Origin of the sequence: Acinetobacter sp. SFA (genome assembly GCF_001647535.1) — a bacterium.
Classification (GTDB): Bacteria; Pseudomonadota; Gammaproteobacteria; order Pseudomonadales; family Moraxellaceae; genus Acinetobacter; species Acinetobacter pecorum.
In genome coordinates, this window is the sequence record NZ_LSZI01000019.1 from 173,014 (window position 1) to 215,027 (window position 42,014).

Annotated in this window: 42 protein-coding genes and 6 tRNA genes (1 of these 48 running past the window's edge); 34 read left to right on the forward strand and 14 right to left on the reverse strand. The window is 44.5% G+C overall.

The annotated features are described in order from the left end of the window. Positions 1-832, reverse strand: partial view of an AraC family transcriptional regulator gene (locus AY607_RS11870; protein ID WP_064095015.1) — the 5' portion only. It extends 179 nt beyond the left edge of the window; the window shows 832 of its 1,011 coding nt (coding positions 1-832); the start codon lies at positions 830-832; its stop codon lies off the left edge, out of view. A gap of 108 nt (positions 833-940) precedes the next feature. Between AY607_RS11870 and AY607_RS11875 the strand changes: the two genes are divergently transcribed. After that, positions 941-1,564 (forward strand): sterol desaturase family protein, encoded by a 624-nt coding sequence (locus AY607_RS11875; protein ID WP_064102630.1) that lies wholly within the window; start codon positions 941-943, stop codon positions 1,562-1,564. Between the two features lie 319 nt (positions 1,565-1,883). On the opposite strand, the gene hisF is transcribed toward AY607_RS11875, so the two are convergent. Continuing rightward, positions 1,884-2,642, reverse strand: coding sequence for an imidazole glycerol phosphate synthase subunit HisF (gene hisF, locus AY607_RS11880; RefSeq protein ID WP_064095013.1), 759 nt, complete (start codon positions 2,640-2,642; stop codon positions 1,884-1,886). A 113-nt stretch (positions 2,643-2,755) separates the two neighbouring features. Between hisF and AY607_RS11885 the strand changes: the two genes are divergently transcribed. The 3 genes from AY607_RS11885 to AY607_RS11895 are packed head-to-tail and all read left to right on the forward strand — an operon-like array spanning position 2,756 to position 4,774. Beyond that, the gene (locus AY607_RS11885) at positions 2,756-3,703 is read left to right on the forward strand and encodes a homoserine kinase (RefSeq protein WP_064095012.1); all 948 of its coding nucleotides are present in this window, start codon (positions 2,756-2,758) and stop codon (positions 3,701-3,703) included. A 27-nt stretch (positions 3,704-3,730) separates the two neighbouring features. Further along, positions 3,731-4,357 (forward strand): DUF1294 domain-containing protein, encoded by a 627-nt coding sequence (locus AY607_RS11890; RefSeq protein WP_064102631.1) that lies wholly within the window; start codon positions 3,731-3,733, stop codon positions 4,355-4,357. Positions 4,358-4,378: 21 nt separating this feature from the next. After that, positions 4,379-4,774, forward strand: a complete 396-nt coding sequence (locus AY607_RS11895) for a DUF4870 family protein (protein ID WP_064102632.1) — start codon at positions 4,379-4,381, stop codon at positions 4,772-4,774. Positions 4,775-4,830: 56 nt separating this feature from the next. On the opposite strand, the gene AY607_RS11900 is transcribed toward AY607_RS11895, so the two are convergent. The 6 genes from AY607_RS11900 to hisB form a co-directional block, all read right to left on the reverse strand. Next, entirely contained in the window at positions 4,831-5,760 is a 930-nt protein-coding gene (locus AY607_RS11900; protein WP_064095009.1) for a DMT family transporter, read from the reverse strand. 65 nt (positions 5,761-5,825) lie between these two features. Further along, positions 5,826-6,560 (reverse strand): 1-(5-phosphoribosyl)-5-[(5-phosphoribosylamino)methylideneamino]imidazole-4-carboxamide isomerase, encoded by a 735-nt coding sequence (gene hisA / locus AY607_RS11905; RefSeq protein ID WP_004729237.1) that lies wholly within the window; start codon positions 6,558-6,560, stop codon positions 5,826-5,828. Between the two features lie 340 nt (positions 6,561-6,900). Further along, positions 6,901-7,560 (reverse strand): 3'-5' exonuclease, encoded by a 660-nt coding sequence (locus tag AY607_RS11910; RefSeq protein ID WP_064095008.1) that lies wholly within the window; start codon positions 7,558-7,560, stop codon positions 6,901-6,903. A 103-nt stretch (positions 7,561-7,663) separates the two neighbouring features. Next, complete coding sequence (locus AY607_RS11915) at positions 7,664-8,197, reverse strand: DUF805 domain-containing protein (protein WP_064102633.1); 534 nt, start codon at positions 8,195-8,197, stop codon at positions 7,664-7,666. Between the two features lie 167 nt (positions 8,198-8,364). Beyond that, positions 8,365-8,982 (reverse strand): imidazole glycerol phosphate synthase subunit HisH, encoded by a 618-nt coding sequence (gene hisH, locus AY607_RS11920; RefSeq protein ID WP_005250416.1) that lies wholly within the window; start codon positions 8,980-8,982, stop codon positions 8,365-8,367. Then, the gene (gene hisB, locus AY607_RS11925) at positions 8,982-9,575 is read right to left on the reverse strand and encodes an imidazoleglycerol-phosphate dehydratase HisB (protein WP_005095198.1); all 594 of its coding nucleotides are present in this window, start codon (positions 9,573-9,575) and stop codon (positions 8,982-8,984) included. The genes hisH and hisB overlap by 1 nt, the downstream gene beginning before the upstream one ends. Positions 9,576-9,671: 96 nt before the next feature. On the opposite strand from hisB, the gene AY607_RS11930 reads away from it, so the two are divergent. From AY607_RS11930 to tehB, 6 genes are all read left to right on the forward strand, one after another. Next, positions 9,672-10,049 (forward strand): GNAT family N-acetyltransferase, encoded by a 378-nt coding sequence (locus AY607_RS11930; RefSeq protein WP_064095005.1) that lies wholly within the window; start codon positions 9,672-9,674, stop codon positions 10,047-10,049. A gap of 204 nt (positions 10,050-10,253) precedes the next feature. Beyond that, a tRNA-Phe gene (locus AY607_RS11935) sits at positions 10,254-10,329 on the forward strand. A 137-nt stretch (positions 10,330-10,466) separates the two neighbouring features. Then, positions 10,467-10,542, forward strand: a tRNA-Phe gene (locus AY607_RS11940). Positions 10,543-10,763: 221 nt separating this feature from the next. Further along, positions 10,764-11,270 (forward strand): hypothetical protein, encoded by a 507-nt coding sequence (locus AY607_RS11945; protein ID WP_064095004.1) that lies wholly within the window; start codon positions 10,764-10,766, stop codon positions 11,268-11,270. Positions 11,271-11,488: 218 nt separating this feature from the next. Beyond that, the gene (locus tag AY607_RS11950; protein WP_064102634.1) at positions 11,489-12,238 is read left to right on the forward strand and encodes a hypothetical protein; all 750 of its coding nucleotides are present in this window, start codon (positions 11,489-11,491) and stop codon (positions 12,236-12,238) included. A 239-nt stretch (positions 12,239-12,477) separates the two neighbouring features. Next, the gene (gene tehB, locus AY607_RS11955) at positions 12,478-13,344 is read left to right on the forward strand and encodes an SAM-dependent methyltransferase TehB (protein ID WP_064102635.1); all 867 of its coding nucleotides are present in this window, start codon (positions 12,478-12,480) and stop codon (positions 13,342-13,344) included. Between the two features lie 94 nt (positions 13,345-13,438). Here the strand turns inward: tehB and AY607_RS11960 are convergent, their stop codons facing one another. Next, on the reverse strand, positions 13,439-13,819 hold the full coding sequence (locus AY607_RS11960) for a hypothetical protein (RefSeq protein WP_064102636.1): 381 nt from the start codon (positions 13,817-13,819) through the stop codon (positions 13,439-13,441). Between the two features lie 229 nt (positions 13,820-14,048). On the opposite strand from AY607_RS11960, the gene AY607_RS11965 reads away from it, so the two are divergent. After that, the gene (locus AY607_RS11965) at positions 14,049-15,623 is read left to right on the forward strand and encodes an SIR2 family protein (protein ID WP_081408816.1); all 1,575 of its coding nucleotides are present in this window, start codon (positions 14,049-14,051) and stop codon (positions 15,621-15,623) included. A gap of 31 nt (positions 15,624-15,654) precedes the next feature. On the opposite strand, the gene fadA is transcribed toward AY607_RS11965, so the two are convergent. Continuing rightward, complete coding sequence (gene fadA, locus AY607_RS11970) at positions 15,655-16,827, reverse strand: acetyl-CoA C-acyltransferase FadA (protein WP_064095000.1); 1,173 nt, start codon at positions 16,825-16,827, stop codon at positions 15,655-15,657. Between the two features lie 12 nt (positions 16,828-16,839). Further along, positions 16,840-18,990: a fatty acid oxidation complex subunit alpha FadB gene (gene fadB, locus AY607_RS11975; RefSeq protein WP_064102638.1), complete on the reverse strand. Its 2,151-nt coding sequence runs from the start codon at positions 18,988-18,990 to the stop codon at positions 16,840-16,842. Between the two features lie 586 nt (positions 18,991-19,576). On the opposite strand from fadB, the gene AY607_RS11980 reads away from it, so the two are divergent. Next, positions 19,577-19,993 (forward strand): PH domain-containing protein, encoded by a 417-nt coding sequence (locus AY607_RS11980; RefSeq protein WP_064102639.1) that lies wholly within the window; start codon positions 19,577-19,579, stop codon positions 19,991-19,993. Positions 19,994-20,007: 14 nt separating this feature from the next. On the opposite strand, the gene AY607_RS11985 is transcribed toward AY607_RS11980, so the two are convergent. Beyond that, positions 20,008-21,069 (reverse strand): AAA family ATPase, encoded by a 1,062-nt coding sequence (locus AY607_RS11985; protein WP_064102640.1) that lies wholly within the window; start codon positions 21,067-21,069, stop codon positions 20,008-20,010. Between the two features lie 225 nt (positions 21,070-21,294). Between AY607_RS11985 and uvrC the strand changes: the two genes are divergently transcribed. From uvrC to pgsA, 3 genes are all read left to right on the forward strand, one after another. Further along, the gene (gene uvrC / locus AY607_RS11990; protein WP_064094996.1) at positions 21,295-23,094 is read left to right on the forward strand and encodes an excinuclease ABC subunit UvrC; all 1,800 of its coding nucleotides are present in this window, start codon (positions 21,295-21,297) and stop codon (positions 23,092-23,094) included. Positions 23,095-23,209: 115 nt separating this feature from the next. Next, a complete protein-coding gene (locus AY607_RS11995) occupies positions 23,210-24,004 on the forward strand; it encodes a thioesterase family protein (RefSeq protein ID WP_064094995.1) in 795 nt (264 codons plus the stop codon). 107 nt (positions 24,005-24,111) lie between these two features. After that, positions 24,112-24,699, forward strand: coding sequence for a CDP-diacylglycerol--glycerol-3-phosphate 3-phosphatidyltransferase (pgsA, locus tag AY607_RS12000; protein ID WP_064094994.1), 588 nt, complete (start codon positions 24,112-24,114; stop codon positions 24,697-24,699). Between the two features lie 865 nt (positions 24,700-25,564). Here the strand turns inward: pgsA and AY607_RS12005 are convergent. Both AY607_RS12005 and argH read right to left on the reverse strand, forming a co-directional pair. Further along, positions 25,565-25,837 carry an oxidative damage protection protein gene (locus tag AY607_RS12005; protein WP_064094993.1) on the reverse strand — a complete coding sequence of 91 codons (273 nt, stop codon included), beginning with the start codon at positions 25,835-25,837 and terminating at the stop codon, positions 25,565-25,567. A gap of 11 nt (positions 25,838-25,848) precedes the next feature. Beyond that, positions 25,849-27,279 (reverse strand): argininosuccinate lyase, encoded by a 1,431-nt coding sequence (gene argH, locus AY607_RS12010; RefSeq protein WP_171254891.1) that lies wholly within the window; start codon positions 27,277-27,279, stop codon positions 25,849-25,851. On the opposite strand from argH, the gene AY607_RS12015 reads away from it, so the two are divergent. The 19 genes from AY607_RS12015 to AY607_RS12105 form a co-directional block, all read left to right on the forward strand. Then, positions 27,270-28,424, forward strand: coding sequence for a sensor histidine kinase (locus AY607_RS12015; RefSeq protein WP_064102641.1), 1,155 nt, complete (start codon positions 27,270-27,272; stop codon positions 28,422-28,424). The two genes, argH and AY607_RS12015, sit on opposite strands and share 10 nt — an antisense overlap. A gap of 69 nt (positions 28,425-28,493) precedes the next feature. Next, positions 28,494-29,234, forward strand: a complete 741-nt coding sequence (locus AY607_RS12020; protein WP_064094990.1) for a LytR/AlgR family response regulator transcription factor — start codon at positions 28,494-28,496, stop codon at positions 29,232-29,234. A gap of 108 nt (positions 29,235-29,342) precedes the next feature. Next, complete coding sequence (hemC, locus tag AY607_RS12025) at positions 29,343-30,266, forward strand: hydroxymethylbilane synthase (RefSeq protein WP_064094989.1); 924 nt, start codon at positions 29,343-29,345, stop codon at positions 30,264-30,266. After that, positions 30,266-31,045 carry a uroporphyrinogen-III synthase gene (locus AY607_RS12030; protein WP_064102642.1) on the forward strand — a complete coding sequence of 260 codons (780 nt, stop codon included), beginning with the start codon at positions 30,266-30,268 and terminating at the stop codon, positions 31,043-31,045. Before hemC ends, AY607_RS12030 begins: the two co-directional genes overlap by 1 nt. Then, the gene (locus tag AY607_RS12035; protein ID WP_064102643.1) at positions 31,042-31,881 is read left to right on the forward strand and encodes a hypothetical protein; all 840 of its coding nucleotides are present in this window, start codon (positions 31,042-31,044) and stop codon (positions 31,879-31,881) included. The genes AY607_RS12030 and AY607_RS12035 overlap by 4 nt, the downstream gene beginning before the upstream one ends. A 6-nt stretch (positions 31,882-31,887) precedes the next feature. Beyond that, positions 31,888-33,081 carry a hypothetical protein gene (locus AY607_RS12040; protein ID WP_064102644.1) on the forward strand — a complete coding sequence of 398 codons (1,194 nt, stop codon included), beginning with the start codon at positions 31,888-31,890 and terminating at the stop codon, positions 33,079-33,081. Positions 33,082-33,089: 8 nt separating this feature from the next. Then, positions 33,090-33,518 carry an acyl-CoA thioesterase gene (locus AY607_RS12045; RefSeq protein ID WP_064102645.1) on the forward strand — a complete coding sequence of 143 codons (429 nt, stop codon included), beginning with the start codon at positions 33,090-33,092 and terminating at the stop codon, positions 33,516-33,518. A gap of 144 nt (positions 33,519-33,662) precedes the next feature. Beyond that, positions 33,663-33,986, forward strand: a complete 324-nt coding sequence (locus AY607_RS12050; protein ID WP_064094984.1) for an H-NS family nucleoid-associated regulatory protein — start codon at positions 33,663-33,665, stop codon at positions 33,984-33,986. Between the two features lie 182 nt (positions 33,987-34,168). Further along, complete coding sequence (gspN, locus tag AY607_RS12055) at positions 34,169-34,912, forward strand: type II secretion system protein N (RefSeq protein WP_064102646.1); 744 nt, start codon at positions 34,169-34,171, stop codon at positions 34,910-34,912. Continuing rightward, complete coding sequence (locus AY607_RS12060; RefSeq protein WP_064102647.1) at positions 34,912-35,766, forward strand: type II secretion system protein N; 855 nt, start codon at positions 34,912-34,914, stop codon at positions 35,764-35,766. The genes gspN and AY607_RS12060 overlap by 1 nt, the downstream gene beginning before the upstream one ends. 38 nt (positions 35,767-35,804) lie before the next feature. Next, on the forward strand, positions 35,805-38,069 hold the full coding sequence (gspD, locus tag AY607_RS12065; RefSeq protein WP_064102648.1) for a type II secretion system secretin GspD: 2,265 nt from the start codon (positions 35,805-35,807) through the stop codon (positions 38,067-38,069). Between the two features lie 62 nt (positions 38,070-38,131). Beyond that, positions 38,132-38,791, forward strand: coding sequence for an FHA domain-containing protein (locus AY607_RS12070; RefSeq protein WP_064094980.1), 660 nt, complete (start codon positions 38,132-38,134; stop codon positions 38,789-38,791). 78 nt (positions 38,792-38,869) lie between these two features. After that, complete coding sequence (locus AY607_RS12075; protein ID WP_064102649.1) at positions 38,870-39,538, forward strand: phosphoglycolate phosphatase; 669 nt, start codon at positions 38,870-38,872, stop codon at positions 39,536-39,538. A 108-nt stretch (positions 39,539-39,646) separates the two neighbouring features. Continuing rightward, complete coding sequence (gene trpE, locus AY607_RS12080; RefSeq protein WP_064102650.1) at positions 39,647-41,140, forward strand: anthranilate synthase component I; 1,494 nt, start codon at positions 39,647-39,649, stop codon at positions 41,138-41,140. A 98-nt stretch (positions 41,141-41,238) separates the two neighbouring features. Then, a tRNA-Thr gene (locus AY607_RS12085) sits at positions 41,239-41,314 on the forward strand. Positions 41,315-41,370: 56 nt separating this feature from the next. Further along, positions 41,371-41,454 (forward strand) — tRNA-Tyr (locus tag AY607_RS12090). A 38-nt stretch (positions 41,455-41,492) separates the two neighbouring features. Further along, positions 41,493-41,568 (forward strand) — tRNA-Gly (locus tag AY607_RS12095). Positions 41,569-41,585: 17 nt separating this feature from the next. Next, a tRNA-Thr gene (locus AY607_RS12100) sits at positions 41,586-41,660 on the forward strand. A gap of 152 nt (positions 41,661-41,812) precedes the next feature. Next, positions 41,813-42,014 (forward strand): GTP-binding protein (locus AY607_RS12105; protein ID WP_227509971.1); only part of this gene is annotated, 202 nt, incomplete at its 3' end.

Genomic DNA, 42,014 nt, shown 5'->3' on the forward strand with positions numbered 1-42,014 from the left:
GTTGCTGGTAGGTTTTGCCCTGTTTCTGCAAATGGCGCTGTAACTGACGCACTGAAAAATTCATCTGCTCGGCAATATGCTCAATCTGGAACAGGTTTTTTTGCAGGCCAATCAGAATCGCCTGTTGCAGTTGCTGATCAATCAGGGTGGAGTGCGGGAATTTTTCTAACAGTGCATTGGCCTGTTGCATCAACAGTTTCTGCAAGGTCTGGTCGCCCTGTTTCAGTGGCATGGAAAGTTCACTTACATGTACCAATACCTGATTTTTAGCTTGGGAAAAACGGACCTTACAGCGGAAATGCTGTTCATAAAGGGAAATTTTTTTGGGCATTGGATGCTGAAAATGTACTTCATATAACTGTACACCACGCGGATCCTGAACAATGGTCTTAATGAACTCGGTCATCAGTGCAATGGCGATTTCATCGGTCAATTGGGTATTCAAATTAAAAGGGACTTCGGCCCAGCCAATCGACACATAATCACCTTCCCACTGCAGCTGGAGTGGACCGCCATCATAGATCAGGCGATGATAATCATGATAGCGCATGAACGCCTCCCCCAAGGTTTCACTTGAGAGGGTCAGATAGCCAATGATCCCGAGATGTTTGACTTCTACCAGTTGGGCTATTTCCAGACCCAGAGCAGGTCGTTGCAGCTGTTGATCAAGTGTTGTTAACAGCTCACGCCACAGGACGAAATCGAAGCATTCGAGGTTTTGAATGGCCAATAATTTCTTAGGGACCTCAAGCTGTTTCAACTGATAATAGTCCAAAAGCAAATGTCCTAAACCCCCGTATACCGAGCCTACGTAGTCTTTTAGAACCAGCATTTTTAATTCTTTTATTTTGTCGTATTTTGTCAATCATATTGAATATTTTGGTCAATATCTAGTCCTTTATTTAGCCTATATTCAAAATAGACCAAGAGGTAAAAGATCATGTGGAAAGGTTTTCTGGTAGGACTCGTCGTTGCAAATGGGTTTGAATGGTTTGCGCATAAGTATGTATTGCATGGTGTTCACCGGCCAGGACAGAGCCGCTATAGTCTGGTGCCGGAAAGTATGCGCTCCCATTGGGAACATCACCGGGTTGTGCGCAAAACGAAATTTTCCGATTTCGGTTATGTAGAAGGACTGGATAACTGGCGTACCCGTAATGAAATAGCTTCACTTGCAGTGGTCGCAACCGTTTTTGGACTCAGTTTTTATCCTTTTTCCAAAGGCATGACACTGGCCGCCCTATATAGTGCAGGCAACTATTATTATTTACATCGCCGGGCTCATCTGGAACCGGAATGGGCCAAAAAGAAATTGCCCTGGCATTATGATCATCATATGAATAGCAATCAGGATGCCAACTGGTGTGTCACCAAGCCCTGGTTTGACTATCTGTTCGGTACCCGGGTGATTTCCTCGGCAGATTTGCAGGAGCAGAACCCTTTGGGTTTGATTTTACCTGCACCGATCTCGAAAAAACTGAACAGCTGGGCAGAGCAATATTTTCCGGTTAAATGGGCTGATGCCTCTAATAAAATGCTGCAAAAGACTACAAAAATACGGTAATAAAGCAGCTAAATACAGAGTCGGCAGACTAAAACTGGCCATTGTCGTGATTTGTCAATAAAAGGCAATTGTAGTGTCAATATTGTAGAGCTGATTTCACTTATATTTGCTCATGTCGGTGAGCAAAAGCCTCCTACTGATATGTTTCTGGGTGTAATGAGTTATTTTGAATACCAAGTGCTGTAGTCTTATCTTGGTTTTATAAGGAGTCGTAAGACTCTTTTTTTTTGTCTTGTATTCGTCTGTCTGCTTGAGTCCACGCATAAAAAAAAGAGTGTTTATAAAAACACTCTTTAATCAAATCATCATCTGAAATGTCTTAAAGACGCATTTCAATCCCTTGGGCTGCCATATAGGCTTTGGCTTCCGGAATGGTATGCTGGCCAAAATGGAAAATTGAAGCGGCCAGTACCGCATCGGCACCACCATGAATAATGCCGTCTGCCAAATGCTGTAAATTACCTACACCACCAGAAGCAATAGTAGGAACCGTGACGCAGTCATTGATGGCACGCATCAGGGCAATATCATAACCGGCTTTGGTGCCATCAGCATCCATCGAGGTAATCAGCAATTCGCCAGCGCCGTAACTGGTCATTTTCACCGCCCATTCAATCGCATCAATCCCGGTTTCCTTACGGCCACCGTGGGTGAAAATTTCCCATTTATGGTCACCGGTTTTTTTGGCATCGATCGCCACAACGATACATTGTGCGCCAAAGCGTTGAGAGGCTTCCTGCACAAACTCGGGATTATAAATGGCTGCCGAGTTAATGCTGACTTTATCTGCGCCGGCATTGAGCAATAAACGGATATCTTCGACTTTACGGACACCACCCCCGACAGTCAGAGGCACGAATACAGATTCGGCCATACGTTCCACGGTACGGTAAGTCGTGTCGCGTCCATGATGTGTAGCGGTAATATCAAGGAATGTAATTTCATCGGCACCTTGTTCATTATATCGGCGCGCCACTTCGACCGGGTCGCCCGCATCACGAATATCAAGGAACTGGACACCCTTGACCACGCGGCCGTTATCCACGTCCAGACAAGGAATAATACGTTTAGCTAGCATAAATTTTTCCAATTATTACAGCCGATTATGAAACTCACCCACGCAAGCGCTACACCTTGGCAGATGGAAACGGTATTCTAGCAAAATTATGTAAGTTTTTTCGCAGGTTTTCTATGTCGGTTTATACCACTTTGACTTTAAAGGAAGTTCAGGATTTTGCAGCGCCTTATGGTTTAAAGGCGATTGATCTGATTCCCATTCAAGGCGGTATTCAAAATACCAACTATTTTTTAGTCTGCGAAGACCAGCAATATGTGCTGACCGTATTTGAAGATATGGATGAACAGGCAGCAGGCGAACTGGTTCCGGTTCTGGAACATCTGGGGCAGGCTGGGTTGGCTGTTCCGGTGCCTTTATCGCATTCAGGCAAAGCGATTCACAGTATTAAAGATAAACCGGCACAAATTGCACCGCGCCTGATGGGTGAACATCCGATGCCATCTACCATCGGACAAGTTGAAGCGATTGCAGTGGCTCAGGCGAAAATGCACGTGGCGTTACAAGACTTTAAACTGCAACGTAATTTCGTACGTGATCATGCATATTGGCTGGCAGTGTCTCAAGAGATCAAACCAAGCTTGAGTCCGGCAGATAAAGTCTTGCTGGGTAAACTGTTAGGTTTATATGAGGCTTTAACGGCGGTATATCCGGACCGTCCACGCGGTTTTATTCATTCAGATCTGTTCCGTGACAATACTTTATTTGAAGGCGATCAGCTGAATGGTATTCTGGATTTTTATGAGTTGAATCAAGATGAATTCCTGTTTGACATCGCGATTACGTTAAATGATTTCTGTACTGAATATCCTGACGTGGTCCTTAATAAAGAAAAGGCCAATGCCTTTTTAAAAGCGTATGAAACCGTTCGTCCCTTAACTGAGGATGAAAAATCCTGTCTGGAACTTTATCTGGCCATGGCGGCTGGGCGTTTCTGGATGATGCGCCTGCAGGTGGCACAGCGTAATGCAGCACTGGGTCGGAATGGCGAAGATATTTTGCAAAAAAATCCGGACGAAATGCGTAATATGCTGATTGAACGCTTAAAATTCGTCACTGCTTAAACAATCAGATTAAAAAGGATAGGGGATATGCGCGATCAGGGACGCTTAGTGGAATGGTTTGATGAACAGGGCTATGGTTTCATTCAGCCCAGTGACCCCGCCAAAGATCGCGTATTTCTGCATATCAAGGATTTTGCCAAGCCTGGCCCACGTCCAATCGTGGGCTGTGCGCTGGATTATCTGGTCGTTCTAGATGAACGTGGACGTTATCGCGCGCAGCAGGTGATGTACCTCAAAGCATCGCAAAGCAAAGGTCTGCAAGCCAAACTCAAGCCGTCCAAGCCGCAGCAGACACAGAAATTACAACCCATGCAAATTGCCTGTGTGGGTTATCTTCTGTTTCTGGTCGTTCTGACGCTGGCGGGTTTACTCAGTGGACTGGTCTTATTGCTGGTCAGCCTGATGAATGCACTCAGCTACTGGCTTTACGCACAAGACAAGGAAGCAGCACAGCTGGGTAATCGCCGTATTCCGGAAAATACCCTGCATCTGGTGGCCTTCTTGGGCGGCTGGCCGGCAGCCTGGCTGGCACAGCAGAAATTACGCCATAAAACACAAAAACAACCTTTCCGGCAGATATATTTTTGTACCATAGGCTTTAACATCATTTTGATTCTATGGCTGATTTCCCCATTCAATAGCTTAAATATCTAGGGGAAAATACGAGGAGGGGATGTGAACTATTCCATTGATAAAGACCCAAACCGCACACTGACTTTTGCATTATACATTTTATATATCGTGGCCATTTTTAGTGCTGGCCTGCTGGCTGTCGTGGCCCTCATCATTAACTATGTAAAACGGCGCGATGTACGTGGTTCCATCTTTGAAAGCCACTTTACCTGGCAGATCCGCAGTTTCTGGTGGTATCTGTTCTGGAATATTATTGCTTTTGTTCCCTTCCTGTTCCTGTTCTTTACTCATGAAGATCCCGATCTATTTGCCGGCGTAACCTTTAGTGCTTCCGCTTTCTGTTTGATTGTCATTTTTGTTTCCTGGATCTGGATTGTCTATCGGGCGATCCGCGGTATCATGCGTTTAAATGACAACAAGCCGATGTATAACAAATAATTTTAGCCGTATTTCCCCAGAGAAAAAATCCCCCTTTTAAGGGGGATTTAGTGGAATTAAGAAAGATCTTGCTTTAATTCTTCTGTTGGTTCTTTTCTTAAAAACTTTGGTTTCCATTCACTGACAATCACGCCAAGCACCACCATCAATCCACCGACTAGCGCGAGCGCAGGTAGACGTTCTCCGGCCAGACGACCAAACAGGGCTGCCCATACCGGTTCGCCGGCATAGATAATCGCTGCCTGCGAAGGATTGACCATGCGCTGCGCCCAGTTCATCACCAGTTGAATCAAGGCACTGGCAATACCTAAACCGACTAAAATTCCTGCCAGATGCCAGTGAAATTCGGGTAGCTGAGATTCACCTAAAACGGGTGCGATCATAAAACAGAACAATGATGCAAAAATCAGTTGCAGCACTGTAACCCGGCGTACATTGACCCGTTCAGCAAAATGGCTGATGAAAATAATCTCCAGTGCAATTGCAATCGAACCAAGCAACGTCAGGGTTTGCCCGAAACTGAGCTGAATTGCAGCAAAGCCATTGCCTGTCAAAAATACCAGACCGGTAAAGGCAAACAGCGCTCCGATCCAGGTCATCACCTGTGGTTTTTTAGCAAACAATAGCCAGAGCAGGATCGGGACCAGCGGCACATACAAGGCGGTTAAAAAAGCCGATTCACTGCTGCTAATGGTCTGTAAACCCACTGTTTGGGTGCCATAACCAATGGAAATCATAAATCCAATCACCGCGCCGGCGAACGCCTCTTTCAGGTTCATGCCTTTTAGCGACTTCAGTGAAATCAGGGTGACGGCAAGCGCTGCTGCAGCAAAGCGCAGACCGACAAATATCATCGGACTGCTAAAATTCAGCCCGTATTGCACAGTAATAAAACTGCCTCCCCAGATAATGGTGATCAGGATCAGGGCGAGTTGCGGCGCTTTCACCATCCAGCCGGAGTGATTTTTGGAAATAAGTGTAGACATGCGAGGAGATCAGAAAAATAAAAAATAAAAAAGAGGTCCGAAGACCTCTTTTACAGCAGGCTTAATTATAGCGCTTGTTGCTCATCTAGCAATAACTGTGCTTCACGTAAACTTAAGGTACCTTCGTAAATTGCACGACCGGTAATTGCGCCTAAAATACCCGGTTGGTCTTTCAGGTTACGTACGTCATCCAGATTGGTCACGCCACCTGAAGCAATCACAGGCAGGCCTGAATATTGTGCCAGGTTTACGGTCTGTTCAATGTTTACACCCTGCATCATGCCATCACGCGCGATATCCGTATAGACAATGCTCGATACGCCAGCATCGGCAAAACGTTTCGCCAGGTCAGTGGCTTTAACATCAGTCACATTGGCCCAGCCATCTGTTGCCACCATGCCATTCATGGCATCAATACCCACAATAATGTGGCCAGCAAACTTTTGACAGGCTTCTTCAACAAATTCAGGGTCCTGAACTGCTTTGGTGCCAATAATCACAAAAGAAACACCAGCTTGCAGATAATGCTCGATGGTTTCCAGAGAACGGATACCACCACCAATCTGGATCGGCAAGTCAGGCTGGGATTTGACAATGGCTTCAACCACTGGCTTATGGATTGGCGTACCTGCGAAAGCACCGTTTAAATCTACCAGATGCAAGCGGCGAGCGCCTTCATTTACCCAATGCTGTGCTGTTGCGACCGGATCGTCTGAAAATACGGTATCGTCTTCCATACGACCTTGTTTTAAACGGACACATTTGCCATCTTTCAGGTCAATTGCAGGAATGATCAGCATGCTTTCGCTCCTTGCTCAATCTTTAGAATGAATTTCAGTGGCTTCATCTTAGCAAATAAAGTCGAAATTTCTAACTCTTAAACGGTATGAATAAAGAAAACCTGTACACAGACAGGTAGGAGTTAGGTAATTTATTTTAATGGCATTAATGAGTCTGCGAGTGAATGGAGATCAGATCTTTATAGTAGGTCGCGTATCGAACTGAGCATCAGTCAAAATGGTAAAAAGACATTGCTGTTGAAACTCCGTTTCCGACCTTGCTCATCCTAGCTTTCATTCGTATATCAAGCAATATCGAAGTCATCCTTGTCATGCCAGACGCAATACGTGGCTCAAGTGCTTAAGCCGTCGATGAGGGGCGGATTCTCAATTTCAGTGACGTATTGGGAATCTCTTTGGGTAAAAGGCCCCGCCGCAACAATTCTTCAAATACCAGCATGGGCGCATAGGCATCTGCTGCTGCATAATCAATTTGTGCCGGGCTGAGCTTCTTGCTGGCCCAGTTCGAGGTACTAATCCGTTTGGATTTAGGAAAATTTACTTGAAATAGCAAAGCCATGGCATTTTTTAATCCGACCGGATTATTGAAGCCAAAAGCTTTAAAACATTTGGACAGTTCGACCACGCTGTTGAGTTCAATGCCTTTTTTACGGAACAGGTGCGCATCATTTTTCAGGCCAAAACCAACCTTGATCTGGTCTCGACTGGCAAAGATCGGTTTAAGAAAATCCCAGATCGAATCATTCATTTGAAATAAATAGGCTTTATCTAAAGTGGCCAGCTGAATCAGATGTGGCCCAGTGGAGACTTCACCGACTTTAAAGGTGGGCTTGGATTCAGAATCGAAACCCAGGACTGCACAGCTTTTTAGCTCCTGTTCAAGGGCATGACACTGTTCCAGACGATTAATCACCTGAATCTGTTGCATCGGAAGATTTTTAAATACAGGAAAGGTCTGAATTTGTTCCTTGCTTGGTAAAGTATCCAGCAGCTGTTGCATAAGCTTCAATCATTAAATGAATGGGTTCAGCTTAATCACTTTTCCTGTTCTAGGCAAAAATAAAGCCCATCCTTCATGGGCTTTATGCAAAATTTAAACAGGATTAATCAGTGTGATGACTACTCTGTTCCATCTGCACCTGTTGAGCCTGAGTCACATAGTCTTGATATGCCGGAAGCGCAATCGCAGCCAGAATAGCTAAAGGGAAAATTAAAAAATAAAGCCAGCCTAAAACCTTTTCCCATGTTCGGGTGCTGCGTCGAGGGCCATATTGGTTGGAACGGTCATCCCCTTTGGCAAAAATTAAGTAAAGGATAAAAATCAGATTGACCAGCGGAATGAGGATAAGTAAGGATAACCATCCTGTGTGATTACGGTCATGTAGACGGCGAATAGTAAAAACAAAACTAAAATAAAGCATGACCAAGTAAGCGAGTCCGATGAGAACAGTTACAACCATGGATGAGCCTGCCAAGGCAGAGCTATCCATAAATAGGCCAGGTGAAAAAGCTGCAATCATCCCAATGATGATCAGGAGCGAAAAGGTCATTAGCATGTTCCAGCCGAGATAAGACAAGCGGCCAAAACGATCATTTGGGCTTAAAGCTGATCCATTGCTTGGATAGTGTGGATTCATTATTGTATTTCCCCTGAATTTAATTATTTTTAAATATAATGAGTTACTTCAAAATAATAACAATTTTAATGACTAAAAAATAGTCAGAATTCTGGCAGTGAACTAATCTAAATGAATAAAAAAAGCCCGCAGATGCGAGCTTTTTAGAAACTTTAAAAATCCTGAGATTAGATCTTCCAATCCACAAAGTTTTTCAATAACTGTAAACCGGCGGTATGGCTCTTTTCCGGATGGAACTGGGTCGCAAACAGGTTTTCTTTATGAATTGCGGTACAGAACTCAATGCCATAGGTACAAGTCGCTGCCACCAGGTCTGAATCTTGTGGTTCTACATAGTAACTGTGCACAAAGTAAAAACGCGCGTCCTGTTCGATATTGTTCCACATCGGATGATCAGGATCGGCCTGATGCACCTGGTTCCAGCCCATATGTGGCACTTTTAAGCCCGCCATTTCCGGAAAATGCTTAACCGCACCTTCGAAAATACCCAGTGCATCGGTACCACCATTCTCTTCAGAATGTTGCATCAAGGCTTGCATACCCACACAAATGGCCAATACCGGCTTGTTAAATACGGCATTGCGTACCACTTCATCAATCCCGGCTTCGTGCATACCTTGCATGCAGTCACGCATCGCGCCTACGCCCGGAAAAACAATCTTGTCAGCTTGTGCAATCAGTTTAGGATCATTGGTCACATCTACTGTAGCACCGACATGTTCTAATGCTTTTGCCGCAGAGTGCAAATTTCCCATGCCATAATCAAGAAGGGCAATACGGGTCATTACAGCGTACCTTTGGTTGAAGCTACCGTATTGGCAGCACGTGGATCGACTTCACAGGCCATACGTAGCGCACGCGCAAATGCTTTAAATACGCTTTCGATCTGGTGATGGCTGTTTTTGCCCTTCAGGTTGTCGATATGCACGGTCATCAGCGAGTGGTTCACAAAGCCCTGGAAGAATTCAGAGAACAGGTCTACATCAAAACGGCCGATCATGGCACGGGTAAATGGAATATCCATAAACAGGCCCGGACGACCCGACAGATCGACCACGACACGGCTTAAAGATTCATCAAGTGGCGCATAGAAATGACCATAGCGTTTCAGGCCTTTTTTATCACCCAGTGCTTGCGCGAAAGCCTGACCCAGCGTAATACCGCAGTCTTCTACGGTATGATGGTCGTCAATTTCTAGATCGCCCTCACAATGAATATCAATATCAAACAGGCCATGCCGCTTGATTTGATCAATCATATGATCTAAAAAGGGAATACCCGTGTTTAAGGTGCCTTGACCAGTACCGTCGAGATTCAAACGAACTCGAATTTTGGTTTCGTTGGTATTTCTTACCACTTCACTGATACGATCTGTCATAGACACGTTCCTCAAATACGTCAAAATGATTGATGTAGAAAATATTTTCGCCGTGACGAAGTCACCGCATATTAGATTGCTCAGGAGGGTTTATCAATGCCTATCACCGTACATGCTTATACTTCTTTAGAAAATGACGAAGTGCGCAGCCAGCTTGAGCGACTGTATGACACGAGCCCGGAATTTAGCGACGGGTCAGATGCCATGGAACAACTAGAGCAAAACCTTGCACAGTATACCTCAGTTTATAGCGCAGAATTTAATAGCAAAATTATTGGGGCAATCTGGTGCACCGGACAGGGCGAAAGCCGGATTCTGGAAAATATCGTGGTGCATCCGGCTAACCGTGGTCGGGGTGTGGCAGAAAGGCTGGTGAGTGAGGTCTGTCGCATGGAAGAAGACAAAGGCGTGAAAAATTTTGTACCGGGCTGTGGGGCCATTCATCGTTGTCTGGCCAATCTGGAAAAGATCTAAAGATAGAGCAGTCAGAAGCAGCCTTAAGGCTACTTTTTTATGTAAGCAAGCGTCTAGATCTGTTTTAATTGCTAAGGTCTTTGGTAAAAACTGTTTGAATTATGACTCAAATTTACCGGAGTTGATGGAAAAGTAAACATTTGATGAAAATTATTCTCTCCGCTCTTGACGATTTATAATGGAGACTGTTTAATACGCGACATCGGCGTGATAGCTCAGTAGGTAGAGCAACGGATTGAAAATCCGTGTGTCCCCAGTTCGATCCTGGGTCTCGCCACCATATTTTAAAACGATTTAAAAGTTTTCAATCCCTGATCCCATCAGGGATTTTTTTTAGGACAAAAATCAGTCACTCAAATATTTTTTTCATAATTTTGATTGACTAATGAAGCCAGATACGGCTTAATACACCGCATCGGCGTGATAGCTCAGTAGGTAGAGCAACGGATTGAAAATCCGTGTGTCCCCAGTTCGATCCTGGGTCTCGCCACCATATTCAAAAAAATCCTCAAACCATGTTTGGGGATTTTTTTTGTCCGGACTAAAGTCATATCAAGATTTTTCTTAATTTTTCAGTCTTTTTAATTCCTTCTTTTTTTAGTTTAAGCTGTTTTTATTCGTCATTTACCGTTTATCAAACTTAACAATAGGCGCTGGTATTATTTGTAAGCTTTCAGTCAGATGCTTTCCCTTTTCCAAACGAGGGTGAATATGATGAATCTCCTGAAACCCATAATACGAAGCCTGATAGCCACCTGTATGGCTTTGACTTTACCGTTATTAGGTCATGCTGGCTCTACGAGTGAATCTGATTCCGTGATACTGCCTATGCTTACCGTAATGGCAGAACCTGAACTGCGTGCGGTGATTGAAGTTGTGCCTTACCAAGAAGATGCAGCTCAACAACAGGCCTTGCAAATGCGCCTGATGGAAATTGAACGTGATATCCAGTCTTATAGCGTCGATGCTGATTTTGTCGCAAATATTGATGTCATGCGTGCACCTGCTCCTCCAGATCTGGACAGCCTGCCTGTGATCTTCCAAGAATATGTGCTGGCTGTAGCACAGGGCTTATTGTCTTCAGATCCACGAAATGGGCTGTATGTGGTGTTGCAACCTTTTGGTATTAATCGCGATGCCACCACCGTCCAGATTGCCCGTGAGCAGTTTAATTCCTACCGGAACCAGCTTAATCTTTCACTGCCATCTCCTTCCAGGTAAGCCGTGCCCGGCATTGGACTTTACTAGTTGCGGGCTTGTGTAGCAGCAACTAAAGATCAAAAACAAGCAGGAAGTTGAAATAAATTTCCTGCCAAATCGGTGTTTTATCTTCATAGTTAAATATTGCTGGAAAAATTGAACATCTTGAATTGTGTCTAAAAAATAAGCATAGTGGATAGAAGTCTACAAGATCTGACGGATAGAACTGGAGCGTGTACATGCCGCGTGTTTTTATGATTTTAGCTGCTGTGACACTGGCAATTTTTATTGGGCTGTTTTATCAGCATTCTGTCCAGCAAAAACATCAGGCCGAGCTGCTGGAATATGAAACAGTACTAGAAGAAAAAACTGAAAGTATTGCACAGCAGGCACAGGACTGGTCTAAACCGATTCAGATCGAGCTGGAAGATGACCGTCTGGAGGGCGACTATGCCATTATGGCCGAATTTATGCTGGGGCAATTGCGTGACAGTGCCGAGGAACGTAACCAGTATCTACGGGATCTAAAAGCGGCCAACTGGCAGAATTTTCTGGATATTAACCGCTTGGCCAAGGACCAGACCCAAGATTATAAAGAAACTGAAGCCATGCTTAAGCAAGTCCATCAAATTATGGACAGCTATCAGCAGAAAATCCAGCAACGTGATGCTGAGCTGATCGACAAGGCACAGCAACTGGATATTAAAAACCGTTATCGCCAGCAACTGACCCAGAATCTGAAAGATAGTCAGCAAAATAGTAATGCGCATGTCATTTTCGAAATCGAAAAACAGAATTTAGCCAAGGCAGATGCTTTATTTGCAGTCTTAAAAAAGTATAAATGGCAAAAGAAAAATAACATGTTTATGTTCTATGACGATAAAGCGGTGAAAGAGTTTAATGCGCTGTACAAGGAAATTCTGGACCTGAACAAGCAGATGCAACAAGTCGCGAGCGCTAACCAGAAAGCAGTAGAAAACAAGTTATGACCTGTCTTGGATGGCTGGCCAGATTACAGTCATCCACTGCTCAACACAGGTTGCTGAATGGAAGCTGTCAAATCCAGGCAGCTTTTTTATTTTCTGGATAGTCCTCATCTTGCTATTGTATGGATACAGCATACATAAGCATGATTTTAATTCCGGCATGAACAGTCTATGCTCGAAAGTAACAGCCGCTGCTTAAACAATAAAAGGCGGCATATGGGTTAAGAGGAGGGAAGTCAATCATGCAAGAACTGAAATGTTATAAGGAGTTTCCGGTCTGGACACAGCAGAGTATTCCTCAGGGTTTCAAAAATAAGCACAATACCAAAGCAGGCACCTGGGCAAAACTGACCATCTTAAAAGGTAAGGTACATTTTGCCATGCTGGACCAATCTGGCGAGGTGCAATCCGAGCATGTGTTTACTCCAGAGCAGCAACCGCCATTTATTGAGCCTGAGGTATGGCACAAAATTGTCTCTGCCAGTGAGGATGCCGAATGCCAGCTGCGTTTTTATTGCCGGCCTGATGATTATTTCAGCAAGAAATATCATTTGAATCCTACCCATTCTGAAGTATTGGCCGCCATGCCCTATTTAAAGGGTGGTCGTGCCCTGGATATCGGCTGTGGTACAGGACGTAATGCGCTTTATTTAAGCCAGAACGGCTTTAAAGTCGATGCCTGGGATGTCAACGAAAACAGTTTGCAAACCTTAAGACAAATTGTGCAGACGGAGCAGATTGAACATGTTCAGGCGCAGCGCCGCGATCTCAACACGGATACCAGCATTACAGGCCAATATGACTTTATCTACTGTACTGTAGTGATGATGTTCCTTGAGGCAACAACCATTCCGCCGCTGATTGCACAAATGCAGCAGGCGACAGTTCCGGGTGGTTATAACCTGATTGTCTGTGCCATGGATACAGACGATATTCCGGCACAGCCAGACTTTCCATTTAGTTTTAAACCAGGTCAGTTAAGCGAGCTGTACGAAGGGTGGAAGCTGATCAAATACAATGAGAATATTGGCGAACTGCATCGGGTGGATGAACAGGGTCTGCGAATTAAGCAGCACTTTGCCACCATGCTAGCGCAAAAGGTTGAATAGAAGATTGAGGATTTTTTTAAATTCCTGAATTTAAATTAAATCATCCAAAATAAAAAAGATGTCAGCCTGACATCTTTTTTATGCTTAAAAAATACTAAGCCGCTTTTTTAAACCAAGAGAACCAGCCTTTTTTCTCAGCTTTTGCTTCTGCTTTTTCAGCAGTCGCGTCTTTGGTTTCTACTGCTTCAGTTTTGGCAGCTTCAACGTGTTGTTCTGCTGTAGCTTGAGCTGTTTCTACTTGAGTTGTCGCTTCTGTTTTTACTGCTTCAGCTTTAGTTTCAGCCGCTTGTTGAGTTGCAGCAACAGTCGCTTGAGCAGTTGCAACTTTTGCTTGTACAGGTGCAGTAGTTTCTTTAGCAACAGTTTGGGTTGTTTTAGTTACAACAGTTGCTGGTGTAACTTGAGCTTCAGTTGCCATTGCAGATGCAGAAGTCGCTACGATTGCAGTTGCGATCATTGTTTTAAGCATGTTCATATAAACCCTTTTAAGGAAATAGAAAAAAAAGAGGCTTGATCATACGCATATAAAATTTAAGTAATTCATAAATAAGTTTTAAATGATTGAGAAATAAACCAATTTTACAAATAAATAACATTTATAAAAATTAAACATAATTTGGCTATAGAGGTGTTCTGATGGAAAAATAAACTAACTACCATTACTATAATCATTTAAATACATATTTTATAATTTGGGGTCTTTTTTGGATATTACGGAAAGTTTAAAAGAAATAATTAAAGAAAGTCCAACAGCTCCATTTCTTTTTATAGGCTCAGGATTCTCAAGACGTTATCTAGGCTTAGAAGATTGGAAAGGTTTACTAAGTCGATTTGGATCGAATTTACCTTCAGGATTTATCCGTTATATCAGTGAAAGTAACGGTGATCTAGCATTGGCAGCGGAAAAAATGGCAGAGCCATATTCTGATTATTGGTGGTCACTACCTGATTCACACATAATATCTAGTCAGGCGGATTGGTATGCTCATATATCTTCTCCATTAAGATATGATATTTGTAATTATCTAAAATCATTAGATATTCATAAGAAAGAACTACTAGATGAATTAAATATTCTTACATCAAAGAAAACGATTATTGATGGAATTATTACGACAAATTGGGATTTACTTTTAGAGCATCTCTTTGAAGAAGAAAATTATAAAGTTTATGTAGGTCAAGGAAATTTGCTGTTTTCAAATCCTCAAAAAATAGCTGAAATTTATAAAATTCATGGATGTTGTACAGATCCAAAATCACTAGTTTTAACAAAAAATGATTATGAGGATTTTCATAAAAAGAATAGATATTTAGCAGCAAAGCTTCTCTCAATATTTTTAGAACATCCAATTATATTCATTGGTTATTCTATGAATGATGAAAATATAAGATCTATTTTATGTTCTATCTCAGAAATGATGTCAAATGATGAACATAGAGCTAAATTAGCAAATAATCTGATTTTTATTAGTTGGGAAAAGGGAGGAGAGGATTCTATTTCTAAAACACACTTTAGTTTTGTAGATAATATAAGTATTCCTATAACAGAAATTAGAACTAATAATTTTTCGAAAGTTTATTTAGCTCTACAAGGTAATGAACGTCAAATCCCTGCTTATATATTGCGTATTTTTAGAGAGCAATTTTATGAAATAGTTCAAGGTGCGGCACCAGATAAAAAATTATACTGTGCTACAAATGTTGAAGAAATCATGCAGGGAACAAATAAAATTGAGTTTGTTGCAGGTTTTGGTGTTGCTCAACAAGGATATAGTGAAGTTGGCTTAAAAGGTGTTAATTTCAAAATGATTCTATCGGATGCTATATATGGAGATATTGAGTTTGATAGAGCACAAATTTTAAATAATACACTTCCAGATATTTGCAAGTCAGCAGTTTATGTACCTATTCAAAGATTTATTAAAGCTGACCCAAATTATAAGCCTTTTAAAAATGCGCCTGAGAATTTTAAAAATTTATTTAATTTTAATGAAAGAACATTTATTTCTAAGATAGCTAATGGCTATAGAAAATCATATAGAGCGAAGAACCTTTCTTCATTAAGTATTCTTGAATTAATTAAAAATACTCAGTTTAGCGATTCAATTCGTGCTGACTATTTAGGTCAATATATTGTTGATAATAGCTCAGAGGAGAATCTAAGAATTTTATTAGATTATCTAAAAGAAAAATTCGAAGAAAGCTGGAATAATTCTAACTATAAGCGTTTAGTTTGTATTTATGATTGCTTAGTCAATAAAAAAGAAACCCCGCACTAAGCGGGGTTTCTTTTATCGAGGTATTTAAAAATTAAACACGTTCGATCACTGTTGCAATACCTTGGCCAAGGCCGATACACATCGTCGCAAGACCGATTTGCGTATCTTGTTGTTCCATTACGTTTAACAACGTTGTTGTGATACGCGCACCAGAACAACCCAATGGGTGACCCAATGCAATCGCGCCACCGTTTAAGTTTACGATGTCTTGCTTGTCATACAGACCTAAACCTTTAAGAACAGACAAGCCTTGTGCCGCAAATGCTTCGTTTAACTCAACCGTTTGCATGTCTTCAATTTTAAGACCAGCACGTTTAAGTGCTTTGTGTGTTGCTGGAACCGGACCGTAACCCATGATCGCAGCATCACAACCTGCAACTGCCATAGAGCGAATCACAGCACGTGGTTTAAGACCTAAAGCTTGAGCACGTTCAGCAGACATCAGCAGCATGGCAGATGCACCGTCAGACAAGGCTGAAGAGGTTGCTGCAGTCACTGTACCGCCTTTCGGATCAAAGACTGGGCGTAAAGCACGGAAGGTTTCGATATTGGCATCCGGACGGATCACTTCATCGATATCACACAGCATTTTGTAGCCATCTGCATTGTGACCTTCAATACCAACAATCTCGTTCTCGAACAGACCATTTTCAGTCGCAGCCCAGGCACGGCGGTGAGATTCCACACCAAACGCATCCTGTTCTTCACGGGTAATGCCGTTCATACGACCCAGCATTTCAGCAGTCAGACCCATCATGTTCGACGCCTTAGCATAATGCTTAGACGCTTCAGGGTTCAGGTCGATACCGTGCATCATGCCAACATGGCCCATGTGCTCAACACCACCGATGATGAAGATATCACCCTGGTTCGTCGCAATTTGCGCAGCTGCAGTGTGAATCGCCTGCATAGACGAACCACAAAGACGGTTTACCGTTTGACCTGCAACAGTCTTCGGCAAGTCTGCCAGTAATGCGATATTACGGGCAATATTCATACCTTGTTCTAGGGTTTGGTTCACACAGCCCCAGATGACGTCTTCAACTTCATTCGGGTCGAATTCGTTACGTACCAACAGGGCACGGACAAGCTCAGCAGACATTGAGTCGGCACGTACATTGCGGAACATGCCGTTTTTGGATTTACCCATTGCTGAACGCACGCCATCAACGATGACAACGTCACGTGGATTTAAAGTAGCCATTCACGTTGCTCCTTAACCGTAGAATTTTTTGTTGTTAGCAGCCATTTCACGCAACATTTCTGGCGCTTCATAAGCTTTACCAAGGTGTGCATATTTATTGCAAAGTGCCACATACTCAGCTACACCGGTTTGATCGATGTAACGGCATGGACCACCACGGAATGGAGGGAAACCAACACCCATGATCATTGCCATATCTGCTTCAGCAGGTGTTGCCACGATATTGTCTTCCAGGCAGCGAACAGTTTCATTACAGAAAGCCAGCATCATGCGGTCAATGATTTCCTGAGCGTCAAACTCACGTTTTTCCGCAGTTGCAACAGATGCCACAAGCTCATATGCAGTTGGATCAACCACTTTGGCTTTTTTGCCTTTACGGTCAAGTTCATACTTGTAGAAACCAACGTCGTTCTTCTGACCAAGACGGTTGTTTTCATACATCACCTGGATCGAACCTTTGTAATCAGGTTTCATGCGATCCGGGAAGCCTTCAGCCATGACTTCTGCACCATGCACGCCCGTGTCGATACCGACCACGTCCATCAGGTAGGCAGGACCCATAGGCCAGCCGAATTTTTCCATTACCTTGTCGATTTGCTGGAAGTCAGCACCATCTTTAAGTAACAGGTCAAATGCACCGAAGTAAGGGAACAATACGCGATTCACCAGGAAGCCCGGGCAGTCATTGACCACGATTGGCGTTTTACCCATTTTCTGTGCAAGCACAACAGTCGTTGCAATCGCTTCAGCAGAAGTTTTCTCGCCACGAATTACTTCAACCAGTGGCATCATGTGTACCGGGTTAAAGAAGTGCATGCCCACGAAGTTTTCAGGACGTTCCAGATTTTCAGCCAGACGCGTGATTGAAATCGTCGAGGTGTTAGACGCAATAATAGTGTTGTCACGTACTTTAGATTCAGTTTCTTTCAGTACGATGCCTTTGACTTTCGGGTTCTCAGTCACTGCTTCGATCACGATGTCAACTTCTTTAAACTCGTCATAGCTTAAAGTAGGACGGATGCGAGCAAGGGTTTCACCCATTTGTGCCGGTTTCATTTTCTTGCGTTCAACCTGCTTGGTCAGCAGTTTGTTCGCTTCAGACATACCCAAGGCAAGTTGCGGGTTACCGATGTCTTTCATGATGATCGGCGTGCCTTTGCTTGCTGCCTGGTAAGCAATACCGCCACCCATGATACCTGCGCCGAGAACGGCCGCCTGGTTCACTGGATGTGCACCTTGTTCATATTTCTTGGAAGTTTTCTTCACTACCTGGTCATTCAGGAACAAACCGATTAATGCACCTGCCTGTGGTGTGACTGCGGCTTTAGCAAAACCTTCAGCTTCAGCTTTTAGCGCGTCATCACGATGCAGGCTAGCACCCGCCTGTAATGAATCCAGCAGTAATTTTGGCGCAGGATATTGAGCCGGGTTGGCTTTGGCCAGCACCATACCTTTAGATGAATTAAACACCATCATCTGTTCGATCGGGCTCAGTCTAACCGGATCAAGTTTTTCCTGACGCTTGTTTTGCCAGTCTAAACGGCCATGAATCGCCTGTTTTACCAGGTCAATCGCAGCATCTTTTAGCTTGTCAGCAGATACGACAGCATCGACTGCGCCATCTTTCAATGCAGCAGCAGGTTTTTTAGGATTGGCCATTGCCATCCATTCTACCGCATTGTCGATACCGATCAGACGGCTTAAACGTACTGTACCACCGAAGCCCGGGAAGATACCCAGCTTGATTTCAGGCAGGCCTACTTGCGCTTGTTCTGACATGACACGGTAGTCACATACCAGGCACATTTCGAAACCGCCACCCAGTGCCATGCCATTAATGGCCGCCACTTTAGGAATGTCGAGGTCTTCGAAGCTGTTAAAAATTTCATGTACTGGCATTGCCCAGTCAACAATCGCTTGTTCACCCTGAGCAAAGTTGTCGCCGAATTCAGTGATATCAGCACCTACAATAAATGTAGATTTACCTGAAGTAACGATTAAACCCTGAATGTCTGCTGCGGAAACTGCGTCAATCGCAGCCTTGAAATCTTCAATCGTTGCACGGTTGAATTTGTTAACGGACTCACCTTGTAAGTCAAAGCGGAATTCTGCAATCCCGTCCTCAAGCATTTGGACGGTAATGGCATTGCCAGCGTGGATCATGCCCTGATCTCCTTTATTTTGGAGGACTTCTAAGTTGATGTTGTGAAGCAAGTGCGCATGTCCCGCGCACTTTTTGACTTCGCTAATCTTACGATAACTATATCCAAAAAGAACATAACAAGTTGTATCAAGCCGTGACGCAATGGTCATCAATTTCTGCCGGCTTGATCCGACCGGTTATAATTTTTCCTTTCAGTTTCTTATAGCCCGATGAACCAAAGATTCTGTTTCAATTCATTATTTTTCATCGATCAGCCTGACTGATATGGAGCAGAATGACTGATTTTCAAGGCAAGCATCTCGCTAAGCTGCGTCAATTCAGTCAATTTCAGTCTTGAGCACAGGATTTTTCTCGCCGAATCTGGCTGATTGCAGGGCTTTCAGGTAGTTGTCGAGATTTTTCTATCGGCACAAATAAAACTGCCGTATCTCATTTCTGGTTACGGGAATTTTCTGAAAGTAGCCAGGAAGATCACGGCTCGACCGATATCTGGATTGAAATAATTTTCATCCTTCCAGATCCAGGCCCTGTCATCTGTGCGGGAATTGTTTATGATGATCCTGCACCTAGATATGGGGGATATCGATGCACGTGTTTCGTTCTAAAAAAGACTGGTGGTTGCTGGCTTTTGTGATTTGTATGAGTGGCCTGCTGCTGCAACTGCTGTTGACCATGCAGGCCAAAGGGACCATGCAGCAGTATCCGCTGCATACTGCTGTGTATATTCTGACTATTATTATCCTGTGGTGGCCGCTGTGGAGTACGCGCTATGTGGTGGACAATGGGGTATTGACTATAAAAAGCCTGTGGTTGAGCTGGAAGATTCCGTTAAGTGCAATCCAATCCATTCAGCCCACCGAGCACTCTATTATTGCACCAGCCTTGTCTTTAAAGCGTCTGCGGATTGACTATACGGATGCGGGCATGCAGAAATTTATATTGGTTTCACCCAAAAATCAGACTGCTTTTATGCAGGCCCTCCAGCCAAATAAAAGCGGATAGTGAGTCTACCTTGGTTAAGCTTTTGCCTGCTCAGGTACAACCACCAGCTGTGCATTGATACAGTCCAGGTGCAGGCTCAATTGCTCGGGCTGGTTTAAAAAATACAGCGCCAGAATTGGCTCCAGTTCGGTACGCATCTTGCGGCCCAAATGCCGGGCGCCGTAACGAATATCATGACCCTGATAGAAATAGGCTTTGGCTGCAGCGCTTAAATGCACGCTGCGTTGCTGATGTTGCAAGCGCTTGTTCAGTTTATCCAGTTCAATTTCGACCAGACGTGGCAGGGCATCATGCTGTACCGCCTGATAATGCAGGCTGCGGTCAATCCGGTTCAGAAATTCAGGGTCGAATTTACGCTGCATGACTTTTTCAATGATGCGCTGGGTGGGAACGCGCTTCAGACACAGTGCCTGCATTTTCTCAGGCAGATAGCTGAGTTTGTCCAGATATTGCTGCGCCGCCTGTGCCCCGACATTGCTGGTCATAAAGATCATGCAGTTGCGAAAATCGATAGTTTTAGTACCCGCTGTCAAGGTCAGCCGGCCAGTATCCAGCACGTTCATCAAGCCGCGAATCACTTCGTTACTGGCTTTTTCCAGTTCATCAAACAGCATGATGCCGGGCCGGGTATGACTGCCGGCAATCGCAGTTTCATCAAACAGGCTGTGACCTTCCTTGGAGCCGACATAACCCGGCGGTGCACCGGTCAAAGCCGCTGCATAATGTTCCTGTGCCAGAGTATTCATATCAATCCGGCAAAAGGCATCCGGGCGGCCATAGATCGCTTCGGCAATCAGACGTACGGTTTCAGTTTTACCGACGCCAGTAGGGCCCAGCATCAAGGTCACCGACAAAGGGCGATCCGGACTGGAAAAATCTGCCTTGACCACATGCAGCATTTTTTCAATTTCATTCAGGGCTGCATCCTGCCCAATAATCCGTTCACGTAGCAGCTGCATTACATTATTTGGCTCGAAATGAAAACGCGGTTTGCCAATCAGACGATCACGTTCAGACAGGTGATGGGTGGAAGTGGAGGGTTGAACAATATGAATGTCCGATTGCTGCATGGTCATGCGAATCATCTCAAAACTAGACTTTTTGAGCATAACAAAGTTAAAGGTTGAAATTTATAGCTTTTAACAATCAGTTTATGTCGTGAGGATTATAGATTGGGGGGATAACCCGACAGGAACTTTAAGATTAGGTGGCAGCTTCAGGGGAATTTTGTGTTTTTGCTTGAAAATGACGCAACAATCATCACATATATCTGCAGATTGTAGGTGAAAAATAGGCTTTAGGTGAACGAAAACGCACGCCCCCATATTGAAAAAATCCTGGCGAATATGACCAGCCTGCCCGGGGTCTACCGGATGTATGGCAAAGACGGCGAATTATTGTATGTGGGTAAAGCCAAAAACCTGAAAAACCGGGTCTCCAGCTATTTTGTCAAAACGCTGGATCATCCCAAAACCCAGGCCTTGGTGGCACGGATTTATGATATCCAGACCCTGGTGGTACGTTCTGAAACTGAAGCCTTGTTGCTGGAACAGAACCTGATCAAGCTGCATCATCCACCGTATAACATCATGCTGCGTGATGACAAATCTTATGTCTATATTTTTGTTTCGGCAGATAAACCCTATCCGCGTTTAGCCAGTGGACGTGGCAAGGGCAAGCACCAGGTGGGCAAGTTTTTTGGACCTTATCCGAGTGCTTATACGGCACGGGATACTCTGGTGGTGCTGCAAAAACTGTTCAATGTGCGTTCCTGTGAAAACAGTTTTTTTGCCAACCGGACCCGGCCATGTCTGCAATACCAGATCAAACGCTGCTCTGCGCCCTGTGTCGGATTTATTTCTCCGGAAGACTATAAGGCAGATGTCGATAACTCGATCCGCTTTTTGCAGGGTGATACCAAGGAGCTGAATCAGGAACTGATCGCAAAAATGGAAGCGGCCGCTGAAGCGCTGGAATTTGAAAAAGCGGTGTTCTATCGGGACCGGATGGCGCTGTTAAGAGAGGTACAGTCACAGCAGGCGATTTATAAGCTCAAAGGCGAAGCCGATATCCTGTCGATTGCTTATCAGGCCGGAGTGACCTGTGTGCAGATCATGCATGTGCGCAACGGTAAAATGCTGGGTGGGAAAAGTTATTTCCCGGATATGCTTAGTGATGACCTGGGGCAAATGCTGGCCGATTTTATTGCCAATTTTTATTTTCAGGTGGCAGATGAAATCCCGGCTGAACTGATTGTCAATCTGGAAGTGGCTGATCGTAAGGAACTGGAAGCAGCACTGTCGCAGCATTTTGGCAAGAAAATCCAGATCAAGTCTAAAGTCCGCGAAACCCGGGCCGAATGGCTGGAACTGGCGCAGATGAATGTACAGCACGCGATTCAGGGCAAGCTAGCCAATCATATAGAATTAAATGAGCGTTTTCATCAGCTGGAGCAGGTGGTCGGCCGTCCTGTAGACCGGATCGAGTGCTTCGATATTTCACATACCATGGGCGAAGATACCGTGGCGTCCTGTGTGGTCTTTGATAGTGGTGGCGCGCGCAAGCGCGATTATCGCCAGTTTTCCATTCAGGATATTCAGGCGGGCGATGATTATGCTGCCATGCGTCAGGCGCTGACCCGTCGTTATAAAAAAGCCCTGTTGCCAGACTTGCTGCTGATTGATGGTGGCAAGGGGCAATTGCACATGGCGATGGAAGTTATGCAGGAGCTGGGACTGGATGCTTTTATGGTTGGTGTGTCCAAAGGTGAGGGACGTAAGCCCGGTCTGGAAACCCTGCACTTTACCGATGGCAGTAAAATTCAATTACCGGAGGATCATAAGGCGCTGCATCTGATTCAGCAGGTGCGTGATGAAGCACACCGTTTTGCGATTACCAAGCACCGTGCCAAACGTGACAAGAAACGGGGTTCATCAGTGTTGGAAGTCATTCCGGGGCTGGGACCAAAACGCCGTCGTGACCTGCTGACTCATTTTGGCGGAATTCAAGGGGTGCTGAAAGCCTCAGAAAAAGATCTGCAAATGGTGCCGGGACTGGGTTCAGTCATGGCCAGAATGATTTATAAAGTACTGCATGAATGACGCGTGACTTAAATGCAAGGGCCAAAGTGCGCATTGACGCTTGGGTCACGTGACATTCACAACCTGATGAATTTTGCCCAATATACTAAGCATCAAGACTTACTGAGGGACCAACATGTCTTTGCATGCACTTTATGCACAAATTGCCGAACAGGAATGGGTGGAATTTCCACAGGGATGGTTACAGGGCCGTACCCTGTATGGTGGTCTGGCTGCCGCGATGATGATGCAAAAAGCGGTTACACAGATCAATGATCCTGCCAAGCATCTGCTGAGTTGTAGCGTGACCTTTGTCGGCCCGATTCAGCAAGCCAAAGTACGGTTGACGGCTGAAATCCTGCGGCAGGGTAAATCTGTGACGACTATTGAAGTACGTTTATGGCAGGATGATGCCGTGCAAAGTATTCTGGTTGCCAGTTTTGGAATTTCCCGGGATTCCGCCATTCAGGTGCAGCAACAAGCCCAAGCTCCTGACTTTGCTGCGCCAGAGCAGTTGTTTCAGATTCCTGCGGGTTATGGCATGCCAGACTGTTATAACCATTTTGAAATTGCCTGGGCGGATGTCAATCTGCCCTGTAGTGGCAGCCCTCGTCCAGACTTTAGCGGCTGGTGCCGTTTTCATCCCGAAAAGCATCGTAACCGTGAATTTCTGGTCGCAGACCTGATGGCTATTTTTGATATCTGGCCACCCGGGGTGTTACCGATGTTTAAAAAAATGGCACCTGCAAGTAGCTTGACCTGGACCGTGACGTATGTGCATCCGGTGCAACACCAATTGCATGATTGGTTTAAATATAAAGTATTTACTGATCATGCTGCAGATGGTTATGCGACAGAACATGCTTGTCTGTGGGATACCGAAAATCGCCTGATTGCGATGGCAAGACAAACAGTGACGGTGTTTGCCTAGTGACACTTTCGGTCAATTCGTATAAAGTGAAGCCTATTAATGATGGATCAAACCTCTAAAAAAGTGTGCATTTTCATCGTACATGAGGGGAACAATTGGCGGTGTCTATGACTACAGGTCGTATCCTGAATATTCCAAATATCTTGACCTTGGCGCGTATCGCTCTTATTCCGGTATTTTTATTGGTGGCTTACTGGCCACCTGCAATGGGCTTTGATGCTCATAACCCCGATATGACGCGGCATATCATTTTAACCACGATCTTTGTGGTGGCTGCGGTCACGGACTGGTTTGATGGCTATCTGGCACGTACATTAAACCAGACTTCCGCTTTTGGGCGGTTTCTCGATCCGGTTGCAGATAAATTAATGGTGGCGGCTGCACTGATTGTACTGGTGCAATGGCAGCCTTCCATGTCGATGGCTTTTGCTGCGATTGTAATTATTTCCCGTGAAATTACTGTTTCAGCCTTGCGTGAGTGGATGGCAGAATTGGGTGCACGGACCAATGTTGCGGTTTCAACTGTTGGAAAATACAAAACAGCGTTCCAGATGATCGCCATTACCGTATTCCTGCTGAACTGGCCACCGCTGGAAATACTGGCATATGCCTTGCTATATACAGCAGTTGTCCTCACTTTATGGTCAATGTTTATTTATCTGAAAGCGGCTTGGCCATATCTGAAACAACCTTAATTGAAATAATCCAAATAAAAAAGCTCCTGGAAAAGGGGCTTTTTTTATGGGTATGAATCAGTAAAAAATGGACAAATCACAGGTAAAAAAATACCCAGCCTTTGGGGGAAGGACTGGGATTAAATCGGGGTATTTATTACTTATTATTATAGTTATTCAAAGATGTCTCATCTTCTTAGGACTCATTATAGAGAGCCAGTTTTTCAAAATCATATGACTTCTTGTAGCAGATTGTTGTGTTTTGTGATTGCTCTGTATATTGAATTTACAATTTCTAATTTTGATACAAATCTGAATGTTTTTCAGCAGGATAGTGGCTGACTATCTTAAGCAGATAGAGTAGGTAAAAATGCTTTTGGCTAATTCAGTTCTTGGCCCATCATTACAAAGCAGATAAGAGGGATAAGCAAAATTCAGTACTAAAGGAATAACTTCTTTAGTGTGCTTTTATTAACCTATTCTTAATATTCCAGTTCATGCCAGTGCAAAGCCTCTAGAATAAGTAAAAGTCTGAAAAGATAATCTTTCCAGCGTAAAGCCTACATACATTTTGAAGGTTGATATTGTGGGGAGCGGAGTAGTCTGGAGATCAAGAGAAAAAAGCCTGTAACAGGATTTTTTAACTGTTAATACTGGGCACTTCGCCTGGTTTATAGAAAAAAAGGCCATGTTAAGAATAAAAAAGAGTCTCAAAAGAGACTCTTTTTTGATTAACGCCTACGCGCGCTTTCAGCGCTTGTCTTGCGTAATTTTTAAAGCAACATATAAAAAAGAATCCCCCAAAGATGAGGGATTCTTTTAAATTAAAGCCTACGCACAGCATAGCTACTTGTCTTGCGGCGTGGCGGAGCAGTGCTCCGCTAAATCACGCCTCAGGCTTCAGACCTTCGGCTTTTTCCAATGATTCATCATTGTTAAAGAACTTTTCACGCTGTTCTTCAAGAAACTTTTTCGCATCAGGTTCAAACACATTTAAACGCTTTTCATTAATCAGCGTGGTCTGGTGTTTTAGCCATTCTTGCCAAGCCTGTTTCGACACGTTATCAAACAGTTCCTGACCCTTTGGCCCCGGAAAGGGTGCAAAGTCTAAGCCTTCCATTTCTTGTTGATACTTACGGCAAAATACTTGTCGAGACATATCGGTCTTCCTTAAGCGTAAAGGTTTTCTAGGCGAGTGTAAGCACGTGCAATCGCAGCTTCCACCTGAGCAGGTGCAGTACCACCAATGTGATTACGGGCATTCACCGAGGCTTCAAGGGTTAGGGCTTTTTCAAATACGTCTGCCTGAATCAGGTCAGAGAACTGTTGCAGTTGCTCAAGGCTAAGTTCAGAGAGATCTTTACCTTCCTGAACGCCGAGTGCAACCGCTTTACCTACAATCTCGTGTGCATCACGGAAAGCCACGCCGTTTTTCACGAGATAATCAGCCAGATCAGTCGCAGTTGAGAAACCACGTAATGCTGCTTCGCGCATTTCGGTAATGTTTGGAACCAGCGCAGGAATCATGTCGGCAAATGCCATGAGTGAACCGCGAACGGTATCAATGGCATCAAACAATGGTTCTTTATCTTCCTGATTGTCTTTGTTATAGGCTAGCGGCTGGCCTTTCATTAAAGTTAGCAGGCTCATCAAATCGCCATAGACACGACCGGTTTTACCACGTACCAGTTCAGGTACATCCGGGTTTTTCTTCTGCGGCATGATGGAAGAGCCAGTACAGAAGCGATCTGGAATGTTGACGAATTTGAACTGCGCCGAAGTCCATAGAATCAGTTCTTCAGACATACGTGACAAGTGCATCATGATTAAAGATGCAGCAGCATTAAATTCAATTGCAAAGTCACGATCCGATACTGCATCTAAAGAATTTTCAGCAACCGCTTCAAAACCTAGCAGTTCAGCAGTATAAGCACGGTCAATTGGATAAGTCGTTCCCGCAAGTGCAGCAGAACCAAGCGGCATACGGTTGACACGCTTACGGCAATCAATCAAACGCTCTGAATCACGTACCAGCATTTCAAACCAGGCCATGAGATGATGGCCAAAAGTTACTGGCTGTGCAGTTTGCAAATGAGTAAACCCTGGCATGATGGTGTCGGTGTTTTTAGCTGCCAGGCTTAAAATACCTTTTTGTAATTTTTTCAGTAATTCTAAGATCGTATCAATTTCATCACGCACATAAAGACGGATATCCGTGGCTACCTGGTCATTACGGCTACGACCAGTATGCAATTTTTTACCAGTAATACCGATACGCTGAGTCAGGCGTGACTCAATGTTCATGTGTACATCTTCTAAATCAATGCGCCATTCGAATTTGCCTGCTTCAATATCGGCTTGAATTGCAGTCAGACCTTCAATAATGTCATCGCGTTCTTGATCGGTCAGTACGCCCACTTTTGCCAGCATGGTTGCATGCGCAATCGAGCCTGCAATATCTTGTTTATAAAAACGTTGGTCAAATTGAACAGATGCTGTAAATTCAGCAACAAAAGCATCAGTCGCTTCAGAGAAACGACCGCCCCACATACCCGAAGTCTGGGCGTGTGATGGATTAGAGGAATTAGAAGATGTGGTCATGTCGGCTCAATCAGATTAAAAGCAGTAGAACGAAAAAGAGTATAACAAATTCAAAGCCCATTGCCGAAGTCACATCTGCTCAATCTTTCGCATCGATGAACGAACAAACGCAAAATTCCTATTTTTTTAGCCAGATCGGCAATTTGCACTATTTGCTGGAACTCTTTGTTGGCGGCAATATTCTGGCCATGATTTTAGCACTCGCAGAAGCACAGTCTTGGCAGGCTTTGAATGGAATGCACCTGCTGCAATATATCCTGTATATCAACTGGGTGCTGTTATGTTTTGCAGCATTGGTAGAATTGTTCCATCAAGCCTTTCAGCGTATGGGCATTAAGCTGGCGTTAATTTCCGGATTTTTACTGTTACAGGCAATTGTGCTGCTGACCACAGTGAATCTGAATATTTTGATACATTTTGGGCAGAATTTTAATTTTCAGGATTTAAACCTAGCGATTGCGCTGGATCAGGTCGGACTCCATTTAAGTCTGGGGATTTTGCTGGGAACTTTCTGTTTTCGCTATCTTTATTTGCGTGAGCAATGGGAGCAGCAACAACATAGTGAGCTGAATGCCCGGATTCAGGCCATGCAGGCGCGGATTCAGCCGCATTTTCTGTTTAACAGCATGAACAGTGTGCTCAGCCTGATCAGTATTGATCCGGATAAAGCCGAGCACATGCTGTTGAATTTGTCACGGCTGTTTCGCGCCAGTTTTCAGGAGTTAAAACTGGTCAGCCTGCAGGAGGAAATTGATCTGTGCCAGCGTTATCTGGAGATTGAGCAGATCCGTCTAGGTGAACGCTTACAGGTAGAATGGAAGTTAGAAAACAAAGACTTATACTCACAAGTTCAAATTCCATTATTAACTTTACAACCTTTGCTAGAAAATAGTATTTTCCATGGAGTTGAAAAAATTCTCACAAAGAGTACCATAAGCATATTGGTTGAAATATTGCAAAATCAAATTAATATCATCATAACCAACCCTTATGCACAGGATAATAAAACTTTAAAAAAGGGACATGGTATTGCAATAGAAAATGTCAGACAGCGTCTGCAAGCTTATTACGGATCCAGTGTGACTTTTCAGACCTTTGCCGGCGAAGGGATGTTTACGACGGTAGTGCGATATCAATATAAATAAAAATAAATCAAAGAAATCGCAGTTGGCTTTATCATTGATTTGATAATGTTAACTGGGGAAGGAGGAGAAATGGACATCCTGATTTGTGATGATGAGCCTCTGGCCGTCGAGCGTTTATCACGGTTGGTCTCTCAGCTGGGGCATGATGTGGTGGCGACAGCAAGCCATGGTCGTGAGGCGATTGATCTGGCTCACCAATACGAACCCGATGTCATTTTATTAGATATTCAAATGCCTGAAATGAATGGACTGGCTTGTGCGCAACATTTGCGTCAACTGGATCCAATGCCGGCCATTGTCTTTTGTACGGCTTATGACCAACATGCGCTGGATGCATTTAAATCAAATGCCGAAGGCTATTTGCTTAAACCGGTGATGCAACAGGAATTGGCACAGGTTTTAGAGCACTTAACTAAACTTACCCAAGCTCAAATGAGCCAACTAAAACAAAAAGAAAATATGGAAGAAATCAATATCAGCCGCCAGCAGATTGCGGCAAAGACCTATCGTGGTGTGGAATTGGTGCCAGTTGAAAATATCTATTATTTTCTGGCAGATCAGAAATATGTCACTGTACGTCATAAAAATGGCAGTGTACTGATTGATGAAACCTTAAAGGAGCTAGAGCAGGAGTTTGGGGACCAGTTTATCCGGATTCATCGTAATGCCTTGATCTCGGTGCATTATCTGGATGGTCTGGAAGTGGTGAGTTCAGGTCAGTATCAGGTACGTTGTCGTGAACTGGACGACCGTTTAGCAGTGAGCCGGCGACATTTACCGTTCTTAAGAGACCGGATTCAAAAGCTTTAGCAGGGGGCAAGTGAGAGCATTCAGTTGAAACTTGTATAAATTCACTTGCATTTTCAAGTGAGCAGGTTAAGTTTAGACTATTGTTCTCATTAACTGCTATTGAAATTTATGAAGACCCTAAAAATTGCAACTCGACAAAGTCCACTTGCGCTTTGGCAAGCGGAACATATCCGTGCGCGCCTACAAGATTTGCACGCTGGTTTGCAGGTCGAGTTAGTCACTTTTGTTACACAGGGCGATAAAATTCTCGATACGCCACTGGCCAAAATTGGTGGAAAAGGACTATTTGTAAAAGAATTAGAAGCCGCCTTACTGGATGGTCGTGCAGATCTCGCCGTACATTCCATGAAAGATGTTCCGATGGCTTTGCCGCAAGGCTTAAGTCTGGCAGTGATCTGTGAACGTGAAGATCCACTGGATGCTTTTGTGTCGAATACTTATGCCAGCTTTGATGAACTACCACATGGTGCCAAAGTGGGAACCTCAAGTTTGCGCCGTAAAACCCAGATTTTAAAACAGCGCCCAGATCTGGACATTATCGATTTACGCGGTAATGTCGGCACGCGTTTATCCAAACTGGATGCAGGTCATTATGATGCGATTATTCTGGCCAGTGCCGGTTTAAAACGCTTAGGTCTGGCAGAACGTATTCGTCATACCCTGACACCTGAAATCAGTTTGCCGGCCGTGGGTCAAGGTGCGCTGGGCCTGGAATGTCGTACTCATGATCAGGCAGTGCTGGACTTGATTCAGCCACTCCTGCATGCAGATACAGATGCTTGCGTACGTGCCGAACGTGCCTTTAATGCCTATCTGGAAGGCGGATGTCAGGTGCCGATTGCAGGTTATGCCACGCTCAAAGAGGGTGTGATTTCAATCGAAGGTCGTGTAGGCAGTATCGATGGAGCAGTTTTGCTTCGAGCACAGCAGACTGGGAAAATTGCGGATGCTGAACAATTGGGGATACAGCTGGCAAAAGACTTGCTTGACCAAGGGGCTGGCGAGTTGCTCAAAACAATTTATTCAAACTGATGTTATTGATTAATACCCGCCCCAGTGACCGTGCTATAAGCTTGACCCAGCAGTTACAGGCAGCGCAGGTTGCTGTTTTAGAATTGCCTCTGCTCGAGCTGCATGCCATACCTTATTCCGATGAGCTGTTGCACTTGTATCAGCAGCTGGAACAGGTACAGATTATTGTAGTAGTCAGTCCGACGGCAGTCAAAATTGGCATGCAATATTTGCAACAGGCGGGCGTTGAGTTATCGGCTCTGGGGCAGGTACATTGGGTTGCGGTAGGTAAGGCCACTGAAGACGCACTAGCGAGATACGGTATTCACAGTGATGTACCAGAAGTTGAAACCTCGGAAGGTATGTTGCAATTGCCGGTGCTGAAACAGCTGGCTGTTGGCTCGAGTGTGGCTTTCTGGCGCGGAGAGGGTGGCCGTCAATTTATGATGGATCATTTACGTGCCAGCAATATTAAAGTTTTAAACTTTATTTTGTACCGGCGGCAATGTCCTGAAACGGCGGCAAAAACTCTGGCAGAGAACCTGGGATTGCTTGAGGCACAGCAGCATTTTGCGGTGCTGATCACCAGTGAAGCGAGCTGGTTAAACTGGCTGACACTCCTGCAAAAGGATGCGGAGTTTATACAGCGAGCCTGTTATTTGGTTTTGGGGCCACGTTTGGCCAGTATTCTTGGGAAATATCAACAGCAGCATCAGGCAAGTTTTCAATTCGTACAAATCGATGATTTAGACGCAAACACAATCTTGCAGAAAATGGGGCTGATATTAGGGAACGCATGAAGAAACTATTCATTGTATTGTTCATCTTAAGTTTGTCGTGGCTCGTCAAGCTTAGCTATGACCTGCATGTTCTGAATACAGCACAGACTGAATTGCAGCAAAGTATTGGTCAGTTACAGCAGCAAAATGCCATGCTTAATGATCAGTTCGTGGCTTTAAAGCGCCAGATTTCTGCTCAGCAGGAAAAGACTGGAGTCACTGCAGCAAAAGCATTCGCAGGGGAGCCGATAACGGCTGAAATGCAGAATGATATTGCCTTGGTACAGCAACATCTGGACCTGATCGAATTTGCATTGCAACAGCAACAATATGCCACCGCCATTGAAAAATTAAATCAGTTGTCCAATGAGTTGGATGATTATGTTCTGGCGCCCGCTTTAGTGAGCAGTTTGCAGCAAGTGATTGCAAAAGATCAGGACATGCTGAAAAAATTCGTGAATAACCGATTGGTGCAGCAAGGCAAATTAAAAGAAGTTTTAGTGAAGATGGATGCTGAAATTGAAAAGGAAATTCAGCAGCCATATCGTCAACCGCCAGTGTCTCAACGTTCTTTCTGGCAGCGCTGGATTCAGATCGAACCTGCAGATCAGCCAAGTACAGTCTTGATGCAACGGCATCTGGTACTTAAAGAAGCCCAGCTACGTTTGCTTATTGCACAGAGTGCCTTGCAGCAAGATCAATCTGTTGCTTTTCAGCAGGCGCTGAATGCGGTGATTGAGGTCTTGGAGCAATTACCAGATGCGCAGAGCCAGCAATGGATTCAGCAACTGAAACAGATCAAGGCGACACCGATCACTCCGATTCCATTGTTGAACACACGCACCCTAGTGGGCTAATTGCTTATGAAACAGATTCTGCAGGCCTATTTATTTATATGCTTACTTGGCATTGCTGGGCTAAGTATCCTCAGTTATGGACATGGGGCTGGCTATGTCTATCTATATTGGCGTGAATGGCAGCTGCAGACCACGGTCTGGTTTTTGGCCGCATCCCTGGTGAGCGTAAGTTTTCTGATACAGTGCATCTGGTATGCCATCAAGCAATATCGCAATCGTGAACAGCGTAAGACGGAAACAGTATTTAGTTTTTCCCGCTTACATCCTTATGAACAACTGGCAGTTATCTGGTTATTAAATGCTGCACAGGATCAGCGGGATTTTATTCAGCAGTCTTTTAGTAAATCGGGCTTACTCAAGCATATTATAGATGCACGTTTATCTTGGGGGCAGCAGCAGTATAATGAGGCATTAACTGCATTGAATCAGTCCAGCCCAATGGCATTTGAATTGGCAGAATTGCAGCGGATTGAAATTTATTTATCACAACAACAAGGTGAACAAGCACTCACCCATTTAGAGTTTTTAAATCAGCATGAATTATCACCCTGGTTAATTCAGGTTAAATCAGCCTATGAACAGCGTCTTGTTGCGTTATGGGGGGTATTTGCCATACAGTTTCCCTGGTTATATTTACGCTCGACCCAATACGGACATTTAGACCAGAAAGTAAAAAAAATATGGCTTGAACAATTATTGCTGGCCTATGATCAAGCCACACAGGAAGATTTATTTTATTTACAGCAACGTTATTTAGATTTAAAACCGCAAATATTTGATCGTGACTATTCAATAAAATTATTATGGTTGAAGTTATTATTCAGAATGCCGGAAATGAGTGCTGAGCATGAGGTGCTTGCAATTCATTTGATGGAGCAGCAGTTTAATCAGGATGTTTTTTATTTGTGGTTCCAGCAGCAGTTATTACGGCAAAATCCGGATTATAATGCGATTGCACAGCAGATTTCGTACTGGGAGGCGAAATATCCGGCATTGCCGATTTTAAGCTTTGCAAAGTGGCATGTACTGCAAGCGACAGGCTATACAGATCAAGCCCAGCAACTACTCGACTTATATCCCGATGATATTCGTATGAGTTATTTAAGAATTAAAGCTGCTTTGCAGGATCGGGAGGACTTACTGCAGCAGCTGAATGCAGTATTTGAATCCAATGTAAACTTTATAGAAATTAAGACTTGAGAATAATAATGTCGGAATTAGACCAATACCCAGTCGTTTATGAGCAAACTATAGCATGGGGTGATATGGATGCCTTGGGACATGTCAATAATGCCATGTATTACCGCTATGTCGAAAGTGCACGCCTGGCATATTTGAATTTATTGGATTTAAACAATGGATCAGTAATTACAGTAGTTGCTTCAAATCAGTGCCGTTATTTAAGCCCCGTGGTTTTTCCTGATCATTTGAAAATTGCAGCGCGTATTGAAGAAATCCGAAATAGTGCAGTCAGAATGCAATATCTATTATGGAGTGAAAAACAGCAGGGTATTGTGGCTACTTCAGAAGCAGTGATTGTTTGCGTGGATAAAATAACCATGCAGAAAACTCCAATTCCAGATTATATTCGTGAAAAGATCAAAGCAATTGAATTAACTGTTCAACATAAAATCTAAAAATGAATGAATTATTTTGATTTGTAATTTTTTTTAAACTTTATTGTTGTTGCCTCAAGATTTTATATTGAATGTTTTATTTAATATAAATATGATGGGATTATTATTTAACAAAACGAATAATATTATTTTTCGGAGAGCCTTATGCCAGATATTACTCATTTATCAGTAGAAGAGTTAAAACGTTTACAAGCAGAAGCAGAATCACTTATTGCTTCAAAAAAAGATCAGGAAATTGAAGATGCTTATCAGCAAATCTTGGCAGTTGCCGAGAAAGTTGGTATGACTGTTGAACAGTTACTGGAATTTGGTGCATCTAAACGTAAGAAATCATCACGCAAGTCGGTTGAACCACGTTATCGTAGCAAAACCAATCCAGATGACACCTGGACTGGCCGTGGTAAACAACCGCGCTGGTTGGTGGCAGAGCTGGAAAAAGGTGCAAAGCTGGACGATTTCCTGATTTAAGCTTCTATCTGATCTCGTCATTAGTCTGTCATACAGACAGTCTATGATAATTAAACCAAGCATCCCTGCTTGGTTTTTTTATATCTATGAATTGGCGTTAGGAGAAAAGTGTGCATAATGTGTAGGTATAAGGAAAAAATTATAAATGAGGATTTGGACTTGAGTGATTGGTCGTGGTGGGGATGAGCAATAAACCGAAAACTTTAAGATGGTTGATCCTTGCTCTTGTTGCATTTTTTGTTTTTGTTGTATTACAAGTGCCAGCGGCCTGGTTAATTTCAAAATTTTATAAAAATAACCAGACCTTGCATAATGTAAACGGAAATATCTGGCAGGGAAGTGCGGACTGGAAAAAAGGTAATCTTCGGGGCAGTCTGAACTGGAAAGTGCGGCCTCTGGATTTACTGTTGCTGCGAGTTGGGGCACATGTGGATATACATAGTGGCAATACTCAGCTTTCCGGGATCATGGCCTATGGTCTGAATAAATCTTTTATTGTGAAAAATCTTGAAGGGCAGGTTGCTGCTGAAACCTTAAAAAAAATTGCGGACTGGCAATGGCCAAGCACTGCAATCCAATTTAAAGATCTGGATTTTAAATATAAGCCACAGCAGGGTTTTAGTCAGGTGGCCGGACAAATGCAATGGGCGGGTGGCGAGCTGATTTATACCTTTGCCCAGCGCCAGGAGCGCATAAACATCCCCGCGTTGACCGGCACATTGACCGAGGAAAATGGACAGTTGCTACTCGATGTCCGCGATAGCCGTGAGCAACGTATGCTGAATATCAAGCTTGATCCCGGCATGATGCTGGATATCCAGCTCACCCAGCGCTTTTTATTAAATGCCCCATCCTATCAGGGTAAAGCAGGACTGGATACTTTTGTGATTAGTACCCGTCAGCCTCTTATGGGAGGCATTAACTGATGGCAGTTTCACTTGAAGCTTTAAAAAATATTGACCTTAAACAGATCAATCGTGCTGCACCTGTGGTTTTACTGCTGCTGATCCTGTATTTGTGCTGGAAGCTGGCTGCACTGTTCTGGTTGTTGGTGGCTCCTCCACAGGCGATGCAGCTGGAGCGGGTCGAGCTGGGCTCACAACAGCCGCAAATACCGAATATCGGTACATTTTCTCTGTTTCAGGAAAGTGTGCAAAGTGTAGTCGTGGTGGAAGCTGCGAATATCATTTTACAAGGTGTGATGGTCGCTAATCCACGTTATAACTCGTCTGCGGTCATCAAGATCAATGATCAGGCGGAGCTGTACCGGGTAGGAGATCAGCTGGGCAACAGTGGCCTGGAACTGGCTGAGGTGTACTGGGATCGGATAGTGCTGCGCCGTTCTGGCGGAGCGACGCAGGAAGTTTTCTTTAAAGGGCTGGAAAATGGCCTGAATCAGCCTGTCATACCTGAAACTCAAGCAGCTCCTGCTACGAGTCCTCCGGCTGGCGGGGGTGCAGGACAGGAAAATACTGTTTCCCCCCAGAATGAAATTGGTCGGGCAATCCAGCAGATGCAGGAAAACCGCGAACAGTATTTACAAAATATGGGGGTAAATGCATCGGAAGGCGGGTATGAGGTGACGGCCCGCACACCGGCCGCACTGCGTAATCGGCTGGGCTTGAGACCTGGAGACCGGATATTGTCTCTGAATGGTCAAACCTTAAGCCAGGGACAGACAGAAGCACAATTACTGGAACAGGCCCGACGCGAAGGTCAGGCTAAACTCGAAATAAAACGTGGTGATCAGGTGATGACCATACAACAAGATTTTAAGTGATGTGTCATCACATATAGGGTTAGGAAACACATAAGTTTATGGCTTTATTTAATAATAATCGATCAGCGTGGGCCTTCTGCGTGGCGACACCACTGATGGCTGTAGTCAGCACGGCAGCTTATGCGCAAACCTGGAAAATCAACCTTCGGGACGCCGACCTGGCTGCATTCATTAATGAAGTGGCAGATATTACTGGCAAGAACTTCGCAGTCGATCCGCGGGTACGTGGCAACGTGACGGTCATTTCCAATAAAGCACTGAATAAAAATGAAGTCTATGACCTGTTTTTAGGTGTGTTGAATGTCAATGGCATAGTGGCGATTCCTTCCGGCAATACCATCAAGCTGATTCCGGACAGTAATGTTAAAAACTCGGGTATTCCCTACGATCCCCGAAGCCGTGCTCGGGGTGACCAGATTGTGACTCGGGTGCTCTGGCTGGAAAATACCAATCCGAATGACCTGATTCCTGCACTGCGTCCCCTGATGCCACAGTTTGCCCATCTGGCTGCAGTACCGGGTACCAATGCCCTGATTGTATCGGATCGCGCCAGCAATATTTACCAGCTGGAAACTATAGTCCGGAATCTGGATGGTACAGGCCAGAATGATATTGAAGCGGTGACTTTGCAGTCCAGTCAGGCAGAAGAGATGATTAGCCTGATTGAGTCCATGACGTCAACTGGTGCGGCCAAGGATGTCCAGGGCTCACGGGTACGGGTGATTGCCGATATACGCACCAACCGGATCATCATCAAGGGCGATCCCACCACGCGCAAGCGGGTGCGGCAGATTATTGAAACCCTGGATGTCCCGGCTGCAGACCGTTTAGGCGGCTTAAAGGTTTTTCGTCTGAAATATGCCAGTTCCAAGAACCTTGCAGAAATCTTGCAGGGACTGGTGACTGGGCAGGCTGTGAGTAGTAATTCAAATTCGGGTACGACCTCATCAAGCTCGTCTTTACTCAGCTCCAGCAGTGATTTAAATAATAGCAATAGCGGGAATAGTACGGGAAACCCTGCTTCTTCTTCAGGTATTCAGCTGAATACAGGCATGAATAATGAACAGGGTGGGATTAGCAGCTTTAATGCCAATGGGGTAAGTATTATTGCTGATGCGACCCAAAATTCTCTGGTGGTGAAAGCCGATCCACAACTGATGCGGGAAATTGAATCGGCGATTAATCAGCTGGATATCCGCCGTCAACAGGTACTGATTGAAGCAGCCATTATTGAAATTGAAGGCACTGATGCCGATCAGCTTGGGGTACAGTGGGCTTTGGGTGATATCAGCAGTGGTGTTGGCCTGGTTAATTTTGATAATTTTGGGACTAGCCTGAAAAATATTGCGGCCGGTTATCTGACGGGTGGCGGTGCGGGTGCATTAAGTTCAATCGGAGCGGGCAGTTCACTGGTACTGGGTGATTATCGTGAAGGCAGTGATGGTTCGCGCCGTCTGTATGGAGCGATTATTCAGGCCTTGAAAGAAAGTACCAAGTCTAATCTGTTATCTACACCTTCCATTGTGACCATGGACAATGAAGAAGCCTATATTGTGGTGGGTGAAAACGTACCTTTTGTCACCGGCTCAGTGTCCACAGGGGTTGGCGGTGTGGTCAATCCTTATACCACTATTGAACGTAAAGATGTCGGTGTCACTTTAAAGGTAGTTCCGCATATTGGTGAAGATGGCACGGTACGTCTGGAAGTCGAACAGGAAGTGTCTGATGTCAAGAGTAGTAAAGGACAGGCACAGGATCTGGTGACGAGCAAGCGTGCAATTAAAACCTCGATTCTGGCTGAACATGGACAAACGATTGTTCTTGGCGGGCTGATTTCGGACAATACCCGCTATGGCCGTCAGGCCGTACCTGGTCTGGGTGCGATTCCCGGAATTGGACGTTTGTTCCGTTCGGAAGGTCAATCTAACCAGAAGCGTAACCTGCTGATCTTTATCCATCCAACTATCGTGGGCGATAAAAATGCAGTGCACAGACTGACCCAGCAACGCTATAGCCAGTTATATAGTCTGCAACTTGCATTAGACTCAGATGGAAACTTTGCCAAATTGCCAGAAAGTGTTGAAGATGTGTATCAGCAGCGAATTCCAGTATCCAAAACGCCACTACAAAATTCAACCTATCAAACTGTGCCGACAGCTCCTGTTCAGGTGCAGCCAGCTGATGTGATCGTCACGCCGGTTGCGATTGAGCCTGTGATTCAGCGTCAAGTAGTACAGCCCGTCCAGCAGGTGGAAAAAAGTAAAAATACCGTTACAACAACTACACTTAGACCAAAAAGCTAAGACATTCTCATTTGTAGACAGCATGTTATGATAATGTCAAAGAGAACAGAGAAGTAACTTTCATGACTTGGAAAATACACGCAATTACAGGCGACTTAACAGGACAGGAAATTAGCATTGACCGTGACATGGTGGTAGGACGTCATCAGGCAGCAGATATCGTATTGCAGGCTGCGGAAATCTCCCGCAAACATGCGGCATTTTTACTGAAAGATGGTGCGCTCTGGGTACAGGATTTGGGTTCATCCAACGGTACTTTTGTTAATGATGTACAGATTGAACAGGCAACCTTATTAAAGCAGGATGACATTGTTCAGTTCGCCAGCTTGAAATTTTCGGTACTGGCACCTGTGGCTGCGGTAGAGGTTCCAGCAGAAATTGAAGCAACAGCAGAAAAAGTTGTGGATCAGGTTGAAGTGGCGGAGCCTACACCTGCCCAGAAAATGAATGATCAGGGAATGCCGGAACTGAAACAGCGTGATGCTTCGGTACAGTTGACCCGTGACGGTATGCCAACCAGTGTTGGTATTCCAAAACCGGCACCTATTCCAGAAAACGTAGATATTAGTGCAGTAAAACCTGAGCCAGCGCCAGTTCCGGTTGAGCAGCCTGTATCACGTGTAGAACAGGAAAAAGAAACCCAGAAAAATGTATCTGTTGGTTTGATTTCAGTGATTGTGCTGATTATTTTGGCAATTATGGCTTGGTTGTTGTTCAAATAAGCTGATGATTGGTTACAATCAAGGCATGCATAGCGCATGCCTTTTTTGTGGCTGCGCACATTATAAAAGAGGGTCGGGATGTCTATTGCACAATTAGAAAAGCGTGAACTGATCTTGTTCGATCTGGATGGTACGCTGGTGGATTCAGCTCATGATCTGTATCGCGCCATGAATATGAGCCTGAACGTGCTGCAATTGCCGCTGGTGACCGAAGAACAGGTACGGACCTGGGTGGGCAAGGGCACCTCGATATTCTGTGAAAGTGTACTTCAGCATCTGGTGGGCGAAGTTACGCCGGCACAGCATCAGGAACTCTTAAGTACCTTTCTGGATATCTACAATGTTGATCCCTGTGTAGATACCGTTCCTTTTCCAGGAGTCCTGAAATTTCTGGATTGGGCCAAAGCCCAAGGTAAAACCCTGATTTGTGTCACTAACAAGCCTGAACTTCCTGCTCGTAGTATTCTGGATACCTTGGATATGGCCCATTATTTTGCCGATACCATTGGTGGCGACCGTTTTACTGAACGTAAACCGCACCCACGCCAGTTGCTGCACTGTGTTGAACATTATGGCGTAAGCAACGAACAGGTGTTGCTGATTGGCGATTCTTCCAATGATGTCGAAGCCGCACGCCGCGCCGGGATTGATTGTGTTGTGGTCAGCTATGGCTATAATCATGGTGAAAATATTGCAGATTGTCAGCCGCAGCAGATTGTGGATGATCTTAGAGAATTACTTGCCTAATACGCGTACTAAGGAAAGAAAATGAATAGTTGTAAGGTTTTTCGATGGCGTCGCTCAGTTCAATTCTATTTACATACTGAGTAACCCTAATTTAAAGAGAAAAACCGCATGACCACTCAAGCACAATTCCAGCAACTTGCTGCACAAGGCTATAATCTCATTCCTGTTTATCGTCAGCGTCTGGCAGATACCGATACACCCCTTTCTATTTTTGCACGCCTTAAGCAGCATCAGCAGGCTTATTTATTTGAATCCGTAGAAGGCGGGGAGAACTGGGCGCGCTATTCGATTATTGGACTAGGTGAATCTACCGTATTTTCCTGCAATGCAGGCGAACTGACGGTACAGCATGCAGATGCTTCAATTGAAAAACAGCACTGTGCTGATCCATTTCAATATATTCGTGACTTTCAGGCGCAATTTAAGGTGCCTACCCAGGCAGAATTGCCGGACTTGCCAAGCTTTACTGGTGGTCTGGTAGGCTATTTTGGCTATGATGCCGTGCGCTATATCGAGCCGAAGTTAAAAAATGTACCGGAAGCTGATCCGGTCGGATTACCCGATATCTGGATGATGCTGTCTAAAACTGTCATCGTGTTTGATAATTTGAAAGACACCTTGTTTCTGATTGTGCATGCCGATGCCGCTGATTCTGGAGCATATCAGAAGGCACAGCAGCAGCTCGATGACTTGGAGCATATTCTGGCAACGCCGGTTAGCCTGAAAGCAGAAAAACATACCCCGCCGCATTTTGAGTCCCTTACTGGACATGACAACTTTATTGCCTCAGTAGAAAAAGTTAAAGAGTACATTCGTGCTGGAGATGTGATGCAGGTCGTTCCTGGTCACCGGATGGTCTCTGATTTTGATGGTGACCCGCTACAGGTCTATCGTGCACTGCGTCATCTTAATCCATCACCATACTTGTTTCTGGTGCAAGGCCGGACTTTAGACAATAACACGCCGTTCCATATTGTCGGTTCTTCACCGGAAATTCTGTCCCGTCTGGAAAATGGCATTGCCACAGTCCGTCCATTAGCGGGTACCCGTCCACGCGGCAAAACCAAAGAAGAAGATCTGGCACTTGAGCAGGACTTACTCTCTGACGAAAAAGAAATTGCTGAACATGTCATGCTGATTGATCTGGGACGTAATGATGTGGGACGCATTGCTAAAATCGGTAAAGTGCAAGTCACTGATCAAATGGTGATCGAGCGTTATTCACATGTGATGCATATTGTCTCCAATGTCCAGGGTGAAGTACGTGATGATGTTGATGCTCTGGATGTTTTTAAGGCAACTTTTCCCGCAGGCACACTTTCAGGCGCGCCAAAAATCCGTGCCATGGAAATTATTGACGAAGTTGAGCCGGTAAAACGTGGAATTTTTGGTGGTGCTGTTGGTTATTTAGGCTGGCATGGTGAAATGGACATGTCGATTGCAATTCGTACCTGTGTCATTCGCGAAAATAAGGTCTATGTACAAGCCGGAGCAGGGCTGGTTGCCGACTCAAATCCTGAATCAGAGTGGAATGAAACCCAAATAAAAGCTCGCGCAGTGATCAAAGCGGTTGAATTATCATCAAATGGTTTGATTTTATGAGTTTTTGAGGTTTTTTTTGAAAAAAACACTTGCATGGTTTCTGAGTTTTGCTAAACTGCACACCGTTCCGATACGAAACGTACGAAACACTAAGAAACGCCGGCATAGCTCAGTTGGTAGAGCAACTGACTTGTAATCAGTAGGTCCACAGTTCGAATCCGTGTGCCGGCACCATCTTAGAAGTTTGGTAGTGTAAAGTAAAGAACAGCACTGATGTAAGTGTAAAAAATGGTGAGGTTCCCGAGCGGTCAAAGGGGGCGGACTGTAACTCCGCTACGAAAGTTTCGAAGGTTCGAATCCTTCCCTCACCACCAATTTTAAGACTTCAATAAGTGGTTTGTACCAACATCGTGCGGGAGTAGCTCAGTTGGTAGAGCGGTAGCCTTCCAAGCTACATGTCGCGAGTTCGACCCTCGTCTCCCGCTCCATTGAAGTACTAATATTTGCTCTTATAGCTCAGTGGTAGAGCACTCCCTTGGTAAGGGAGAGGTCTCGAGTTCAAATCTCGATAAGAGCTCCAGATTACAGTTTAGCAACTCTAGTTGCAAAGAAATTCCAAAAAGCAGGCTATTTAGTCTGCTTTTCAAGTATTTGATGTTCGGTTTTTTTAAACGATATGTCGGAGCTGGGTTTTACTCAGAATTGTGTTCGACGTAAACGAGGAAGATTAACATGGCTAAGGCTAAGTTTGAACGTAATAAGCCACACGTTAACGTGGGCACAATTGGTCACGTTGACCATGGTAAAACAACTTTAACAGCTGCGATTGCAACTGTATGTGCGAAGAAATTCGGTGGCGAAGCGAAAGACTACGCTGCGATTGACTCTGCACCAGAAGAAAAAGCACGTGGTATTACCATCAATACTTCTCACG

Excerpts from the sequence above, each read along its gene's own strand:
- hisF (WP_064095013.1), bottom strand. The coding sequence starts at position 2,642 with ATGCTAGCTAAACGTATTATTCCTTGTCTGGACGTGGATAACGGCCGC.
- AY607_RS11960 (WP_064102636.1), bottom strand. The coding sequence starts at position 13,819 with ATGAACATGCTTAAAACAATGATCGCAACTGCAATCGTAGCGACTTCT.
- AY607_RS12060 (WP_064102647.1), top strand. The coding sequence starts at position 34,912 with ATGGCAGTTTCACTTGAAGCTTTAAAAAATATTGACCTTAAACAGATC.
- argH (WP_171254891.1), bottom strand. The coding sequence starts at position 27,279 with ATGACCACATCTTCTAATTCCTCTAATCCATCACACGCCCAGACTTCG.
- AY607_RS12075 (WP_064102649.1), top strand. The coding sequence starts at position 38,870 with ATGTCTATTGCACAATTAGAAAAGCGTGAACTGATCTTGTTCGATCTG.
- fadB (WP_064102638.1), bottom strand. The coding sequence starts at position 18,990 with ATGATCCACGCTGGCAATGCCATTACCGTCCAAATGCTTGAGGACGGG.
- AY607_RS11945 (WP_064095004.1), top strand. The coding sequence starts at position 10,764 with ATGAATCTCCTGAAACCCATAATACGAAGCCTGATAGCCACCTGTATG.
- hisA (WP_004729237.1), bottom strand. The coding sequence starts at position 6,560 with ATGCTGATCATTCCTGCAATTGACCTGAAAGATGGCAAATGTGTCCGT.
- AY607_RS11985 (WP_064102640.1), bottom strand. The coding sequence starts at position 21,069 with ATGACCATGCAGCAATCGGACATTCATATTGTTCAACCCTCCACTTCC.
- AY607_RS11915 (WP_064102633.1), bottom strand. The coding sequence starts at position 8,197 with ATGAATCCACACTATCCAAGCAATGGATCAGCTTTAAGCCCAAATGAT.
- AY607_RS12050 (WP_064094984.1), top strand. The coding sequence starts at position 33,663 with ATGCCAGATATTACTCATTTATCAGTAGAAGAGTTAAAACGTTTACAA.
- AY607_RS11930 (WP_064095005.1), top strand. The coding sequence starts at position 9,672 with ATGCCTATCACCGTACATGCTTATACTTCTTTAGAAAATGACGAAGTG.
- gspD (WP_064102648.1), top strand. The coding sequence starts at position 35,805 with ATGGCTTTATTTAATAATAATCGATCAGCGTGGGCCTTCTGCGTGGCG.
- AY607_RS12030 (WP_064102642.1), top strand. The coding sequence starts at position 30,266 with ATGTTATTGATTAATACCCGCCCCAGTGACCGTGCTATAAGCTTGACC.
- hemC (WP_064094989.1), top strand. The coding sequence starts at position 29,343 with ATGAAGACCCTAAAAATTGCAACTCGACAAAGTCCACTTGCGCTTTGG.
- fadA (WP_064095000.1), bottom strand. The coding sequence starts at position 16,827 with ATGGCTACTTTAAATCCACGTGACGTTGTCATCGTTGATGGCGTGCGT.
- AY607_RS11885 (WP_064095012.1), top strand. The coding sequence starts at position 2,756 with ATGTCGGTTTATACCACTTTGACTTTAAAGGAAGTTCAGGATTTTGCA.
- AY607_RS12005 (WP_064094993.1), bottom strand. The coding sequence starts at position 25,837 with ATGTCTCGACAAGTATTTTGCCGTAAGTATCAACAAGAAATGGAAGGC.
- AY607_RS11950 (WP_064102634.1), top strand. The coding sequence starts at position 11,489 with ATGCCGCGTGTTTTTATGATTTTAGCTGCTGTGACACTGGCAATTTTT.
- AY607_RS11995 (WP_064094995.1), top strand. The coding sequence starts at position 23,210 with ATGTCTTTGCATGCACTTTATGCACAAATTGCCGAACAGGAATGGGTG.
- AY607_RS12020 (WP_064094990.1), top strand. The coding sequence starts at position 28,494 with ATGGACATCCTGATTTGTGATGATGAGCCTCTGGCCGTCGAGCGTTTA.
- AY607_RS12040 (WP_064102644.1), top strand. The coding sequence starts at position 31,888 with ATGAAACAGATTCTGCAGGCCTATTTATTTATATGCTTACTTGGCATT.
- hisH (WP_005250416.1), bottom strand. The coding sequence starts at position 8,982 with ATGACCCGTATTGCCCTTCTTGATTATGGCATGGGAAATTTGCACTCT.
- AY607_RS12015 (WP_064102641.1), top strand. The coding sequence starts at position 27,270 with ATGTGGTCATGTCGGCTCAATCAGATTAAAAGCAGTAGAACGAAAAAG.
- AY607_RS12045 (WP_064102645.1), top strand. The coding sequence starts at position 33,090 with ATGTCGGAATTAGACCAATACCCAGTCGTTTATGAGCAAACTATAGCA.
- pgsA (WP_064094994.1), top strand. The coding sequence starts at position 24,112 with ATGACTACAGGTCGTATCCTGAATATTCCAAATATCTTGACCTTGGCG.
- AY607_RS11900 (WP_064095009.1), bottom strand. The coding sequence starts at position 5,760 with ATGTCTACACTTATTTCCAAAAATCACTCCGGCTGGATGGTGAAAGCG.
- AY607_RS12070 (WP_064094980.1), top strand. The coding sequence starts at position 38,132 with ATGACTTGGAAAATACACGCAATTACAGGCGACTTAACAGGACAGGAA.
- AY607_RS12035 (WP_064102643.1), top strand. The coding sequence starts at position 31,042 with ATGAAGAAACTATTCATTGTATTGTTCATCTTAAGTTTGTCGTGGCTC.
- AY607_RS11890 (WP_064102631.1), top strand. The coding sequence starts at position 3,731 with ATGCGCGATCAGGGACGCTTAGTGGAATGGTTTGATGAACAGGGCTAT.
- gspN (WP_064102646.1), top strand. The coding sequence starts at position 34,169 with ATGAGCAATAAACCGAAAACTTTAAGATGGTTGATCCTTGCTCTTGTT.
- tehB (WP_064102635.1), top strand. The coding sequence starts at position 12,478 with ATGCAAGAACTGAAATGTTATAAGGAGTTTCCGGTCTGGACACAGCAG.
- AY607_RS11875 (WP_064102630.1), top strand. The coding sequence starts at position 941 with ATGTGGAAAGGTTTTCTGGTAGGACTCGTCGTTGCAAATGGGTTTGAA.
- hisB (WP_005095198.1), bottom strand. The coding sequence starts at position 9,575 with ATGACAGATCGTATCAGTGAAGTGGTAAGAAATACCAACGAAACCAAA.
- AY607_RS11910 (WP_064095008.1), bottom strand. The coding sequence starts at position 7,560 with ATGCAACAGCTGCTGGATACTTTACCAAGCAAGGAACAAATTCAGACC.
- AY607_RS11980 (WP_064102639.1), top strand. The coding sequence starts at position 19,577 with ATGCACGTGTTTCGTTCTAAAAAAGACTGGTGGTTGCTGGCTTTTGTG.
- trpE (WP_064102650.1), top strand. The coding sequence starts at position 39,647 with ATGACCACTCAAGCACAATTCCAGCAACTTGCTGCACAAGGCTATAAT.